This is a genomic window from Streptomyces sp. AC1-42W, assembly GCF_003248355.1.
GTDB lineage: Bacteria > Actinomycetota > Actinomycetes > Streptomycetales > Streptomycetaceae > Streptomyces.
Genome location: NZ_QKWY01000003.1, coordinates 222,748 through 280,282, shown reverse-complemented (window position 1 = coordinate 280,282; position 57,535 = coordinate 222,748). Strand labels below are relative to the sequence as shown.

General features: G+C 70.3%; 47 protein-coding genes and 3 pseudogenes (1 of these 50 cut by a window edge). 19 read left to right on the top strand and 31 right to left on the bottom strand.

Going from position 1 to position 57,535, the window contains the following annotated elements; all coding sequences use genetic code 11:
* Window positions 1-373 precede the first annotated feature (373 nt).
* On the bottom strand, window positions 374-1,375 hold the full coding sequence (locus tag DNK56_RS34165) for a 5'-nucleotidase (RefSeq protein WP_199563967.1): 1,002 nt from the start codon (window positions 1,373-1,375) through the stop codon (window positions 374-376).
* A gap of 424 nt (window positions 1,376-1,799) precedes the next feature.
* Between DNK56_RS34165 and DNK56_RS34160 the strand changes: the two genes are divergently transcribed.
* Complete coding sequence (locus tag DNK56_RS34160; RefSeq protein WP_111339719.1) at window positions 1,800-2,687, top strand: protelomerase family protein; 888 nt, start codon at window positions 1,800-1,802, stop codon at window positions 2,685-2,687.
* 454 nt (window positions 2,688-3,141) lie between these two features.
* On the opposite strand, the pseudogene DNK56_RS34155 reads toward DNK56_RS34160, so the two are convergent.
* From DNK56_RS34155 to DNK56_RS34140, 4 genes and pseudogenes are all read right to left on the bottom strand, one after another.
* A pseudogene (locus DNK56_RS34155) lies at window positions 3,142-3,369 on the bottom strand (thiamine pyrophosphate-binding protein); the annotation flags it as partial.
* A 156-nt stretch (window positions 3,370-3,525) separates the two neighbouring features.
* Window positions 3,526-4,963, bottom strand: a pseudogene (locus DNK56_RS34150) (UvrD-helicase domain-containing protein).
* Window positions 4,964-5,674: 711 nt separating this feature from the next.
* Window positions 5,675-5,857, bottom strand: a complete 183-nt coding sequence (locus tag DNK56_RS36395) for a DUF6083 domain-containing protein (protein ID WP_241990231.1) — start codon at window positions 5,855-5,857, stop codon at window positions 5,675-5,677.
* Between the two features lie 256 nt (window positions 5,858-6,113).
* Window positions 6,114-6,377 carry a helix-turn-helix transcriptional regulator gene (locus DNK56_RS34140; RefSeq protein ID WP_111339720.1) on the bottom strand — a complete coding sequence of 88 codons (264 nt, stop codon included), beginning with the start codon at window positions 6,375-6,377 and terminating at the stop codon, window positions 6,114-6,116.
* Between the two features lie 156 nt (window positions 6,378-6,533).
* Between DNK56_RS34140 and DNK56_RS34855 the strand changes: the two genes are divergently transcribed.
* The gene (locus DNK56_RS34855) at window positions 6,534-7,340 is read left to right on the top strand and encodes a hypothetical protein (RefSeq protein WP_146610539.1); all 807 of its coding nucleotides are present in this window, start codon (window positions 6,534-6,536) and stop codon (window positions 7,338-7,340) included.
* Window positions 7,341-7,681: 341 nt separating this feature from the next.
* Here DNK56_RS34855 and DNK56_RS34125 read toward each other — a convergent pair whose 3' ends face one another.
* The 4 genes from DNK56_RS34125 to DNK56_RS34110 form a co-directional block, all read right to left on the bottom strand.
* Window positions 7,682-7,903: a helix-turn-helix transcriptional regulator gene (locus DNK56_RS34125; RefSeq protein WP_342211095.1), complete on the bottom strand. Its 222-nt coding sequence runs from the start codon at window positions 7,901-7,903 to the stop codon at window positions 7,682-7,684.
* 308 nt (window positions 7,904-8,211) lie between these two features.
* Window positions 8,212-9,195: a hypothetical protein gene (locus DNK56_RS34120; protein WP_111339921.1), complete on the bottom strand. Its 984-nt coding sequence runs from the start codon at window positions 9,193-9,195 to the stop codon at window positions 8,212-8,214.
* A gap of 26 nt (window positions 9,196-9,221) precedes the next feature.
* The gene (gene tpg / locus DNK56_RS34115; RefSeq protein ID WP_111339920.1) at window positions 9,222-9,791 is read right to left on the bottom strand and encodes a telomere-protecting terminal protein Tpg; all 570 of its coding nucleotides are present in this window, start codon (window positions 9,789-9,791) and stop codon (window positions 9,222-9,224) included.
* Between the two features lie 80 nt (window positions 9,792-9,871).
* Window positions 9,872-10,936, bottom strand: a complete 1,065-nt coding sequence (locus DNK56_RS34110) for an IS110 family transposase (RefSeq protein ID WP_111329747.1) — start codon at window positions 10,934-10,936, stop codon at window positions 9,872-9,874.
* A gap of 734 nt (window positions 10,937-11,670) precedes the next feature.
* Between DNK56_RS34110 and DNK56_RS34105 the strand changes: the two genes are divergently transcribed.
* A complete protein-coding gene (locus tag DNK56_RS34105; RefSeq protein ID WP_111339919.1) occupies window positions 11,671-12,243 on the top strand; it encodes a hypothetical protein in 573 nt (190 codons plus the stop codon).
* A 59-nt stretch (window positions 12,244-12,302) separates the two neighbouring features.
* Here DNK56_RS34105 and DNK56_RS34100 read toward each other — a convergent pair whose 3' ends face one another.
* The gene (locus DNK56_RS34100) at window positions 12,303-14,363 is read right to left on the bottom strand and encodes a hypothetical protein (RefSeq protein WP_146610540.1); all 2,061 of its coding nucleotides are present in this window, start codon (window positions 14,361-14,363) and stop codon (window positions 12,303-12,305) included.
* An 872-nt stretch (window positions 14,364-15,235) separates the two neighbouring features.
* On the opposite strand from DNK56_RS34100, the gene DNK56_RS34095 reads away from it, so the two are divergent.
* The 5 genes from DNK56_RS34095 to DNK56_RS34075 are packed head-to-tail and all read left to right on the top strand — an operon-like array spanning window position 15,236 to window position 23,523.
* Window positions 15,236-15,988, top strand: a complete 753-nt coding sequence (locus DNK56_RS34095) for a DUF2397 family protein (protein ID WP_111339917.1) — start codon at window positions 15,236-15,238, stop codon at window positions 15,986-15,988.
* Complete coding sequence (locus DNK56_RS34090) at window positions 15,985-17,280, top strand: DUF2398 family protein (protein ID WP_111339916.1); 1,296 nt, start codon at window positions 15,985-15,987, stop codon at window positions 17,278-17,280. The genes DNK56_RS34095 and DNK56_RS34090 overlap by 4 nt, the downstream gene beginning before the upstream one ends.
* A complete protein-coding gene (locus DNK56_RS35150) occupies window positions 17,277-21,191 on the top strand; it encodes a hypothetical protein (RefSeq protein ID WP_111339915.1) in 3,915 nt (1,304 codons plus the stop codon). Before DNK56_RS34090 ends, DNK56_RS35150 begins: the two co-directional genes overlap by 4 nt.
* Window positions 21,110-22,291 carry an SbcC/MukB-like Walker B domain-containing protein gene (locus tag DNK56_RS34080; RefSeq protein ID WP_111339914.1) on the top strand — a complete coding sequence of 394 codons (1,182 nt, stop codon included), beginning with the start codon at window positions 21,110-21,112 and terminating at the stop codon, window positions 22,289-22,291. Before DNK56_RS35150 ends, DNK56_RS34080 begins: the two co-directional genes overlap by 82 nt.
* Entirely contained in the window at window positions 22,291-23,523 is a 1,233-nt protein-coding gene (locus tag DNK56_RS34075; RefSeq protein WP_111339913.1) for a TIGR02679 domain-containing protein, read from the top strand. The genes DNK56_RS34080 and DNK56_RS34075 overlap by 1 nt, the downstream gene beginning before the upstream one ends.
* 96 nt (window positions 23,524-23,619) lie before the next feature.
* On the opposite strand, the pseudogene DNK56_RS35645 reads toward DNK56_RS34075, so the two are convergent.
* From DNK56_RS35645 to DNK56_RS34055, 6 genes and pseudogenes are all read right to left on the bottom strand, one after another.
* A pseudogene (locus DNK56_RS35645) lies at window positions 23,620-24,087 on the bottom strand (transcriptional regulator); the annotation flags it as partial.
* Window positions 24,060-25,451, bottom strand: coding sequence for a hypothetical protein (locus tag DNK56_RS34070; protein WP_111339912.1), 1,392 nt, complete (start codon window positions 25,449-25,451; stop codon window positions 24,060-24,062). The pseudogene DNK56_RS35645 and the gene DNK56_RS34070, both read right to left, overlap by 28 nt.
* Window positions 25,448-26,266, bottom strand: coding sequence for an ATP-binding protein (locus tag DNK56_RS34065; RefSeq protein ID WP_111339911.1), 819 nt, complete (start codon window positions 26,264-26,266; stop codon window positions 25,448-25,450). The genes DNK56_RS34070 and DNK56_RS34065 overlap by 4 nt, the downstream gene beginning before the upstream one ends.
* Entirely contained in the window at window positions 26,260-26,739 is a 480-nt protein-coding gene (locus DNK56_RS36390) for an ATP-binding protein (RefSeq protein WP_241990230.1), read from the bottom strand. The genes DNK56_RS34065 and DNK56_RS36390 overlap by 7 nt, the downstream gene beginning before the upstream one ends.
* Window positions 26,655-27,086, bottom strand: coding sequence for a hypothetical protein (locus tag DNK56_RS36385; RefSeq protein WP_241990229.1), 432 nt, complete (start codon window positions 27,084-27,086; stop codon window positions 26,655-26,657). The genes DNK56_RS36390 and DNK56_RS36385 overlap by 85 nt, the downstream gene beginning before the upstream one ends.
* On the bottom strand, window positions 27,083-28,606 hold the full coding sequence (locus DNK56_RS34055) for a Mu transposase C-terminal domain-containing protein (protein ID WP_241990228.1): 1,524 nt from the start codon (window positions 28,604-28,606) through the stop codon (window positions 27,083-27,085). Before DNK56_RS34055 ends, DNK56_RS36385 begins: the two co-directional genes overlap by 4 nt.
* Before the next feature lie 705 nt (window positions 28,607-29,311).
* Here DNK56_RS34055 and DNK56_RS36380 point away from each other — a divergent pair.
* Window positions 29,312-31,081 (top strand): eCIS core domain-containing protein, encoded by a 1,770-nt coding sequence (locus DNK56_RS36380; RefSeq protein WP_111339910.1) that lies wholly within the window; start codon window positions 29,312-29,314, stop codon window positions 31,079-31,081.
* Between the two features lie 319 nt (window positions 31,082-31,400).
* Here the strand turns inward: DNK56_RS36380 and DNK56_RS34045 are convergent, their stop codons facing one another.
* The 3 genes from DNK56_RS34045 to DNK56_RS34035 all read right to left on the bottom strand — a co-directional run bounded on the left by DNK56_RS34045 (window position 31,401) and on the right by DNK56_RS34035 (window position 35,454).
* On the bottom strand, window positions 31,401-32,948 hold the full coding sequence (locus DNK56_RS34045) for a hypothetical protein (RefSeq protein ID WP_111339909.1): 1,548 nt from the start codon (window positions 32,946-32,948) through the stop codon (window positions 31,401-31,403).
* Window positions 32,949-33,408: 460 nt separating this feature from the next.
* Window positions 33,409-33,900: a hypothetical protein gene (locus DNK56_RS34040; protein WP_111339908.1), complete on the bottom strand. Its 492-nt coding sequence runs from the start codon at window positions 33,898-33,900 to the stop codon at window positions 33,409-33,411.
* A 285-nt stretch (window positions 33,901-34,185) separates the two neighbouring features.
* On the bottom strand, window positions 34,186-35,454 hold the full coding sequence (locus tag DNK56_RS34035) for an ISL3 family transposase (RefSeq protein WP_111329909.1): 1,269 nt from the start codon (window positions 35,452-35,454) through the stop codon (window positions 34,186-34,188).
* Here DNK56_RS34035 and DNK56_RS34030 point away from each other — a divergent pair.
* Window positions 35,344-37,059 carry an FG-GAP and VCBS repeat-containing protein gene (locus tag DNK56_RS34030; protein ID WP_111339907.1) on the top strand — a complete coding sequence of 572 codons (1,716 nt, stop codon included), beginning with the start codon at window positions 35,344-35,346 and terminating at the stop codon, window positions 37,057-37,059. The two genes, DNK56_RS34035 and DNK56_RS34030, sit on opposite strands and share 111 nt — an antisense overlap.
* 66 nt (window positions 37,060-37,125) lie before the next feature.
* Here the strand turns inward: DNK56_RS34030 and DNK56_RS34025 are convergent, their stop codons facing one another.
* Window positions 37,126-37,815, bottom strand: coding sequence for a nitroreductase family protein (locus tag DNK56_RS34025; protein ID WP_111339906.1), 690 nt, complete (start codon window positions 37,813-37,815; stop codon window positions 37,126-37,128).
* A gap of 151 nt (window positions 37,816-37,966) precedes the next feature.
* Between DNK56_RS34025 and DNK56_RS34020 the strand changes: the two genes are divergently transcribed.
* Complete coding sequence (locus DNK56_RS34020) at window positions 37,967-38,497, top strand: Lrp/AsnC family transcriptional regulator (RefSeq protein WP_111339954.1); 531 nt, start codon at window positions 37,967-37,969, stop codon at window positions 38,495-38,497.
* 77 nt (window positions 38,498-38,574) lie between these two features.
* On the opposite strand, the gene DNK56_RS34015 is transcribed toward DNK56_RS34020, so the two are convergent.
* Complete coding sequence (locus DNK56_RS34015; RefSeq protein ID WP_111339905.1) at window positions 38,575-39,300, bottom strand: S1 family peptidase; 726 nt, start codon at window positions 39,298-39,300, stop codon at window positions 38,575-38,577.
* Window positions 39,301-39,660: 360 nt separating this feature from the next.
* Here DNK56_RS34015 and DNK56_RS34010 point away from each other — a divergent pair, with 360 nt between their 5' ends.
* Window positions 39,661-40,386 (top strand): peptidylprolyl isomerase, encoded by a 726-nt coding sequence (locus DNK56_RS34010; RefSeq protein WP_111339904.1) that lies wholly within the window; start codon window positions 39,661-39,663, stop codon window positions 40,384-40,386.
* 117 nt (window positions 40,387-40,503) lie between these two features.
* On the opposite strand, the gene DNK56_RS34005 is transcribed toward DNK56_RS34010, so the two are convergent.
* Complete coding sequence (locus DNK56_RS34005; RefSeq protein WP_111339903.1) at window positions 40,504-41,307, bottom strand: SDR family NAD(P)-dependent oxidoreductase; 804 nt, start codon at window positions 41,305-41,307, stop codon at window positions 40,504-40,506.
* A 175-nt stretch (window positions 41,308-41,482) separates the two neighbouring features.
* Between DNK56_RS34005 and DNK56_RS34000 the strand changes: the two genes are divergently transcribed.
* Window positions 41,483-42,142: a TetR family transcriptional regulator gene (locus DNK56_RS34000; RefSeq protein WP_199563947.1), complete on the top strand. Its 660-nt coding sequence runs from the start codon at window positions 41,483-41,485 to the stop codon at window positions 42,140-42,142.
* 60 nt (window positions 42,143-42,202) lie between these two features.
* Here DNK56_RS34000 and DNK56_RS33995 read toward each other — a convergent pair whose 3' ends face one another.
* The 5 genes from DNK56_RS33995 to DNK56_RS33970 all read right to left on the bottom strand — a co-directional run bounded on the left by DNK56_RS33995 (window position 42,203) and on the right by DNK56_RS33970 (window position 48,204).
* A complete protein-coding gene (locus DNK56_RS33995; RefSeq protein WP_111339901.1) occupies window positions 42,203-42,775 on the bottom strand; it encodes a transcriptional regulator in 573 nt (190 codons plus the stop codon).
* A gap of 20 nt (window positions 42,776-42,795) precedes the next feature.
* A complete protein-coding gene (locus tag DNK56_RS33990; protein ID WP_111339900.1) occupies window positions 42,796-44,421 on the bottom strand; it encodes a helix-turn-helix domain-containing protein in 1,626 nt (541 codons plus the stop codon).
* A 13-nt stretch (window positions 44,422-44,434) separates the two neighbouring features.
* The gene (locus DNK56_RS33985) at window positions 44,435-44,776 is read right to left on the bottom strand and encodes a hypothetical protein (protein WP_241990227.1); all 342 of its coding nucleotides are present in this window, start codon (window positions 44,774-44,776) and stop codon (window positions 44,435-44,437) included.
* Between the two features lie 114 nt (window positions 44,777-44,890).
* The gene (locus tag DNK56_RS33980; RefSeq protein WP_146610541.1) at window positions 44,891-45,412 is read right to left on the bottom strand and encodes a hypothetical protein; all 522 of its coding nucleotides are present in this window, start codon (window positions 45,410-45,412) and stop codon (window positions 44,891-44,893) included.
* Between the two features lie 812 nt (window positions 45,413-46,224).
* A complete protein-coding gene (locus DNK56_RS33970; RefSeq protein WP_241990234.1) occupies window positions 46,225-48,204 on the bottom strand; it encodes an MMPL family transporter in 1,980 nt (659 codons plus the stop codon).
* 345 nt (window positions 48,205-48,549) lie between these two features.
* Between DNK56_RS33970 and DNK56_RS33960 the strand changes: the two genes are divergently transcribed.
* Window positions 48,550-49,299 carry a transposase family protein gene (locus DNK56_RS33960; RefSeq protein ID WP_111339952.1) on the top strand — a complete coding sequence of 250 codons (750 nt, stop codon included), beginning with the start codon at window positions 48,550-48,552 and terminating at the stop codon, window positions 49,297-49,299.
* A gap of 79 nt (window positions 49,300-49,378) precedes the next feature.
* Here DNK56_RS33960 and DNK56_RS33955 read toward each other — a convergent pair whose 3' ends face one another.
* On the bottom strand, window positions 49,379-50,404 hold the full coding sequence (locus tag DNK56_RS33955) for an IS630 family transposase (protein WP_241989709.1): 1,026 nt from the start codon (window positions 50,402-50,404) through the stop codon (window positions 49,379-49,381).
* Between the two features lie 493 nt (window positions 50,405-50,897).
* Between DNK56_RS33955 and DNK56_RS33950 the strand changes: the two genes are divergently transcribed.
* From DNK56_RS33950 to DNK56_RS33935, 4 genes are all read left to right on the top strand, one after another.
* Entirely contained in the window at window positions 50,898-51,359 is a 462-nt protein-coding gene (locus DNK56_RS33950) for a carboxymuconolactone decarboxylase family protein (RefSeq protein WP_111339898.1), read from the top strand.
* 139 nt (window positions 51,360-51,498) lie between these two features.
* Window positions 51,499-51,909 (top strand): VOC family protein, encoded by a 411-nt coding sequence (locus DNK56_RS33945; RefSeq protein ID WP_111339897.1) that lies wholly within the window; start codon window positions 51,499-51,501, stop codon window positions 51,907-51,909.
* A gap of 224 nt (window positions 51,910-52,133) precedes the next feature.
* A complete protein-coding gene (locus DNK56_RS33940; protein WP_111339896.1) occupies window positions 52,134-52,547 on the top strand; it encodes a VOC family protein in 414 nt (137 codons plus the stop codon).
* A 45-nt stretch (window positions 52,548-52,592) separates the two neighbouring features.
* Window positions 52,593-53,027, top strand: a complete 435-nt coding sequence (locus DNK56_RS33935) for a YdeI/OmpD-associated family protein (RefSeq protein ID WP_111339895.1) — start codon at window positions 52,593-52,595, stop codon at window positions 53,025-53,027.
* 189 nt (window positions 53,028-53,216) lie between these two features.
* On the opposite strand, the gene DNK56_RS33930 is transcribed toward DNK56_RS33935, so the two are convergent.
* Complete coding sequence (locus DNK56_RS33930) at window positions 53,217-53,984, bottom strand: transposase (RefSeq protein ID WP_111334259.1); 768 nt, start codon at window positions 53,982-53,984, stop codon at window positions 53,217-53,219.
* A gap of 169 nt (window positions 53,985-54,153) precedes the next feature.
* Here DNK56_RS33930 and DNK56_RS33925 point away from each other — a divergent pair, with 169 nt between their 5' ends.
* Window positions 54,154-55,521: an IS1380 family transposase gene (locus DNK56_RS33925; RefSeq protein ID WP_111339894.1), complete on the top strand. Its 1,368-nt coding sequence runs from the start codon at window positions 54,154-54,156 to the stop codon at window positions 55,519-55,521.
* A gap of 594 nt (window positions 55,522-56,115) precedes the next feature.
* Here the strand turns inward: DNK56_RS33925 and DNK56_RS33920 are convergent.
* Together DNK56_RS33920 and DNK56_RS33915 are read right to left on the bottom strand one after the other, a co-directional pair.
* Complete coding sequence (locus DNK56_RS33920; RefSeq protein WP_111339893.1) at window positions 56,116-56,985, bottom strand: IS4 family transposase; 870 nt, start codon at window positions 56,983-56,985, stop codon at window positions 56,116-56,118.
* A protein-coding gene (locus DNK56_RS33915; RefSeq protein ID WP_111329909.1) for an ISL3 family transposase crosses the window boundary here: on the bottom strand, window positions 56,982-57,535 show its 3' end. 715 nt of this gene lie beyond the right edge of the window; the window shows 554 of its 1,269 coding nt (coding positions 716-1,269); its start codon lies beyond the right edge, outside the window; its stop codon occupies window positions 56,982-56,984. Before DNK56_RS33915 ends, DNK56_RS33920 begins: the two co-directional genes overlap by 4 nt.

Below are 57,535 nucleotides of genomic sequence, written 5' to 3'. Positions count from 1 at the left end.
GTGCCACGTTCCCCACTACTGATCGTGCTTGTCCGAGCGGCGCGAGTCCCACCCCTGTTGCGGACCGCACCGGATCAGCGCCCTGGGGCTGTTTGGTCTGGTGTGATGCGCTGTGCCACTCCCCTGCGGCACAACGTAGCACCCGTCCCGGTGTCACCGTCAGCCTTCACGAAGTCGCTATCCGTGGACTGTCGGCGCCTGTGTAAGGGGTCTGGTTGGGGGTTTGCCCGTAGCCGGAGCTGTGGTGACTTGCTTCGGCCGGAGCCGGCTCGTCGAGGCTGCGGCCTTTTGCCTGCCGTTCGGCTGCGGCCAGGTCGCGAGCCCTCAGCAGCGCTGCTCGGTTGATGGGCGCAGCCGTGCTGTGCGTGCGGTGTCAGGACTTCGTCAGGTCTTCGGGAGCGGTGTGCTCGTTGAGCTTGCCGAAGGGGACGTGAACGCTGGGGGTAGTCCGTGAGGTGCTGGCCAGATGGCTTTCCTGGTCGTCGAAGAAGATGTGCGGCTTGAGGACCTTCATGATCTCGCCCTTGTCGATGCCTCCGAGGAAGAAGGCGTCATTGACGGTCACTCCCCAGTTTTTCAGGCTGACCACTGCCCGTTCGTGTGCGGGGGCGTTGCGTGCGGTGACGAGTGATACGTGGAGGCGAATCCGGTAGTCGCTGTCCTTCTGCCGCTCTTCTTCTTCCCGCTGCTGGATTCGGTTGATGCTGGCCAGGAAGTCTTTCAGGGGTCCCGCGTCATGCGGCACCGCGGCGTTGAGTACCTCGTGGGCACGGAACCCCTCGATGCCTCCGGTCTTGTACACCTGTTCCGACTCGTCGGTGGCGAGGACGCCGTCGAAGTCGACGGAGATGCGCAGGTCGCGGTCGCTGGTGTCGTCCTCGTGGGGCTCGCCCAGGACGTGCCCTGCGGGCAGTCCGCGGGAGACGGCCTCGCGTACGTCTCCGGCGTTCGCCGACAGGAACAGCGACATGTTGAGGGCTGGCATGAACTGGTAGGGCGAGCGGCCTTGCATGAAGATGGCGCGGCTTATCTGCAGCCCGTGTGTCTGTATTGACCGCATGACGCGAAGCCCGGTGTCGGGGTCGTTCCGGGACAGGACGATGACCTCGACCAGGGGGTCGTCCGCTTCGCTCAGGTCGTTCAGCGAGAGCAGGCGGCGAATGAACGGGAACGCGACGCCGGGGCACAGCGTGTCGGTGAGGTGCTCTGCCTGGTAGGCGCGGTAGCCCTCCTCGCCCTGCTCCCGGAATACGGCGTCGGACTCTGCGAGGTCGAACAGTGCGCTGGAGGCGATGCCGATGACCAGCCGGTTCGCCAGTTCGTACGCGGCCACAGCAACCCCTTTGATCAGCCCGTTCTCTGTGTCCTCAATCATCGCATCAGCCTCTGCGTGCAGCCTGCGGCGCATGTCGCTTGCCCTGAGGACTGATGTGGGCCGGCCAGTGCGGCGTCCGCGGCCGGGGCGGGGCACGGCGTCCGCCATCGGGCCTGTGTCGGGCGAGGGTTCCGGAAGGAACTCTGGGCGACCACCGTGAGACGTTCGTTCTCTGGCTGCAGCTGCGGTCGCCGCCGTGGCGAGCGCTCTGTTCTGGCGCCGCGGGGCTGACTCTGTGTGGACCTCCGGGCGTGAAGAGTTTGTGCGGGCAGCGCGGCGTGGCGTGGCGCAGTTGTACTACGGACAGCTCCCTTGTATCTTTGGGGCATACCACCAAAGATACAAGGGAGCTGTCCGGCCCGATGCCTGCTCAATACGCACCGCCCCGGCCACCCCGAAGAAACCGCGACCCGAAAGGCCTCACATGCTGACTCCGGCTGACAAGGAGCGGATCGACCGCTTCGTGGCCAAGATCCGCGACGCCGGCTCCGACGAGCAGCGGATGCACATGGCCGTGCTCACCGAGCTGTCGGCCATTCACCGGCGAGTCAACCCGAAGACGGGCGAGCCGTACGCCCCGACCACAAACCGCAGCCTGATCACCGACTACCGAAACGTGATCAAGGCCGAACTGGGCGAGGACGCCCCCGTCCTGGAGAAGTTCAAGTACTCGGCTGCCCGCGTGACGGAGTACCGCCAGCACCAGCAGGAGCAGCGCGAGGAACGGCACCGCAATCAGAGGCCGCTGAACGCGCAGGAGCACATCGAGCGGGCCGTGGCGCTGCTGGGCTACAACGCGAAGGTCCGGTGGTCCAACGCCGCGGCCATCGCCGGCGTCGTGGCCCTTACCGGCCGCCGCCCTTACGAAGTGGGTTGTGTGGGCGGCTTCGAGCCTGACCCCACTGACGCGCCGCGGGTCCTGTTCAGCGGACAAACCAAGACGCGTGAGACCGAACGCGCCGCCACCGCCTACTCCGTCCCGGTGCTCGCGGAGCGGGATCTCGTGCTTGAGACCGTCGTCCGCATCCGCGAGGAGGTCGACCCCGCTCTGGACAACAAGACCTACTCGCAGCGCTTCGGCAAAGAGGTCGGCATCGTCGCCAAGCGCACGTTCACCGACGCCGACAGACAGCCGATCACTCCACGAGAACTGCGCGAGGCGTACGCCGCCGTCGCGTACCGCAAGTTCGCGAGCCGGAAGATCTCCGAGGTGCAGTTCTACAACGAGGTCCTCGGACACCAGGGAACCGACCTAAACACCTCCCTGTTCTACTTCGCCTTCTACATCAACGACAGCAACGAACTGCAGTGATGCATGACCTTCGCCCGGGCAGGCCGAGATCCCTCCAACGGGCGGGGGCGCACGGGCCGAGTCAGCCGCTGGCCGGCGGTCGAGCGAAGTCTGCGCGCGACGACGGATCCGACTGGCTGTCGGGGTGGATCGGCGGGACCCCCGGGGGCAAGGACGGGCGCGAGCTGGAGATCGCGACGACGGCCAACGACCCGGACGGCACGTACGGGGCGTGGCTCGCCGATCTCGGGCCCTCTGAGGCGATCGAGCGCGGGATCCTCGCGGGGTTCGAGATCGACGTCCTGGAAATCCGCGATCCCTCGCCGATCCTCGGGCTCTCGGAGACGACCCGGGCAGCGGCGGCGGGGTCGTCCAGCGTGACGACCTTCTTCGCCGTTCTGCTGAACCAACCGCTCGGGTCGAACTCCTGGAACGCCTCCCGGCCACGGTCGGACACCGGAATGAGTCCCGCGAAGAGGACCATCGGTGTCGCGTCCTGATACGCGGCATGGACGGCGATGAACGCGTTCGCGGCGCCTGGCCCTCGGGTCGCGATCGCCACCCCGGACAGCCCTGTCAGCCTTCCCTCCGCCAGTGCCACGAAGCTGGCGCCGCCCTCGTGCCGGGTCACGACCGTCGAGATCGGCGAATCGTGCAGCCCGTCGAGCACGTCGAGGAAGGACTCGCCGGGAACTCCGCACACCCGCCGGACGCCTTCACGCTCCAGTTGCGCGACGATCAGGTGGCCCGCGGAGAGAGACCGCTCGGGGCCGGACGGCGCATGGTGCGCCGGTGTGGCGGCCCAACGTCGCCAGCGGTGTCGGCGGCCTTGGCCGCGCCCCCTTGGGAGTTGATGGCATCACCCGTCCAGGGACGAGGGGCCTCCGTCGGGGTGGCTGTCGATCCAGGCGAGGCCTCCGATGTCGAGGCGTGTGCGGGCGCGGGTGACGGCGACGTAGGCGAGGCGGGCTTCGCTGTCGTCGATGGGCCCTGGAACGGGCCGCCCTTGGCTGTCCTGTCCGCCGGTGTCCTTGGGCGGGCTGAAGTCGTCGGCGACTTGCACGCGCGCCCATTCGCGGCCTTTGGCCTTGTGGGCGGTGGAGACGGCGACCTGGGCGTGGTCTTCCGTCCTGAGGCTGCTGACGGCGGCGAGGATGGCGTCGGTCCCGTGGGTGTCGACGAGGTCGACCAAGGGCTGCAGGTCGCGTCCGCACGGGTCGTGGGCGGCATAGTCCTGGACGGCTCCCCAGGTGGGGAAGAAGGACGAGTTCGGGGTGTGGGTGCGGCGGCCGGTCCTTGAGGTCGCGCGCGGCCAGGGCGAGGGCGCGCAGGCTGTCTCCGCCTCCGACGAGGGCGACTTTGGCGCCGGTGGCGAGGAGGTTCATGACGTGTTTCATGGCGCCGACGTTGGTGCGGCACAGGATGGCGTCCGGGTGGGCGAGGGGGCCGAGTTCCGTGGGCATGGCGTCGGTGCCGGTCAGCCGGATGGGTGCGCCGGCAATGGTGAGCCATCGGTTCGCTTCCGCGGCCAGGAGGGGGCCGAAGCGGAAGGAGCGGGAGAGGGTGAGGTGGGTGCCGTCGAAGCCGGTCATGACGTCTTTGGCGCCGCGCCAGTGGTAGATGGCCCGGGCCGAGTCGCCGACGAGGACGAGCTGGGCGTGGTCGCGCTGGTTGTTGAAGATGTGCTCGACGACGGGGTTGGTGTCCTGGGCTTCGTCGAGCAGGAGGTAGTCGGCGGGGATCCTGGGGTTGGTGAGGGACCAGATCTTGAGGAAGTGGTCGGGGTCGAACCTGACGGCGGCGGTGTCGGGGTTCTGAAGGTCGTCCCAGGCTTTGTCGGCGTAGGGCAGGACGAGGTCGGCGAGTTCGCGGTGGTGTTCGGGGGCGTCGAGGCCGCGCAGCGGTGGGACGTGACGGCAGGTGAGAGTGGGGTCGGCGGAGTGGCAGAAGCGAGTGATGGTGCGCAGGACGGTGTTGGACAGGGTCGTGGGGGTGATGTCGTGGTCGCCGATGCGGACGGGTTTGGTGATACCGAGGTCCTGACCGGAGCGCCAGGCGGGGCGGCGGGGTGCGTCGAGGCGGCGGGCGTAGCGGTGGCCGATGCCCGGGAAGCGGGTGGCTGCGTCGTGGGCGATGGCGCGGTTGTAGGCGAGGTAGCGGCCGCGGCGTTTGGTGGCGGTGGCGAGGAGGGCGAGGGTGGAGGTCTTTCCAGTGCCGGCGCCTGCTTGGAGGGCGATGTGGTCGCCGGCGTGGAAGCGGTCGGCTGCGTGGGTCTGTTCGTCGGTCGGGGTGAACACGTTGCTGCTCCGGATCGGCGGGTACGAAGGGGTGTTTGGGTGGCCGGCGTCGCGGGCCTGTTCCTGGCGAGGCGAGGGGCCTGTGCACGGCGGCGGATGGGCGTTCGGCGTCTGGGCCGGCCGTCGCCGACAGGGGTTGCCCTGTGCTCAGCGTGTGGGCTGGCGGGCGGCTTGAGGCAGTCGAGTCACGAGGTGGGCGTGGTGTTTGAGGGGGCCGAAGGGTTCCCATTCGGCGAGGGCCAGGTCTGCTGCGCCGGTGGTGACGGCGTGGGTGGTGCAGCGTTGTGTGCGCCAGCGCAACTGTTCGGTGCAGGGGAGGCTGCTGAGGTCGTAAACGGCGATGTCGGTGGCCGGCAGGGCGGATGGGCGGCGCCTGTGCGGGGCCGTGGGGGTGAGGGTCCAGTGTCCGGGGGTGGTGGGGTCGAGGACGGGCTGGGGGCATCGGGTGCGGTGGCGGGTCTGGGCGACGCACTGGATGTTTTCGATGGGGCGGGCTGCGAGGTAGCGGCCGTACCGGAGCTGGACGACGGGGCGCTCCGGCCGGCATGCGGCGCCGGTTGCCGTGGCGGGTGCGCTGGGGTTGAGGGCTCCGGCGTCGAGGAGCCTTCGCGTGCGCAGGGCGAGGCGCCGGCGGAGGTCGTCGAGGGCGGGTGGGAGGGGCTGGGGGGCGGTGCAGGTGGAGCACAGGACTGTGCGGGGGATGCGGCGCCATCAGCTGGCGTCGTCGGCGGGGTGGGCGGTGCCAGAGGCGAGGTGCCAGCGGAGGGCCTGTGGAACGGCCCGGGCCGGGAGCTCGGCGGGGTGGAGTGCGACGGGGTGTTCGTCGGTGGTGGTGTGCCAGTCGATGCGGTTGCCGCAGTCGCGGCATGAGCCGTGCTGGGCGACGAGAAGCAGGCTGGTGGGGCTGTTGGCGGCGATGGTCAGGGCCCGGCGGCGGTGCGGGGTGAGGGGCCGTTGTCCCAGTGACGCGGCGCGGGGCGGTGGGTGGGGTGCATGAGGGCGAAGGTTCCACCCGGCGCGCCGCGTCTGTGGTGTCCACGCCGGCGTTTTCCCTCGTCCGGCTCATGCGGCGGGCTCGGGTGTTCGGGGGTTCGATTGGCAGTTCCCGACCGGTGACCGGTTCGGGTGATCTTCGCCCCCCGGCCGGGGGTCATGCGGGTTTGCCGCCGGGGGGTTCGTGGCCGGTGCAGAGGGCCGCGAACAGGCCGCCGAGTGGGACGTCGAAGGCGTGGCCGAGGGCGTGCCAGGTGGCGAGGGATCCGATGGTGCGGCCTTGCTCGATTTCGATGAGGGTACGTCTGGACAGGCCGGTTCGGGTGGCGAGTTCGTCGTAGCTCCAGCCGCGGTCGCCTCGCAGGCGCGCAAGTTCGAGGCGCAGCGCGTCGAGGTCGGGGTCGGGCGGCAAGATCGTCACCCGCCCATCGCACGGTGCAGACCCCTGCCCTATTCGCGTGGATGGCCACTCCAACGGAAGGGCAGAGGTCTGCACTACGGTGTGCGGCCGTCACAACACCTCCCCGCCGGCCGTGTCAGGCCGGGCGGGACACGGCAGAGAAGAGACCAGCGGCAGATGAGGCCGTGCACCACGCGCCCGCCGGCGTCCCGCACGTGGACCGTCGAACTACGGCCCCAGCCGCAGGGCCCGCGCCTCGTCTGCGCCCAGTGCGGCCTCACTCCCAAAACCCTCCAGGGACGCACCGCACGGTCCGCGGCCCTGGCCCATCTGGCCCGGCACGCCCGCCTCTCGCTCCTCCCCCAGCACCTGCGGACCTGCCAGTGCCACGAACGCGGCTGCCGCTGGCATCCACGCCATCGCGGCTGCGACGGTCCGCTCCTGCTCGTCCTCTCCCGCGAGCACGGCGGCCGACTCTGGCGACTCGCCGACAGCTGCACCGCCTGCGCCCGGGCCATGAAGGACGCCTGCATCGTCCCCGACACCACGCTCACCATGCCCCCGGCGGCCCGCCGCGCGAACAGACCGGTCACGGCCGGCAGAAGACCGGCCGGCCTTCAGGACGTGGACAGGAGCCTGGTGCGCAACATGCTCAGCCACCTCGCCACCTCGCTCCCCGCGGGAATCAGCCCGCAGGCACGGCTGGTGGCCCTGCAGTGCGTCCTGCGGGCCACACCGGACGGCCGCGTACGCCTCCCTGCGGGACTCATCCGCGGCATGGGGCTCTCCAGCCCCAGGGTGCCCGGCAGGAGCTCGCAGACAGTGGCTGGCTCTGCCAAGGCTCCAGTGCCGCCGACAAACGCCTCACTGATCCTCTCTTCGGCGACGCCGGACGGCGGCAGCGCGCACGAGCAGCCGACTGGTCTTTGCGCGTCGGCCATCGTCACGGGGGCGCCGGGCTCACTGTGGCTGTCCGCCTCGTGAGCCTGGCCCTCGCGGCCCATACTCCCACCGGCACGACAGCCGGTCGGGCAGAAGCCGATCAGGTAGCCCGCCGCTGCGGACTGCCGCCCGAGGAGCTGATCAGCACGCTTCGGCTGCTCACCGCCCGGCAGACCATCACGTCATGGGAGCTCGCCTCTGACAGCGGGGACCTCACGTGGAGATACGCCTCCGGTTGAGCCCTCCGCCGGACCGTGAGCTCCGGTCGGCCTGGTGAGACCGGACATCTGCAGGCGCGTGGGGTGTGGTCGATGCGGCGGGCGAAGTCCCACTCGCCTCACCACCGGCCGCGCGTAGTGTTCGGCTGGGACGGAAGCATGGGTTTACTGGCCTTGCGCGGACCACCGGCGCGCCAGCGGCAGGCATTCGCAGGCGTGGGTGGGTCCTCTGAACAGGTCGATTACTTCGATTCCGTAATGAACTGCCAGTCGGTCACAGTCGTCCAGACTCCATGCTGCCCGGCCGGTCTGGCGGCGGCTGACCTGCGCCTGACTGACTCCGAGCGCCGTTGCCAGGTCCGCCTGCGATTCCCCAGTCAACTGCATGAGCGCGGCCACCGCGGCTCGCATCCGTTCCTCCGAGGACAGCCTCATGTCGCCAAACTTACCGTTACCGGTCTCCTACGTGCTGGGAGGTCGGTCGGCCTCGGCCGGTGGCCCACAGCGTCAGGTACGACGTGGCTGCAGCCGAGTTCCGCGGCTGTATATCCGGTGGTCAGCAGCGTTCCACATCCCTCCGTCATGCCAACTCCGATATCTGATGAGGCATCGACGGTCGTCCCAGGTTGCGGCCGGACGTCCGTCGAAGACGGTGGCCCTTTGCACCTCATGGGCCGTCGAGGAAGCGGATCGGCTTAGAGGAGTTGGTTGTTGCGGGCTTCGTCTGCTGCGGGTCCGGTGGCTCCGACCTTGAGCAGCCGTGCTTCGATGGCTGTGCTGCTGCGGCCGAATTCGTCGCACAGCTCGGCGTTCGTCGCCCCTTCGGCACAGCGCTGAGCCAGCATCTGGTCGTCCTCATCGCTCCATCGGGCATGGGAGTTGCGGTGGAGGGCGCGGCGCTGCTGCATGATCGGCGACACGGAGGGGGCAGGAGTGGGAGCGGGGGTGCTTGTGGGGAAACTCTGGGGTCGGGGGCGGATCAGCTGCTGGCGTACGAGTTCATCGTAGACGGCGCTGCTGCTGCGGCCGAATTCGGCGGCGAGGACTTTGAAGTTCCTTTCGTGGCGGAAGCGGGCTGCGAGACGGCTGCTTTCCTGTTCGGTCCACGATGTGGCGGGGTGCGGCGGGGAGGGAATGTGGGTGCACCTGTGGGCAGGTGTGTGGGAGGCAGCGTCGAGGAGGCGCGCAAGGGGTTCGAGGTCGGTGTCGTGGACGGCGCCGCACAGTTCGGACCGGATCTCGCCCTGGCTGGTGGTGACGGTGAGCTCCACCGTCAGCTGTCCGTCGTCGCTGTGGGTGCCGGTCAGGGTGTAGCGGTGGCCGTCGCGTGTGAAGGCGGTTTCCAGGCTGGGCTGGGTTTCTGGCTTGCCTGGGGTGTGCTCGCGGTAGGGGGCCGCTCCTCGGGGTGCGGCGAGCAGGGTGTGGACGTGCCAGGACGCCATGAAGCGTCCTCCGGTGTCGAGTTGGTAGGTGACCGGGCCCGGGTCGAGGTCGATGACGCCGTAGAGGACGGTGAGCGTGTGTCCGTTGAAGGGGCTCGCGGCTTCCGGGGTGCCGGGCACCGGCTGGTAGGTGAGCTCCCCGTGACTCGGTTCGTCGTCGGGGTCGAACAGGGGGATGTCGGGGTCGCCGTGCCAGCGGCCGTCGTTGTCCTTGAAGGCGTAGATCAGAAGGGGCACGTCGGGCTCCTGGGAGTGCGGGGCTGTCAGTAGTGGAACTGGATGTGGTGCAGGTCGGTGATGGTGGCGGCGGCCTGCTGCAGGTGTGGAGGCAGGGCGCGGAAGAAGTAGGCCTCGCCGATGCCGTCGGCGAGGACACGTCGTAGGTCGTCCTCGCCGGCGTCTTCGTGGCGGGCGTGGAAGAGGAGGCTCGCGTGTGTGGCGGGCAGCTCCTCGGTCAGGCGTCGCAGGCGGGGGTCGTGAAACTCCCCGCTGGTGGTCGTGAAGGCGAAGCGGGCCTGGAGTTGGACGATGACACAGCCGTCGTGCTGCAGGATCTGCCGGTGGGCGCGGCGGCGTACCTCAGGTTGCCAGGTGCGGTAGATCTCGCGCTCGATCAGGGCGGCGTTGGCGGCGGAAAGGTCTGCGGTGTCGCCGCCTGCCCAGCGTGTCAGGGCCTGGGGTGAGCAGAACAGCCGGGGAGCCAGTGTGGTGGCGGTCTGTGCGCGCAGGAGATGGCGCAGACGGGCCTCGGGACGGGTGGGGGGCTTGCGGGTCCAGTGCCGTGCGTCGGCGATGTCCAGTGCCTGGACGACTGACGTGCTCGCGAGGGACACGGTGCGGCTCCTGGATCTCGGTGTCGTTTCCTTGACCTGGGCGTGGCCGTTGTTGCTGGTGGGGAAGCTCCTATAGATCGTCAAGCGGTCTGTGGGAGCGGTTTGGTGGTGTGGATCACATGGGGTAGGTGGCGGTAGATCTCGCGGGCGACGAACCGTTTCAGGCACCGGATGACGTCCTTCTTGACCATGCCTTCGGCGGTGCGTCGGGCGACGTAGTCCCGTGTGCGCTGGTCGTACTTCATGCGGACCAGGACGATGGTGTGGAGGGCGTTGTTGGCCTGGCGGTCGCCGCCGCGATTGAGGCGGTGGCGGTTGGTGCGGCCGGAGGAGGCCGGGACCGGTGCGGCCCCGCAGAGGTGGGCGAAGGCTGCTTCGGAGCGGAGCCGGTCGGGGTTGTCGCCCGCGCTCGTCAGCAGCTGGCCGGCGGTTTCGGGGCCGAGGCCCGGCAGGGCGATGAGCCTCGGGGCCGCCTTGGTGACCAGCGGTCCGATCTCCTTGTCCGCGTCCTTGATCTCCTCGTCCAGCGCCTGGTAGCGGCGGGCGAGCCGCCGCAGGACGGTCTTCACCGCGCAGGCTGGATCGTCGAGTTCACCGGCCGGACGGGAGCGGGCCAGGGTGTCGATCAGCTCCCGCGTGGACAGTCCCCGCAGCTTGTCCCGCACCACGGAGGGAGCGGTGACGATGAGGGTGCGGATCTGGTTGATGGTCTGGGTGCGGACCTTGACGGCGCTCTTGCGGACGACCCGCAGGGCGCGGATCGCCTCCACGATCCCGTTGCGCGCCTTGGGTGTTCCTCCGGCCCGGCCGGAGAGGACCGCGGTCGCGGCCCCGTAGGCGTCGATCGGGTCGGATTTGCCGTTGTCGCGCCTCGCCTTGCGGTCCGGCCGGTCCACCTCGACCACTGCGACCCCGTTCGCGGTGAGGAAGCGTGCGATCTCGGCGCCGTAGGCACCGGTCCCCTCGACCCCGACGGCAAGGACCTCACCGTGGGACCGGAGCCAGTCCAGCAGCCGCCGGTATCCCTCCGGCGTGGTCTCGAACCGCTTGGTGGCCAGGTGCCGGCCAATGCTGTCGATGACCGCTGCCTGGTGGAGGTCGGTGTGGGTGTCGATCCCGCCGACCACCGCTATCTCGTCTGCCATGCTGGTGTGTGCTGCCCTTCCAACGCTCAACGGTGGGAGGGCGCGAGCCGGTCGGGCAGACGGACAAGACAGTGATGGGACCTTTGGCCGGGCTCCTATGAAGTCACGGAAGCCCGACCGGCCACGCGCCAGACGGCATCGCCCGGCAGGCCGACGATTCCCCAGAAGGACAACCGAAGCGTCAGTCAGGCGGAGAGTCAGACCCCCGGGCGATGCCATGGCTAATCCTCACTGTCAGGTGAACACGGAAGGCAGGTAGGTGGTGGAGGTGGCGATGCCCAGGCCGGTGGGGCTGGATCCGGTCATGGGCGAGTCGACCGGGTCGTTCATTCGCAGGCTGGCGTGCGTCAACGCGGTGCCGGTCGCTGACGTGCTGGGCGAGGCGGGGGTGCGGGGGCAGCCGAAGGAGCTGGATCCTGGGGCGGCGGAGGTGTTCTTGCACCCGCAGGCTGTTGAGCGTCTGGCGGTGATGGCGTGGCAGACACCTCAAGTACTGCGGCGGGCGCTGCCCACATTGGAGGTGAACGCCGGCTGCAGCACCCGTCAGCTCGTCCGCGTAACGCCCTGGGACCGGCAGTGGGCGGTGCTGGACGCGTGTGCCACGTGTGTGGCCCGGCTCGAGGAGGCGGGGGCACCCGTGCTGCTGGCCAGTGGTGAACGCTGGCAGGTGTGTGCGCCATGGCCGCTGGCTGCGTGCTGGTCGTGGCGGGCCGACCCAGGTGAGTCTTGCGGGCTTGGAGGAGGTGGTGCGGGCGCACCGGCGGTGGTTGCGTCTGTGCCGCCGGGTGGGCCCGTACGCGCGGGCGTTGCTCGCCGATGCCCTGCAGGTCGGCGCATGCTGGTGGCAGAGCCGGCAGATGGGCGCCGAGACCGTGTGGGCGGGGCGGGAGAAGGTGCTGGGGACAGGTCGGCAGCGGTGGTCGGTTCCGCTGGTGGTCTACCCGGAGGCTGTCGTCGTCGCGGAAGCCATGGCGGTGTACAAGCGGCAGCGACGGTGGGATCGGGATTTCGCTGGCGGTGCGCCGGGGTGGGTGTCGCGGCGCTGGATCGAGTTTGTCGGTGAACGGCTGGGGATGCCGGATCAGATGCGGCAGGGTGGTTACCGGATGCTGCGCGAGTGGACGCTGCTGCACCACATCGCGGCGCCGGTGGCCGTCCGGCTCACGCAACAGCCTCCGCCTTCCGGCTACCTCTCGCGGTGTCTTGAGCCCATGGAGCCTCACCGTGCACTCGCTTCTCGAGGTGCGCTGGAGGATGTCTCGTGCCTGGCATGGCGGTTGGGGCAGTCGGTGACTGATGTGGAGTGAGCGGCAGCGGGGAGCAGGACCGGCCGAGCACGGGCCCACGGCGTTTCCGTCGACGGGGCTCACCATGCCGGGCAGGTGTCGTGCAGGATCTGTGCGGCGTTGACGCCTTCGGCGCAGCGCTCTTCGAACCATGCCATGGGGCGGACCGTGACCGGCCGGACATGACCGGACGCGATTCCGATGGTGAAGCCGCAGGTGGGCTGGTCGGTGATCTCGGTCAGGTGAGGCGTGTGGGTGGCGTACAGGATGTGGTCGGCGGCGATGGCGAGGGGGAAGTAGCCGTCGCGGGCCGTGAGGCCCAGCTTGCGGTGCAGGTTGGCGCGGGCGTTGGCGTGGACGGCTGCGAGCAGGTCGGGGCGCCAGGTGGGATCGTCGGGGGTGGGCCAGGTGCCGGCGGTCATCTGGTCGGGTTGTGTGGGGGGCTGGACCAGGACGGTGAATGCGTCCTGTGCGGTGGCGTGGACGGCGTGCAGGAGGGCTCGTCGGCCGGGGTCGGCGTGGGGCAGGGTGTCCAGCGCCTGGTGAAGGTCGAAGGTGTCCATGTCGCCGGTGATGCCGAGGGTCTCCAGAACGGCGATCCGCGCCTTGCGGATGGCCGCGTAGAAGGGGTCGAGGTAGGGGACGGCCGGAGCCCGGCGCAGCCACCCCTCGGTCGGCTGGGGCGCCGCGTTTCGTACGCCGGCGTAGGCGAGGGCGGGCGTGGTGTACCAGGCCGGGCCGGTGCCTGCGAACGGTGCGGGCAGCTGCGGGTGGTGGGGCATGGTGGAGAGGTCGACGAGCCAGCTGCCGGGCGTCTTGTGGTCGAACGCGGGCCGGATGGCGTGCTCAGCAGGCCCGTTGGAGACGCGGATGCTGTTGCTGCCGGCCAGGTGGTGGAGATTCACCGCCAGGCACACCACGTGGTCGCGGGCGGCCTCGTCCTGGGTCGGCGGTCGCCACCAGTGGATGTCGGCGTCGGCGTTGACGTCCTTCTCTTGGCGGTGGGCGGCGAGTTGGTGTCCGGGCGGGGCTTCACAGGGGGCGGGGTGGACCACCTGGGCGAGTGCTCCGCGGACGCCGGTTGCGACCAGAGCGCCGGTGGTGGTGTGGCGGTGCGGGGCCGGCCGCAAGTCGCGCATGAGCTGGACCCCGCATGTCCCTGGTGAACCGGTGGGGGTCCTCAGCAGGGAGGTGTATTCGGCCAGCAGGCGGGCGATCTGGCCGGCTGTGAAGCGCGGGGGCAGGTTCCAGGCGTCGTGGTGAAGCGCTCCCCAGTCGGTGACGGCCAGGTGGATGCTGTCGCAGGCCGGATCGCCGTTGCTGGGGTGCAGCCGCATCCAGGGTCCCAGTCCGTTCGCGTCGGTCTGCCAGCCGACGGAACGGATCTGACGCAGCAGCGGGTGGTCGCTGCGGGGATGGCGCTCCTGGCCGGTCGGGACGGTGGCGGGGAGCTTCAGGCGGGCGAGGGCCGAGGAGGTGAGCACCAGCAGCGGTCCTGCAGGCAGGCCTTCGGCACGTAGGGGTGGTGCACCCAGCCTGTGGCGCAGTGCCCAGGCCAGCAGCTCGGGCAGGTCGGCTGCCTCGCAGGGGCGGGTGCTGCCGTCGGCGAGGTGTGCGGTCAGCGATGGCGCGTCGGCTTCCAGGACGGCGAGCGGGCCGCCGGCGGTGCTTCTGTGGTTCCACGGCGGGATGACCAGCCGGGCTCGGGAAGGCGGGGGTGGCCAAGGGCTGCGGGGTGAGGGGAGTGTGTCTGTCAGACCGGGTGAGAGTGGTGCCGGCGGCTGGGCGGCGGCGGGTGCGGCGGCAGGCGGCGGTGGAGGTGGGGTGGCGGCTGTTGCCGTGCGTGGGGTGGTCGGGGCCGCACAGCGGGTGCCCAGGTGTTGAGGGCGGCCGCCGACACGCTGGGCTGTGGGTTGCCAGCAGCGCCAGCACGGCTCCATGGCCGATGCCTGGGTGGGAATTTCGTGGCGCAGGGCACCCAGGGCCGCCCAGTCGGGGACCTCGGCGGTCTCGGCGCGGGGCCCGGGGGCAGCGGTCAGGCGGGCGGCCAGAGCAGCGAGAACGAGGCGGTAGGTCTCGGCGTTGCGTCCTCGTGGTTGGGCCTTGCCCTCTTCCCAGGCGTGGATGGTGGCCTCGCTCACACTGCAGGCGTCGGCCATCTGGTATGCGCTCAGACCGGAGTCCTTGCGGAGCCTGCACCGTTCGGAAGGATCCGGCAGACCGCCCGGGGGCCTGCGACTGCCGTCGGGAAGGTCGTTGAGATCGAACAGCCCGTCCACGTGCTTGGCTCCCTGAAATCGCTGCCTGCCCTGCCGACTCCTGCCTCGGTTCCACGGCGGCCGCCGGCACACAGAAGGATTCCCTAATCGCATATCTCATGCGCTGACGGGAAAAGCGTTTCGGCATACGCCGGGAGATGCGTGACCTGCTGCGATACGACTGTCGGCACGTACAGATGTGCGCTCGTTCGAGGGAGGCGCGCGACCTGTGTTGTCTTGCGCCCCCGTGCCGGCCACTCCGATCGCGCATCGACGCAGGTCGAGCGCATGACCGGCCCCGCTCGGGTTCGGTGGTAGCGGGCGCGCGAACTGGCATTCGCGCTCGCTCGTTCGAGCGTGTTCGACGCGAATGGCTTTGTTCTCGATCTTCGGCCCGTCAGGGTGTGCGGCATCGCCTGCTCGTTCCGGGGGGGGGGCGAGGCGTTGTTCGTATGCCTGGGATGGGTTCGCCGTGGTGAGTGAAGTGGTGTGGGCACAGGTGCGTTCAAGGACCGGCCGGCTGGTGGAGCGGCCGGTTCGCGAGCTGCGTGGCGAGAGGCTGGAGGAGTACGAGGCGGTGTGGCAGCCTCCGCGATACCAGGGCAGGCGGGCGATCGCGACGTGGTGGCGCCCGGCGAACAGGGCCCGGCACGTGGGGTGTGCCAGTCTCGGGGCGCTCGGTGCGGCGGTGTCGCTGGAGGCTGACCGTGACGTGGTCGCTTTCGCGTCGTGGCCGGTGCGGCTGCACTGGGCCGATGACGCTGGCGGTTATGTGCCGGACTTCTTTGTCCGGCTGGCCGACGGGCGGGCCAGGCTGCTGGTCTGCAGGCCTGCAGGGGGCTCGCCGCAGCGCTGGGAGGCCGCTGCGGAGCTGCTGGAGGCGGGGGGCGGATCTGGGGGCTGACTTCCGCTCTGTGGCGCGTAGCTTGCACCGGCAAGGCGGCGAGGAGCAGGCGCGGTGTGTGTACGGGGCGGCGTTCGGGGACTGGCCGGCGTGGCACGCCCAGGTCGGGCCGGCCGAGGAGGACGTGGCGCACGCGACGGTGGCTGCAGCCGGACTCACGGTGCACCGCATAGAGGTGACGCTGCGTGAGCATGAGCGGGTGGGAAGGCCTGGGGGCAGGCCCCGGAAACTGGCGGACACCACCGTGGACCGGGAGGACGCGCTGGCGCGGGCACGCGAGGAGGCACAGCTGCGCCGCCGGTTTGCGCGGGTGCTGGTGACGCCTGGAGAGGTGGGGCTGGAGCATTTCGCGGGGTTGGCCGCGGATGCTTCGGTGATCTTGCTGCGGGCGGTGGAGGCGGCGCTGCAGGAGTTCGACCCTGTGCTGGGGTTCGGGTCTGCGGTGGCCGAAGGAGCCAACGTCGTGGTGCGGGTACGGCCGGGAGTGGCGGACCGGCAGGTCCGGGTGGAGTTGGCCGAAGGGGTGCTGACCGGCCCGGATCTGCGTATCCGTGTCGATGCGAGCGAGCGGGCCGACGAAGCGGTCGCGCGGGGGGCGGCATGAGCGGCGAGGTGCTGGAGGCCGATCTGCGGGATGCGGCCCGGATGCTGGTGGATCGAGGACGGCTTCGGGCCGAGGCAGAGCCGGAGCTGTACCGGGCGGCTGTGAAGGGGCAGGCCGCGCTGGCGGGACTGTTCCGGTCGGAGCTGGGCTGGACGTTCGAGGTGCTGGAGGTGGCCCAGCTGGTCCGGCTGCACAAGCGGCGTGTGGATGTCCCTGGTAACCGGGGGCCTTCGGTGGCCCGCGGCGGGGGTCGTCCGGTGCTGCTGTCGCAGGAGGCGCTGGTGCTGGTGTGCCTGGTGTGTGAGCAGTTGTGGCGGCGTCCGCGGTTGAGCGTGCGGGAGTTGATGCAGGCGCTCGCGCAGGTGTGCGCGGAGGAGGCCGCCTCGGGTGGGCTGCCGCGGGTGCAGTGGGTGGCCGGGGAGGGGACGTCGAAGCAGGAGGCCCGCCGGCACCGGCAGAATCTGGTGGACGCGTTGCAGGTGCTGGAGGCCGAGGGGTCGGTGGAGGCGGACTCCGACCTGGAGCGGGTCGTGGTGGACGAGGACGCTGACCTTGTGGTGACGGCTTCGAGGGACCGGTTGGCGGCGCGGTTCTCGTCGCTGTCCCCCGCGCTGCTCGGCTTGGACGCGCTACCCCCGCAGGAGCACGCGGCGGCGTTGTCGACCGCTTCGTTGCTCGACCCGGCAGCACCGGAGCCGGACCAGGCGGCGTCGGTGGAGGAACGGCGGCTGCAGGCGCTGCGGCGGCTGGTGGACGACCCGGGTGTGGATCCCTTCGACGAGCAGACACCGGGGACGGCGTATCTGCACACGCTGGCCGGCAGGGAGCGGGGGCTGGCGCTGCTGGCCGGCTTGGGGCTCGGGGTGACAGTGCGCCGGGACTGGTGGGAGGTCACCGATCCCAGTGGGCTCGGAACCGCGATGGATTTCCCCAACGGGCGGCGGATGGAGCGGCAGGCCGCGCTGGCGCTGCTGGCTCATCTGTCCGAGCGGGACCGGGCCGGTTCGGTGGTGCAGGTGGGCGACGTGGTGGGGCTGCTGGAGGAGGTACGGGCGGTGATGCCGAACTGGGCGGCGGGTCACAAGGCGCAGCTTCCCGCGCTGGCGCGGGCGGCGATCGGTGAGCTGGCGGCCGCGCGGCTGCTGGTGCCGGTGGTGGGTGAGACGGAGCAGTGGCAGGCGACGCCGGGAGTGCACCTGTGGCGGGTGCGGGTGGCGCACGCCGCCCGCGGCGCGGCGGGGCCGGAGCCCGGTGGGGCGTTTGGTGCCGAGACGGGTGAGGGGGAGATGTGAGGATCGCCGGAGACGGGCCCGTCGGGGCCGGTGACGTCGGGCTGGGGGTGCCGGTCGCGGAGGGCCGGTGGCAGCCCACGCGGGCCGGGGTGGTGAACTCCTGGGCCTGGGCAGAGGAGGAGCTGCTGTTCGGCAACGGGTGGCTGACACTCGCGGGGCCGAACGGGTCGGGGAAGTCCTTGTCGGCGTCGATGCTGGTCACGGTGCTGCTGGACGCGGATGTGTCGCAGACCGCCTTGTCGGTGTCGGGGAAGGCGGCGGGGACGTTGCTGAGCCGGCACACCGACCGGGACGAGCAGCAGGACCGCACGGGGGTGTGGTGGCTGGAGTACGGTCGGCGCGCCGATGGCGGGGCTGTGGAGTATGTGACGACCGGGTTGTGGCTGAGGGCAGTGGGCAAGGCGGTGCACCGGGTGTTCTTCCTGGCGCGGGGGCGGGTCGGGGAGCAGCTGCGACTGCAGGTGGACCGGGAGCCGGTGCGGATCGGTGATCTTGCAGCGCAGTTGGCTGCCTGTCAGGGGCAGGCCTTCACCTCCGGCGCTTCGTCTGCGGCGTCGAACCGGGCTCGGTTGTCGGAGCATCTGCGGGTGGTCGGGGACGAGCACGACTACCGGCGGGTGGTGCGCGAGGAGTTGTTCGCGCCGCTGGACGAGGTGCAGTTCGACGCGCTGGTGGGGGTGCTGCGCAGCCTGCGCAGTGTGCGGACGGCGGAGGCGATCTCCGCGGCGGAGATGGGCCGGTTGCTGTCCAGCGCGTTGCCTGCGCTGGACGGTGAGCGGCTGACGGTGATCGCTCAGGCGATGGAGCGGATCTCTGAGCTCGAGGACCAGCTGGAGCGTGCCCGGGCGGAAGAGAAGCTGCTGCAGGACGCGGAACGGGCGTATCGCCGGTATGTGGAGGCGGTGGCGGTGGTCGAGGCCGCCTCGCTGATCGCAGCGAACACCGGGTTCGACGCTCAGACCAGGCGGGAGCGCCAGGCGGGTGAGGAGGCGCAGCAGGCCGGGGTGCGGGAAGCCGAGGCCGTGGAGCTGCTGGCCGGGACGCGGGCCGAGATCGGGGAGTTGGAGGGGCGGAAGAACGCGGCGGAGGAGGAGCTGCGCGGGCACGCGGGCGCGGTCCTTCCGCAGCGTGAGCAGCGAGCGGTCGAACTGGCCGTTGCCGCCCGCACGGCGGCCAAACGGTCGGATGAGGTCGGTGGCGAGACTTCCCGGGCTGAGGGCGCCGCCCGGGAGTCGGCGGATGGCGTCCGGTCGGCGCAGGGCGCCGTGTCGGCGGTGTCCGGGCCCTTGCGGGTGGTGGGGGGCCGGCTGGGCGCGGATGCGGCCCTGGAAGGACTGCTCACCCTCGACGAGCGGCTGGTGACGGCCGAGGCCGCGGCAGTGGCCGCAGGCGTGGTCGACGAGGCGTGCGCAGCACCGCTGGCGTGGGTGGACACCCGGATCTCCCAGATGCGGAAGGTAGAAGCCGCGCTCGGAGACCATGCGACGGCGCAGGGAATGGAAGTCGCGGCGGCGGCCGATCTGCGCGAGGCCGAAGCGGTCGAGGAAACGGACCGGGCCACGGCCGACCAGACGAGCAGGACGCGGGCGCGGGCCGAGGACACGCTGCTGGAAGAGATGCGCCAGTGGGCAGACACGGCAGTGGAGTTGCGCGGTCCCGCCCTCGAGCTGCTCGTGCGGGACGGTCGCGGCGACGGGGAGCGGTTGCCCGTCGGGAAGCTGACAGCCGGACTCGCTCAGGTCGCGGGTGAGGCGCGGGCGAGGATCGACGCGGCAGGGCACCACCGGCAGGCAGCCGCGGACCGTGCGGTGGCCGAGCAGGCGGCCGAGGCATGCGAGCAGGCACGCACGCTGTGGGAGCAGGAACGCGGCGCGGCCGAGCACGCCTCGCAGGCGTTGCACGGGGCGCAGGAGGAGGCTCGGGAGCAGGACGCGGCCGGGAAGGAGGCCCGGGAGCAGCACCAGGAGACACACCTGCGGCTGGTCGCGCAGGCGGAGGCCTCCGTCGCGCAGGCTCAGAAGGCAGCGGACGGGGCCGGATCGGCGGCCGTGGCGGCCTGGGAGCAGTGGCAGGGCCTGGTCGGCATGTGGCGGCGTGACGCGGTACTGATCGACGTCGGCATGGTGCCGGAGCCGGCCGGGGACGGGGCCACGAGCGACGCCGCGCAGACAGTCGCGCAGATCCAGGTGTCCCTGGAGCGGGCGCACGCAGCGGCCGCCGGGCGGCTCCAGCGTGTGGTGGACGCCGCCGACCAGGCGGCGGGATTCGCGCAGGAAACGGTCCGTGACCTGGAGCAGCAGCTGGAGCGGGCCCAGCAGGCGGCGCCGGTGCCACCCGCACCGCTGTGGCGCAGCCAGAAGGTCAGGGACGGCACCCCGTTGTGGGCGCTGGTGGACTTCGCCGGACACCTGACAGACGAGGCCAGAGATCGCCTCGAGGGTGCTCTGCTGGTCAGTGGACTGCTGGACGCGCTGGTGCGTGCCGACGGGCAGGCAGTGGCAGGGGATGTGACCCTGCGACCTGGAGCTGCGGCGGCGTCGGGGGCGAGTCTGGCGGACGTGCTTCGGCCCGACGCGCAGGGCTGGATCGCCCCCGAGCGGGTCCACCAGCTGCTGCGGTCGATTCCCCTGGACCCGTCGGCGGGCGATCAGGTCACGATCGCGGTGGCGACCGCGGTCGCACCGGCCGGCTACCAGGCGCGGTTCATCGGGCGAAGTGCCCGCGAACGCGCCCGGCTCCGGCACGTGGCCGACCTGGAGCAGCAACTCGACCAGGCACAGGGGGCATTGCACCGGGCACGTGAGGAAGCCGCGCGCGCTCGCGCCCGGGTGAACGCTGCCGCGATGGAGCGGGACCAGTTCCCCTCCCCCGCCGGGTGGGAGCAGGTCCGCGAGAGGTGGCAGGGCCTTCTCCGGGCGCTGCAGGAGACCCGCAACCGGTCCGCTCAAGACATCCACTTGGCCGAACGCGGGCTGGCGCAGGCACTGCACGCCCTGGAGGCGGCTGCCGCGCGGCGCCGCAGCGCGCTGGAGATGCTGGCCCAGGAGGCACGGCACACCGAACAGGTGGCGGCCGCGGCACTGGCCGCAGCCCGGACGGCTGAAGGTGTTGCACGGGAGACGGCCGGGACCGCAGCCGCCAGTCACGCCGGGTGGGAGCAGGCGAAGGAGGCCCAGGCCCACGCCGATGCCGAGCAGGCCGGTTTCCCGTCGCTGGATCAGGTCCTCTCGGCCCAGCAGCAGGAGGACGACGCGACCGAGCAGCTGCAGCACTCCATCAGGCGCACCACCGACGCACGCGAGCGGCACCGCCGGGCCGGCGAGGCCGTGCGTCAGGCGCTGCGGGCGCTGAACCGGGCAGCCGACGCGGGCGGCGGCACCGTGCTGCCCACGGATCCGAAGGCGGCCGGCGCCCACCGCGAGGACACCACCTTGATGTTCCGGCAGGTCGAGGCCTGGCGGGGCGCCGCAGCGCGGGTAATCGACCTCGCGGGACGGGCACGCCAGGACGCGGCAACCGCCGAACGCTGGCGGACCCTGGCGGACGACGCCGCCCGGGAAGCAGAGCAAACCGCCGTGGACGCGGGGCGCGAGAAGGCGGCTGTCGAGGAGATGCGGCGCGGCGCCTGCACGGCGCCGAGTACGAGGAGTTGCGCGCCTCGCTGCAGGAGGTCACCGGTGCGCTCGACCGCGTCCGGGCACGGGTGGAGGAGCTGCAGCGCGCCAAGGAAGAGGCTGCTGCTGACGCGGCGTCGGCCCGGGCTCGGCTGGATGAGGTCGCACCGCTGCGCCAGGCGGCCGAGGAGCACCGCGATACCTGCCTCACCCGGTTGGGCCGGCTCGTCGACGAGGGCCTGGCCCTGGTCGGCGAGGACATCACCACCGGGCCGGAGGGCCGGCCCGCGAACCTGACCGCGGGACTGGCCTGGGCCAGGAACCTGCTGGCCGACCGCCCCACCGGGCCAGGCGCGGGAGTGGGGGCGGACCGGCTCGCCGCAGCGTCCCGGGCCCGGGACGCTGCGCTGAAGGCCCTCGAGGGCGCCGCCCGCACCGCCAACAGCGCACTGGCCCGGTTCAACCGCCCGGTCATCCTCACCAACGTATCGGGCACCGGTTGGCAGCGTGCCGAGGTCGCCGACCCGGCCGCGGCCCGCGGCCAGGACCTGCGCGCAGCGGTGGAGGCACTGCGCGCGGCAGTCGCCCAGTTGGAGCAAGACCTGCGCGCCGACATCAAAAAGGCCATCAAGACCAGCATGTTCGCTCAGCTGCAGCGCGACGTTCAGGTCCGCCAGGATCTCGCGCAGCAACTGGTGCGGCAGATCGGCCAGACCCTGGCGGACGTGCGTACCGGGGTGGCCCGGGTGGGCGTGAAGGTCGAGTGGTCGGTACGCAAGGACGCGGATGCGAAGGCCATGGTGGAGCTGGTGAACAGTCCCCCCTCGGACGAGATGTTCGAGCGGATGTATGACGTGCTGCGGCAGCGGATGGACGAGTCCGTCGGGGACACGTGGGCGGACCGGGTCGCGCACACCTTCGACTACCGGGCCTGGCACGAGTGGACGATCTCGGTGACACACTCCTCGTTCAGCGACGGGGATGGTGACCGCTTCAAGGAGGTCAAGCCGCGCGGCATGAACCCGCTGGAGACGCTGTCGACCGGGGAACGGCGCCTGGCCACGATGCTGCCCCTGCTGGCGGCCGCGTGGTCGATGTACAGCGGGGAGTACCGCGGGCCGCGGCTGCTGTCGATCGACGAACTGGACGCGGCGTTCGACGACGTGAACCTTCGGCAGATGCTGGGACTGCTGCGCCGGTGGGAGTTCGACGTGCTGGCGACCGCGCCCTCGATGACCCCGGTGATCAAGAAAGAGGCCGGGCAGGTCGTCATCCACCAGGTCATCACCAGCGGGAAGCATCGTGTGACGGTGCCGTGGCTGTGGCAGGGCCACGGGGAGGCGCAGCCGCTGACGCTGGACCTCGGCCTGGGCTTCGACGGCGGGATGGCCGGCTGATGGGCGCGGCATGGAAATGGGTCGCGGGCGATGAGGCGCTGGCCCCGCTGTGGGCCGCCGTACACGACCGGCTGTGTGCCGGGACGGATCCGGCGGCCGTGGCGAGTGTGCGGGTTACCGGGCTGCCACCGGCGGGGGTAGCGGCGTTGCGGGCGTGGCTGGACGACGCGGGCCGACTGCGGCGTGGCACGTCCGCGGTGGTGGTGGACGCCCGCGGGGCGCGAGTGCCGGTGCGAGCACTGTGCCAAGTGCTGCGGCTGGAACCTCAGGACTTGGTGACTGTGGTGGAGCAGGCTGTGGGACGGCCGGTGGTCAACCGTGCGCGGAAGCGCGTGAGCGAGGCGGCGCTGCGCCAGGATGTGTGGCAGTACGCGGCCGCACAGCTGCCGGCGTGTCCGGGACTGGTCGCACGGATGCGCGCCACCGGGATCGGCGTCGACAAAGGCACAGGGGTACGCAAGCTGGTCGATGCCCTCGCCGCCGTGGCGACACGGCTGCCGATCGACCCGCCGGTCTCACTGTCCAAGCTCGCCCACGACACTGCTGGCGACCCCCACTTCTTCGACCTCGACACCCTCGCCGGCAGCCGACTCGTCACACTGGTCGCCGAACTGACGGGCCAGGTGGAGCCAACACGGCCGGACCGGATCCGAGCCCTGCTCGAACAGAGCGGAGTCGTCCCTGACCGGCTCACCGCCACCGTGCTGCTCCACCACGTCCAAGCCATCGGCGACGGACCGGTCGACCGGCGCCTGTGCGACGCCGTCGCCCCGGTCGCGCTGCACCTGTTCGACCTGACCCGCACTCCCCCGCGTCTGGACCCGACGCAGGTGCTCACCGTGGTGGAGAACCCCTCCGTCCTCGAATCCGCTCTCGCCCGCGGCCACACCACGCCGCTGGCGTGCACCAGCGGACAGTTGCGTGCCGTCGACCACGCCCTGCTGCAGCTCGCTGTCGACCAGGGCGTAGCACTGCAGTACGCGGGCGACATGGACGGGCCAGGCCTCGGTATCGCGCACACCGTCACCCGTCTGTACGGCGCCAGGCTCGTCGCCATGGACCTGGCCACACTCCACGACGCGGGAGCCCACCCGTCCGCAGTGCTGCTGGGCCCGCTCACCAACGAAGACATCGACCTGCAGCTCGCCCGTGCACTGCGTGATATGGGACGGGTAGTGTTCCAAGAACATGACGCCGTTCTGGACCGTCTCCTCCCGCCCTCCTCCATCTAGGTGGCCAGTCCCCGGATCGGGATCGTTGTCCGGCGCACGGGTGTGCACGTGCTTCGGCATATGAGACCGTGCAGCGAATCTAGCCTCTACAGCGGTTCAGGCGGCGAAGCCGATGTTGGTGACGTACTCGTACTGGTCCCGCTGCGAGCCGAGGTCGATGATCTGCTCGATCCAGGCGTCGCCCAGGGCCCGGTCGTCGCCGGTGGATCAGGCGTCGATGATGGTCTCCCACATGGCGGATGTTGAGGGTGCGGAATTCCACGACCCGCTGGTAGGCGGTACGCACGCCGGACTGGTTGAGCGGATGGATCTCGACGCGGCGCCCCGGCCAGCGCGGTTGAGGCGCGCCAGGAGGTAGCGGGCGACGTTGTGGCGGCGGACCGTGCGGTAGGCGGCTTCGACCCGGGCGAGGTTCTGCCTGGTGGGATTGCGGATGCCGGCCAGCCATGTCTTCAGGGTGCGATCGGTGACGGTCAGGCCCGCGTCGTAGGCGGCGGCGCGGACGTGAGGGGTGCGGGTGAGGTAGTGCAGATGGGTCATAAAACCGGGGCGGCCGGGACAGGGACGTTCACGTGCCGGCAGCGGGCGGCGGTGTGCCAGTCCTCGGCTGGGTGCGGGTGTGTGACGGCCGGGATGTCGAGGCCGGCATCGCGGATGAGATGGCCGAAGCGGACGGAAGTGCCGAAGCAGCCGGCGAACAGCCCGAAATGGCCGGCGGTGCGCGGGGTACGGCGGCGGAAGGCGAGGGCGGCGGCGAGCAGGGGGCGGGCGCGGTGCGGGATGGCGTACATGTGCTGCGGGCCGGGCGGCATGCCGATGTAGATCCGCGAGTCGCGGTCGATGGCCAGGCGGGTGGCGTGCTCGTCGACACTGGTGATCTGGGTTATGGACAGCAGTGAATGGGCGGTGCCCGTGAACAGCAGGGCGGCCGCCGCAGCGGCACGCAGCGGATTGGGCAGGTTAGTGATGAGGGTGTGAGCCACGCGTGGGGTAATCGGCACGGTGGTGATGCCAGGGCCGGCCCGCTCGGCAAGGTCATCAGGGACGTCGAGTTGGAGTTGCCGACTGAGGAAGCCGGCCTGGGCTCCGCGTACACGGGCGAGCGTGTGCTGGGTGCTGGGGCTCGAGACGGTGAGGCGCGCCAGGAACAGGCACAGCCCCTCCATGTCCTGCCAGTCACCGGGCTCTTCGGGTCCGGTGTCCCTGGCAGGAGGCTTGGCAGCTGACGCGGGGTGGCGTGCGAGCCAGATGCGGGCGGCGGCGAAGCCCGCCCGGTACTGGCCGTCGGTGCGGGCGAAGTCGGCCTCGTTCAAGCGGCGTCTGCACGCGTCGCGGAAGGCGGCGCCATCGCCGCGGGGCAGGCCGGGCAGCGGGTGAACGTGGGCGGGCGGAGGCGGGCCCGGGCGTCGGCCCAGGGCGGGCGGGCCGATGGCGTCCAGGATGGCGGAGGTGCCGGACACGGTCCGCAGATCCGTGAGTCCGGTGGCAGCCAGCCGCGTATGCAGGCGGTGTTCGGCGGGCCCAGTGGGAGTGTGGGCGATGAGGATGAGGCGGATACCGGTATCGGCGCGCCATGCTGCCAGACGGCCCAGGCGTTCGGGGGTGAGGCGGTGGGCGCGCAGCACGATGGCTTCTTCGAGGCCTGTGGTCAGGGTCCAGCAGATCACCGCGCGCCAGGCCGCGTCGGTGGACATCCGCTCGGCGTCGGGCCGGGCGAAGCTGTCGCGGCCCATGGCGCGCAGCAGGTCCAGGGCGAGGTAGGCGAGGCTGTTGGTGTGCGGGGTGGGATCAGCGGTGATGCGGCCGTTGCTGGGTTCGGCGCGCTGGTGGGCGGCGTGGTGGACGGCATGGTCGTCGCTTACGTCCAGCAGCAGGAGGACGGGCGGCAAGGTGGCCGGTGTGACGAGGGCAGGGGCAAGTTGAGTCATGGGCGGTGTGAGGTGTCGATGCGGCGGGTGATCTGCCGCAGCAGGCCGGGGCCGGGGTGTGCGGCGCCGGTGCTGACCAGGGCGCGCTGGACGTGGTGGGTGAGCAGGGCCCAGCGGCGCAGCCGACCGTGAGCGAAGTGACCGTCCAGGAAGCAGAGCTGGTCGGGTGCAGCGGCCTGCCACAGCGGGTGCAGGGCGGGGATGGCACGAGGGATCTGGTCGTGGGTGAGCGGTTGGAGGGTCAGCCACTCTGCGGTGCGGGTGTGGAGCATCTGCTGGGCGCGCAGGGCTTTCTCGCCGTGCTGGCCGGCGATCAGGACCGTGCAGAGTCCGCCGGGGATGTCGTCGTGCAGGAACCTCAGGTACTCGAAGCAGGCCTCGGACATCCGGTCGGCTTCGTCGACGACCACGATGCGGGGTGTGGCGGCAAGCGCGCGGCGGATGAGAGTGTCGGCAACCGCGGGTGCGGCAGGTGCAGCGCCCGGCAGGCCGAGAGCGTGGTGCAGGTGGGCGCGCAGATCGGCCGGGGTGGGTCTGGCCCCCAGGTGCAGCGGGAGGTGAGCCTGGGGAAAGCGGGTGTGGGCGGCGTGGTGGACGACGAAGGTCTTGCCGACTCCGGCATCGCCCAGCACGCACAAAAAGCGCCGCTGCCGGTAGGCGCCGTCGAGGGCGTTCTCAGCTGCCGCGAGGCCGGGAGTGAGGACGGTACGTGCCCCGGCCAGGTTGAGGAAGTGCAAGTACTGGGGCGCGGCCGTGGCGGCAAGGGGCGCCCCTTGCGCGGCTGCGCTTGTCTGCGCGGTCTGATCGGTCAGCATCGGGCCAGGGCCCAGTCGACGATGGCGTCGTCGACCCGCTCGGTGCCGAAGTACTCCATGCCCTTGAGGACGTGCTTGGTCACCTTGACCCACTCGCGGAAGGAGCCGAGCGCATACTGGGTATCGATCCGCTTGAGCAGCGCCTCGTCCACGCCGCGCCAGACGGGATGGGAGCCGGGAACCGTTTTGAGGATCTCGTCCTCGGTCATCGCGAGGATTTCCAGGCGGATGTAGATCCTGGAGGCGAGCGCCGGGTCACTCTGCAAGGTCTCATATGCCTCGCGGCCGCCGACAAACACGATGGCGGGCTTGGGGTCGCAGTTGTCCCACAGCTTACGCAGGAACTCGAAGTTCTCCCGCCGGTACTGCTGTGCCTCGTCACACACGATCACATACGGGCGCCGCGGCAGGGCTTCGCGCAGCAGCTTGTCGAACGCGGTCGGCGTGCCGGGCATCTTGCAGTTGAGCCGCATCTGGTGGACAGCTCCTCGCGCAGGTCCTTCGGCCCGGGGCGGGAGCGGGCGAAGCCCAGGGGCAGGATCAGGTCCGGATTCATCTCCTGGATCGTGGCCCGGGTGCTGAAGCTCTTGCCAAGCCCCGGATCGCCGTAGATGACGGACATGGCCCGCGACTCGACGGTGTCGATGACGGTGTCCTTGATCTGCAGCAAGGTGTCCGTGGCGACCAGCGTGGAGTCCTTCAGGCCAAGGAAATGCTGCGGGCGTAAGTCGGGCCGGCGCCCTGGTGCCGGGGCGCTCTGGGCCGCGGCCGGTGTGGTGCGGCGTGGGGGTATGTGCTTGCGCTTGGGGGCAGTTGTCACGAGGCGTCCTCTTCGGATGCAGTGTCGGTGGATGTGGTCTCGGTGAGATCTTGACCGGGGCGTTTCCATCCGGCCGGGACGGGGGTCAGGGGCCGGTACGGCTGGGAGCGGCGGCGGGGCGCTGCGGGTGCCTTCGTGCCGTCGAGTTCGGCGCGGGCCTCGGCCTCGGTCATGCGCAGAGCGCGGACGGGCAGTTCTGGCCGGGTGGACGGCAGGTGGCGTTCCTGCTTGCGCTCCGCGGAGCGTTTCAAGGCTTGCCGCAGCTCTCTGCTGTGCTCGTCGCGTTCGAGGAGCACCTTGGCTCGCAGGTCCTCACTGGCCTCGTTGCTGAGGAAAGCCCTGCCGAGGTAGCGGTTGCCGCGGAAGGTGTACAGGTCGATCTCGTGGGTGTGGTGCGGCATCCACCGCACCCGTACTTCCAGCCCGATCCGGCCCACCCCGTTCTCGGGCATATAGGCGCGGCCCGCGAACTCGACCCCGTGACTGGTGATCTTGTGGACCTTGTTGTCACTCTCCAGCATCAGGGCGCGTAGCTCGGACGCACTCGGCTCGGACCGGATCTCGGCGGGGTCAGCCTGCCAGGCGTCAAGCGGCGTCATACCGGTGCGCTGGATGACGTGCTCGGTGTTGTGCTTGTGGACCCACTCGCCCAGCAGGCCGACGAACGCCTCGAAGGTCAGCGGCGGGTCCGTCTCGCCGAGGCGGTGACGGTGATCGAGCCGGGGTGCTTTCGTGCAGCGGGGCAGGTCGGCGAAGAAACGCGTCATGCTCGTCAGGTTCAGGCGTTCCACGCCGCCCTTGTGACGGGCACTGCGCACGCGGTGCACGGGCACACCAAGGAGCCCGAAGGCGCGCAGCACTGTCTTGGACAGAAAATCCGCGCCGCCGTCGACCCGCACCAGGCGCGGCAGCCCGCCCGGCGGACCGTACGGAGCCTCGCGCAGCACGGAGGCGCGTACGGCCGCCAGGACCGAACCCCGGTGCGCGGAGCCAGCGGTGACCGCCCAGCCCATCACATAGCCGGTGCTGCGGTCCTCGAACCACGTCACCCACACCCTCGACGGCTTCTTGTCCGGCATCATCACCACGGTCTCGGCCTGCTTGTGGTCGCCCTCCCACACCTCGTTCCGGGCCACCGCCGGCCGCTGAAAACACGGGTCGAACCCCCGGGCCGCCGGGATCCCCTCCCGTAGGCTCGCCAAGAAACCCGGATCGAGATCCCGGGCGATCGCATCGTGCAGCGTCGTCAGCCCCGGCGGCTTGCGCCCCGCCGCCACCGCCACCTCGACCAGGCGCTCGTGAGCACGCTTCACGTTGCCCTGATAGTCAGCGAGGACCTCGATGACCTCCTCGGTGATCCGAAACCGTGTGCGTTCCGGCTTCTCCGCACTGCCGGTCTCCTCGGCGCGGGCCAGCCAGGTCCACACCGTCCTCTTGTGCACACCCACCGCGTCAGCGACCAGCCGTACATGCGCCGTCGTCAGCTCCCCCGCGGCCCGCAGCCGCAACAGCTGAGCCACCGCCGCAGGCCGCAACTCATCCCGATGCCGCCCCAGGCCGTCATCCACGGCCCCAGGGGCGTCGCCGTCCGCCGTCACCGGAGCTGGCATGCACACACAGAGCGAACAGGTAACCAAGCAGTGACCACAGCGCCAGCCTCCGGAACATCAACTACCGCTTCACACAGAACAGTTCATGATTCCGCCCGCGACAGGCGCAACGGATGAGACGCTAAACCCGACACCCCGACGAGAACCCCGTCGACCACTTGGACGAGTGACAGCAACCCTGTTCCACCTCCACCCCGCACCTCCATGCGCTATAGAGCACGCCACGAAGGAGGTTCGACGAACACAGCACCAAGCGATCCGGGATCACACCACCGTGAATCCGGAACACCACCACCAAGATCAACTGCCTGAGGAACCCACCGACCAGCACAAAAGCAACCTCGCATCAATGACGAGGAAACCCGAACACCCCAGGCTCCCTTCCCCGAACCTCACACTGCCCCCGCAGGGCCTGGTGATCGGCCCGGTCCTGCGTGTATCCAGGGAAGGTGTCCCGCCCATACCCGGAAGGGGTCCCGTCTCTTGCGCGCATCCGACCGCCGTGAAGGTTCCCGCCCCAGCGCGCACCTGGCCGTGGCCGCGTCACGGTCCGCCACGCGGCCTTTCGATCTGCTCGCGGTCCAGCGGGAGGCCGGCAACGCTGCTGTAGTCAGAATGCTGCAACGGGTCGGCCACCTCGACGAGAAGCAGCGGTGGCAAGGCCCGTCCCCGGGGCCGGCCGGCCCCGTCGTCCAGCGGTCGAGTGTGAAGGGTGTGCTGCGCGGCTCCGGTGAGGCGCTGGACGGCGCGCTGCGCGCAGAGATGGAGGAACGGCTCGGCGCCGACTTCTCCGACGTACAGCTGCACACCGGGCACGCGGCCCAGCGCTCGGCCGCAGAGATCGGGGCGCGCGCCTACACCTCCGGCAGCCATGTCGTCATCGGTGCGGGCGGCGTCGACAAGCACACCCTGGCCCATGAGCTGACCCACGTCATCCAGCAGCGGCAGGGACCGGTGGCGGGCAGGCCCACGGAGGACGGCCTGTCGGTCAGCGACCCCGGGGACCGCTTCGAACGGGAGGCCGAGGCCAACGCCACCCGCGTCATGCGCGCACCGGCCGCCGTGGCCGAGCCCCACGCCGACGCACCCAGGCCGTCCCCGTGCACCGGTTCCCCGGCCGTGCAGCGGTCGATGTATCTGGCCAACTACGATGACCGCATCTACGCGGACAGCAACCAGCCCGGCAGCGAGTTCGCCTTCGTCAGGAAGGACGCATTCGACCGGCTGCTCTTCGTCCCCTACTCGGGCGTCGACCGTATCCGTGACGTCGTACGCAACACCGGCCTTTCCGACTTCTCCGATTCCCAGCTCGACGACCTCATCCGCCTCGATCCAGCGTTCCAGGTCGAGCTGCTCAAGGAACTGGGCGGCTTCCACCACTACGTGAGCACCGCCGGAACCCTTGACCCGCTGGACGGCAACGCACTCGGCCGGGGGCTGCCCGGGCTGCTCGCCATGGTCGTCCGGTCCGGTCCGCGGCTGTGGCAGAACTCCGGCGGCTCCCGCGTGCCCCGGGCCGAGGGTCACCTGCTCATACGGGCGGGGACCTCCCGCGAGCAGGTGGAGCAGCGGCTCGGCGTCGATCTCGATGCAGATTACGCCGACGTGCAAGTGCATCAGGTGCCGGACACCATATACGAGGCGGCCCGCCGGGACAGCGACGGCCTCTTCGAGTACGCGGGGCTCGGCCCGGACGACCCGCACAGGATGCTGTACTTTTCGACCGCGACCACCCGGCGGTCCGCGTCGCACCGCATCCGCATCGCCAATCAGCGCTACAGCGATGGCGAGTTCTTCGACCCGAGCCTGAGCGCTACCACCCGTGCGACGCTCGACGCGGCCTACCAGGAGCTTATGCACGCTCCACCGCGGCAGAGCACCGGTTGGATCCCCGGCACCAGGCTGACGCCCGTGGACCGGGGCCCGGGACAGGACGCCGCGATGAAGAACTGGAACGCGCTCGGCCTGGCCGCCTACGCCAACCTGGCCCTGGGCTGCACCTACGACCTGAATCAGAACTGGGAGTGGTTGCACATCCAGGGTGCGCAGATCGGCGGCGCGACCGACGAGCACAACCTCGTCGCCGGCACCTACGTCACCAACTCGGCAATGATGCCCTTCGAGAGCCTGATCGCGGAGTGGGCGAAGGCAGACGCGCACAACTTCCAGGCCCAGTTCCTGATCACCCCCGGCAACACTTTGTTCCCCCAGTACATCGAGCTGTGGGTGCAGGCCCGAAAGCATCAGCATCTCGGCGATCTACCGCCGACGTTGCTCGCCCGGTTCGAACCGCTGTCCGGACGGATCGTCGACCGGATGGCCGGCGAGATCACCAAGCGCAACGTCGACACCCGTCCGCACCTGCCCTCCCCCTTGCCGCTGTGACCGGGGCACCCCTGCGGGGCTGACCGGTGTCACCTCCCGAGGCACCGTCGCCCCCAGCTCCTCACGCCTCTCGGCCGTCACCGCGAGGAGTGTCCAGAGGGCCCCACACCGGCCCGCAGTCCTGCGGGATGCTCCTGGGATCGAAGTCGGTGGCTGTCGGTCCTCCTGCGCACGCACCCGTTCTGGTCGTCCTGGCGCACGCACGCCCTCATCCGTGGGCGTGTACGCGCTGCCCCGTGTCGCTGAACCTCGACCGATTGCCGCCGGACGATGCACCTACATGAGGGTTGTTGGCGCTCCGCCCCCCCGTAGAGAAGGGTCACCGGTCGCGGTGGGCCGACCAGCGGTGCACCGGGAGGGAGCGTGGGGGGTCCTGGCTGACGGTGATGGTGGTGATCGTCTCGCCGTCGGAGGCATGGACGTGGATCCAGCCCTGGGCGAAGTCCCGGAGGTCGTCGCGGTCGCCGGTGTAAGTCGGTACGCCGAAGGGGAGGTCGGTGCGGGTGGGGGCGGGCGGCATGCCGTCGGCGAAGGCCGCGAGGCGTTCGGGGCGGTGGCCGCGGTCGCCGATGGTGACCGCGATGACGGTTCCGGCGTGGGTCCGTACCCGCGTTCCGGCGAGGCGGCGTACGTGCTGGGCGAGCGGGTGGTCGGTGTCGAGGCCCAGGACGTCAAGGAACAGGGTGAACTCGCCGGAGCGCCAGCGGTGGATCCGGTGCGAGACGCCGGCCCCGCCGAGGACCGTCGTGATCTCCTTGGGTGCCTCGCCGTCGGGCCCGTACCGGACGACCAGGTCGCGGGGACCGTACCGGTGGAGTTCGGCGCGGCCGCTGATGGCCGCCGGGGGGCCGAGGGCCCGGTGGACGTCGGCGCGCGCGAGGGGGCGGGCCGCCCCGGGGAACAGGGTGTCCGCGTCGAACGTGTCGAGCCGTATCCGGGTGCTCAGGACGCGGCCGTCCTGGACCTGGACCTCCACTCCCCCGTCGCACACGATCAGCCGCCGGGTGACGCCGGACGAGACCGCCCAGCGCCGGGCGGTGCCGCCGGCCAGCCGTACCGCCTCCTGGAACTCCGTGCCCGCTTCGGGGCGGCCGAGCGGGGCGAGGAAGGCACAGATCGGGCCTGCCGGCAGAGGGGCCGGGGCGGGGCGTTCCAGGGTGATCCTCGTGAGGCCGCCGTCGGTGTAGTGGAGCCGTACGCGGTCCCCTTCCATCGGGTACGTGTCCGGGGCGCCCTCCAGCGGGTCGCCCAGGACCGCCCGGGCGCGCTCGCGGTCGCTTCCCGCGTCCAGACCGGCGATCAGCGCGGCGGGGCGCGGGTAGGCGCCGTCGCCGGTGAGGGCGAACGTCAGGGGGTGCCCGCCGTCAGGGCCGGGCACGGCGTCGGGCCCGTGCCCGCCACCAGGCACGGGGCCGCTGTCGGGCCCGGACCGGACGTGGGCGGTGCCGGCGGCCAGTGCGCGCGAGAGGGCCGTCCGCTCCCCGTCCGGGGTGTCGGCGAGGGCGTCGGCGTGGTGCCAGAGCTCGCCGGCGAAACGGGGCGGGATCACGCGCGGGCGGCTGGGAAACCAGCGGCCGGGGGTCCACGCCCCGCCCCTGGGATCGAACAGGCGCAGGTCGTCGTGCTCACCCCGCCAGCACGCCGCCATGAACGGCCTGATCTCCCAGCCGTCGGCGAGCGCCGTCGCGTACTGCTCCTCCGTCAGGGCGAACAGCGCGTCGGCCGATCCGTGCCCGACCTGCTGGTCGACGCCGACCCAGGGACGTCCCGTCGACACCTCCACCCCGATGCTCGGCTCGCGTGCGACCTGCACGAAGCACGTCGTGTCGGGCTTGCGCCGGGTCGCCTTCCTGTCGCGCTTCGCCACCGTCGTCCCGTCCCTCCGTCTGCCCGTCGGCAGGGTACGGGACCCGTCCCGCGACAGCCCCGCCGGACGGCTATGTCTGCCGGACCTGCCCGGACCGCGCGGTGCGAACACGAGGCACCCGCCCCGGATACGGCCACCACCAGGCCCTTCCCGGACTCCCCCCGTCGAAGGCACCGCGATCTGCACCACCTGCCCCGGCCTCTCTCCCAGCCCCTCGACTGCTCGCACTGCGGCTTCGAGACCAAACTCCTCAGCGGCCGACTCTGCAAACGCCGCACCCTCACCAACCAGCTGACCGTCGTGGGTGGCGACCATGCGTCTGCTCAAGGATGTGCAGCCCAACCACACGACGCCCCTCCAGTCGCCTCCGACGTTCGCTGAGGGATCTTTCTTCCGGCAATCGACCATCGGCAGGCGGCGAGTACGGGGCGACGCTTGCCGGCCCGGCGCTTTCCAGCGGCTACTTGCCTCGGGTGTTCTCCAGATACGCGGCGACTCTCGCGCGGTCCTCCTCGATGCGGGCCAGGATGGCCTCCGCCGTGTCCCGGCGCCGTGTTGTCAGCTCCCGATAGACGAGCCAGAGGCCGGTGCGGGCGGCTGCCCTGCACCGGTCACCGAGATCGGTGTTGCCCAAGGCGCGCTCGTCCTCGTCCGGCTCACCCGTGACGATCTGCCGGAGGAGCTCCAGAACGAGGTCGCGGGCGTCCGGAGACAGTTCGCCGAGCAGTCCCGCGAGGAGAACGGGGACGGCGGGGAGGGCCGCGCTGTGCAGTTGTCCCTGCACCACGACAACATTCTCCAGGTCCCAGTAGGCCGCCATGGCCTCGTCCTCGTCCGAGGCCGCCAACAGACGACGCAGCGCGCCGGGCACCTCATGGGACCTGTCGCCCATCGTCCTGTAGTCCGTCCAGACCGTACGGGCGATCTCCACCTCGGCCAGGTTCCTGCTCATCTGTCGCTGCTCCCGTTCTCGTCCCGCAAGTGGGCGGATTCCGTCGGTCGCGCCGCCTTGATCACCAGGAACACCTCACGATCATGTCACCGTGGTCAGGAGGCGGAGTCCGGGTCTCCCCGTCGTCCGACTTGTCACCGCTCGGTGATGGCCCCGACCCGCTCATTTGCCGTGCAACCTTCTCCCCTTCGTACGGGTCTCTCATGCGAGCCCCATACCTCGTACGCCATTGGCTCCGCGTACGCGAGCAAGGAGAATTTGTGGCTCTCCTGTCGGATCCGTGGGTCATCGGTTCGCGGGTTGACGTCCTGGTAGGTGGGGTCGGTGTCCGCCGAGGCTGAGCATGGCGAGGGCGATGAGGGCGGTGGGGTTCTTGAAGCCGAAGGCGATGCGGGTGATGAGCCGGATCTTGGTGTTCATCGATTCGACGAGTCCGTTGGACAGGCCGTGCTCGGCCGCTGCGGTGATCGCGTCCCAGTGCCGGACGATGGAGCGTTGCAGGTCGACGAAGGCGTCGATGCGGCAGCGGCGGGCCCACAGCACCCAGTCCCACAGAGCCTCGGGGGTGTCGGTGCCGGACTTCAGGGCGAGACGGAGTCCCTCCTTCAGGAGGTAGGCGCGGTGGAGGACGGGATGGGCCTTGGCGACGAACTCCAGCTGGGAACGCTGGTACTGCGTGAGATCTTCGGGGTTCTTCCACAGCGCGAAGCGGGCCTTCTTCAGCGACTTCGATCCCGGCGTGGCCCGGCCCTTGCCCTTGCGCTCGGCGTTCCAGACCTCACGGCGCACGACGTCCAGGGCGTCGGTCGCCCACTTCACCGTGTGGAAGGGGTCCATCACGCGCACAGCGTCGGGGCAGTGTGCGGCAACCGGGCCGGTGACCCAGTCCGCCGCGTCGGCCGACACATGCGTGATCCCCGCGGAGCGTTCAGGGCCGAGGAGGTCGAAGAACTTGTTCAAGGTGGCCCTGTCCCGCCCGGGTTCGGCCCACAGCAGACGGCCCGAATCATGGTCCACGACGACAGTCAGGTACTTGTGCCGCTTCTTGTAGCTGATCTCGTCGATCCCGATCCGCCGCAGTCCGGCCAGCCGGTCGGCCTGCGCCTCGGCATCCGACCAGACCCGGGCGACCACGGCGCCGACCGTGCGCCATCCGATCCGCATCAGCCGGGTGACGGCCGTCTTCGAGCAGCAGGTGGCCAGCCAGGCGGCCTGCGCGTCGAAGGCGTAGGTGTGGCCGGCCCGGTGCCGGGCCCAGGGCACCGCCGCCACGGTCACCCCGTGCTCGGGGCAGGACACCCGCGGCGCGTCGGCCTCGATGAACGCCTTGAGTACCCCGACGTCCAGGGCCCGCCAGCGACGGCGTCCCTCTCCGGCGTCGTACTTCGCCGCCTTGCGGCCGCACACCCCGCACCGCTGCCGCCGTCCCCGAGCCGGACGGGCATGAGCGACGATCACCAGATCGTCGCCGCTGTCGGCCTCCTCGGCCTCGACCTGCTCGATCACCGTCTTTTCGACATCGAGCAGCCTGGCCCATATCCTCGTGTTCCGCACGCCGTACCTGGTTCTTCCGTTTCGTACCTTCAGCAGTCGAAACGTACTCCGGGTGCGGCGTGTTCTGCGCATACCCCCAGGTCAGCGACCCACGGAAGCGACAGGAGAGCCGAATTTGTGGGCATACGCACCACGCTGGCCATAGCTGTCTGTGCTGCCACGGCGCTGTCGGGTGGTACGGCCGTCGCGGCTCCCGGCGGCACGTCCGCGGGGGCTGCCGGTGGCACGGCGGCAACGACCGTGCGCGAGGACTTCAACGGGGACGGCTATCAGGATCTTGCCGTCGCCGCTCCCGCCGCGACGGTCGCCGGCCACTCCTCGGCCGGCTATGTCGCCGTCAGCTATGGATCGGCCAAGGGTCTGAGCGCGGCGAAGACCACGGTCATCGATCAGAACACCCCGGGCGTGCCGGGAGCGCCCGGGAAGAATCACGGGTTCGGCTACCGGTTGGCCGCTGAGGACCTCGATCACGACGGGCTGACCGATCTCGCTCTGGTGACCCATGAACGGTTCGTGGGCGAGGGTTACGCCATCAACGGCTCCGTCATTCTGCTGTGGGGCAGTACCGGTGGCATCACCGGGAAGGGTGCGGTCCGTATACCGGTCGAGCCCGACTACCAGATCGGGGACAACCTCACCGCCGGTGATTTCGACGGTGACGGTGCGACGGACCTGATGATGCTGAATGGAGACAGCGGGCGGCAGCGTGACGTGCTCCACGGCCCGTTCACCCGTAAGGGGGTGCCCGCCCGCGAGCGGGGGATCTTCATGACCGATACCGACAATGACATGTCGAACACCGCTGCCGGCGACTTCAACGGCGACGGCATCGACGACCTGTGCACGTTCTTCACGTACCAGAACCACGCCGAGGGCGGCAAGCTGTGGCTGGGCACCCCGAAGGGCCTGTCCGCGAAGTCGATCCCCCTCCCGAGCGCCGCGGCCACCGCGGTGGGTGACTTCGACAAGGACGGCAAGGACGACCTCGCCACGCGGGTGGTCCCGAACGGCAATACGGAGAACCTGCCCACCGATTCCGGAACCATCAAGGTCTACTACGGTTCCGCGTCCGGCCTGAGCACCACCCGGACGAAGACGATCACCCAGAACACCGCGGGCGTGCCCGGGGTGAGCGAGAAGGGCGACCAGTTCGGCGCGCGGCTGAGCGCGGGTGACGTCAACGGCGACGGTTACGCCGACCTGGCGGCGGGTGTGCCGTTCGAGGCCATCAAGACGACCAAGGCGGCGGGCGCGGTGGTGCTGCTGAAGGGCGGAGCCGGTGGTCTGAGCGGTACCGGTTCCAAGTCCTTCCACCAGGCGTCGACCGGGGTGCCGGGTGTCGCGGAGGCCGGTGACCACTTCGGTGGATCGGTCCGGCTGCTCGACACCAACAAGGACGGCAGGGCGGACCTGATCGCCGGTGCCCCCGACGAGGAGCTCGAGGCCGTCGCCGACGGCGGTGCGGTGTGGTGGCTGCGGGGTGTCTCCTCGGGCCTGACCGCGACGGGCTCCGTCGCCTTCAATCCTGTGGACCTGGGCGCCCCGGTGCGCAAGGCCCGCTTCGGCCTGAACCTGTCCAACGACAACGGCCCGAGCATCGGCTGACGTACCCGCCGAAAGCGGGGTGGTGCCGGGCCGCGACCGCGGGCCGGCACCACCCCGGTCGGGTGGTCAGTCCTTTTGGTGGGGGCTCTCGGCGATCGCCTCCGTCAGTGGCTTGCGGGCCAGGGCCGGGACTTCGCAGTCGGCTGCGGCGTAGCCGACGGGGAAGAGGATGTAGGGACGTTCGTTGCCGGGACGTTCGCAGATCTCGGTGAGGAAGCCCATCGGGTTGGGTGTGTGCGTCAGGGTGCTCAGTCCCATCGCGTGCAGGGCGGCGATGAAGAAGCCGCACGCGATGCCGACGCTCTCGTTGACGTAGTAGTTCTTGCGCAGGGAACCGTCCGGCATCGCCGTGCTCTTCTCGGCGAAGCAGACGACGATCCACGGCACGACGTCGAGGAAGCTCTTGTCGGAGTCCGTCTCCAGGCGGGCGAGGGCGGCGCGCCACTCGGGCGGGATGCGTCCCCCTTCGTAGTTGACCTGTTCCTCCTCCTCGGCCGCGACCCGGATGCGGTGCTTGGTCTCGGCGTCGCCGATCACGGCGAACTTCCACGGCTGGAAGTGGGCGCCGGAGGGGGCGGTGTTCGCGGCCGCGACAGCGAGGTCGATGCAGGCGCGCGGGACCGGCTCGTCGCTGAAGAACCGCACACTGCGCCTGCCGTCGAGAAACGACACGAAGTCTTCCCCCCGCCGGACCATCTCGGCCTCGTCGTACCGGTCGGGCCGGTACGGGACGAACGGGTGGGTGTGCTGCCTCATGGTTCTCCTCTCGCCCACGGCCCTTGCCGTGCCCGGGGCACACAGAGTGGAGCGGTGGTAGACGATCAGGCAATAGCTGGGCAGTTTCCTTGCTAATCTGACAAGAGATGGGGCGTATGGGTGTCCCCGGAGTGGCAGATCGGCTGGTGTGGTGGCGCGACGAGGACTCGACCGGCTCGACGGCCGGATGCTGTGCATGCTCCGTGAGCGCCCGCGCGCGGGCCTGCTGGAGATCGCGCGCCAACTCGGTGTCGCCCGGGGCACGTTGCAGGCACGGCTGGACCGGCTGACGGAGTCCGGCGTGGTGACCGGTTATGGACCGGACGTGGATGTCGCCGCTCTCGGCCACGCGGTCCAGGCGTTCACCACCTTCGAGGTGGACCAGCCCGCCCGCGAGGCCATCGCCGCGCGGCTGCGGGCCGTGCCGCAGATCCTGGAGGCACATGTGGTGACGGGTTCCGGCGACATCTGGTGCCGGATCGCGGGCACGAGCAACCAGCACGTGCAGCGGGTGATCGACCACGTCCTGGAGGTGCCGGGGGTCCGGCGCAGCGCGACGGTCATCGCACTGAGCCCGGTCATCCCCTACCGGGTCCAGCCCCTGGTCGACGCGGTGGCCGGGACCGCGCCGGGCGCCGGGGATTCCGGAGGGCTCGGGGGTCCCGCTGCCGACGGGGTGTGAAGCGCTCCTCACGCGGCAGGCGGGGGTGTGGTCGTCCCACACCCCCGCCGCCGGTTCTCATGATGTTCCGGGCCGGCTCAGACGCCCGCGATCGACTGGATCCAGGAGCGGTACGCGGTCACGTTGGTGTAGGCCGTGGTGCTCTGGCGGTCGCTGGTGGAGGCTACGCCGACCTGGACGCCGCCCGCCATCATGGGGCCGCCCGAGTCGCCGCCCGCGGTGATGCCGTTGCCCCAGCTCGCGCAGATCGCGGAGCCGCCGTAGGCGTCCGTGCAGCCGCGGGTGACCGTGACGTTGGCGACCTTCAGGTAGCGGGACTGGCAGTTGATCTCCGAGCCGCACCGGGAGGTGGCGCCCCAGCCGTACACCTGCACGCTCTGACCGACCCGCACGGTGCCCGGCTGCCCGAGGGGGGCGTACGAGGCCGACACCGACCGGTCGAGACGGACGAGGGCCAGGTCCGCGCCGTGGGTGTAGGTCTGGACGCCGTTGGCGACGGTTCCGCCGCTGTACTGGTCCAGGCTGCCTACGCGGAAGGCGAGCCCGCCGCCGCTGACGCAGTGCTTGGCGGTGAGAATCCAGGTGGGGGCGATGATGGTGGACGAACAGGTTTCCTGGCCGTTGGAGTACAGCCGGGCGGCCCAGGGGGCGCTGCCCGCGTATCCGCCACCGATGATGGGCTGCGGACCCTTGGTGATCGCCGGGGCCGTCACCGGGGAATCGGCGGCGGCGGGCGGGGAGAGCAGGGCGAAGACGGTGATCACCGCGGCGGCGAGTACGGACGCGAGTCTGGAGAGGCGCAAGATTCCTCGATCCTGAAGACACGTTCTGTGAACGTGTGAGGGTGGGGGGACGGCCTGCGGCCGTGTGCATGGCGAACACCCGGCGCCATGACGGCAGTTGGGGCAACGAGTCACGGCCGGGTGTTCGACATGGACATGACCTATCCTCGCCGAGGCGCGACCGGGCCGCCTACTCACACCTGGCCATAACGCCGGTGTTATGACCTCTCGCGCCCCCCGCCGCCGCCCCCGCTGCCGCCCGCGGCTCCGCTCCGATCGCGGAGGAGGGGAATGTGGCTTGCGGACGGGTACTCGCCCGAGGGGTCGCGCCTTAGACTGCGACCGCTCCGAAACCTGACGATCTTCTGGAGGGTGTGCAGGATGAACCGAGGTCTCATGACCACGCTGGCGGCGTTAACGCTGGTCGTGTCCGGGGGCGGCGCCACCGCCTCCGCTTCCGATGCCCCGCCGCGGACCACGCACGGTCCTTGCCGGTACGCCCAGACACCGGACGACCCGGCGGCGCGGCACGTTCCGCTGCCGCGCGACCCGCGGCACACCCCCAGTCACGGCACGGTCGATGTGGCCGTCCCGACCAGCCAGGGGCCGCTTCCCCTGCGTCTGGACCGGGCGAAGGCCCCCTGCACGGTCCAGAGCTTCGTGCACCTGGCGCGGCACCGGTTCTACGACCGTACGGTGTGCCATCGGCTGACGGCGTATCCGACGCTGAAGGTCCTGCAGTGCGGCGACCCGACCGGCACCGGTGAGGGCGGACCGGGGTACGCGTACAAGGACGAGCTGCCGGTGGACCTGCCGCCGGCGCCCACTGATCCGACCGGCACCCGTCGCGTCTACGAGCGCGGCTTGCTGGCGATGGCCAACGCCGGGCCGAACACGAACGGTTCGCAGTTCTTCGTCGTCTACGGTGACTCCGTACTGCGGCCGGACTACACGGTGTTCGGTACGGTCGGCGCCGCCGGTCTGAAGACGCTCGACAAGATCGCCGCCGGCGGGATCGTACCGACCGCGCAGGACCCGGCGCCCGTCGACGGCACGCCCGTACTGAGGACCGAACTGCGCAAGGTCCGGCCTTTCTGGTGGTTCTGACGAACCGTGCTCCGCGTCACCGCTGGGCCGGTATGGCGTAGTGCCGAGGGCTGTCCTGTGACCTGTAGTCACGGGACAGCCCTTGGTTCCTGTCCTCCAGGCCGGTGGGGGGCGGGATCAGAAGTGGGTGCCGCCGTCGATGCGGATCTCGGTGCCGGTGATGAACCGGCCGTCCTCCGACGCCAGCATCGCGACGACCGACGCCACCGTCTCCGGGCCGGCGAATCCCTGGCCGAGCGCCGGGGAGAGCTTCGCGAACAGGCTCATGTCGGCGTCCTCGGGCAGGCCCGGGCCGAGGCTCTGTCCGCTGGCCCCGCTGCCGTCCGTCATGCCGGAGGAGATGGAGCCGGGCTGCACGGCGGTGAAGCGGATGCCGCGGCTCGCGTACTCGGAGGCCAGCGCGTGGGTCATGGACTGGATGCCGCCCTTGCTCGCGGCGTAGGCGGCCATGTAGGGGTGCGCGAAGACGGCCGAGGTCGAGCTGAAGTTGACGACGGCCGCGTCCTCGCCCTCCAGGAGCGCCGGGATCGCCTCGCGGATCACCAGGAACGTGCCGACGAGGTTCACGGTCAGGACGCGGGTGAAGTCCGCGAGGCTGGTCTTCTCGGTGTGCGAGGAGCGCAGGATGCCGGCCGCGTTGACGAGGACGTCCAGCCCTCCGAGCGCGTCGGTCGCGGCCCGGACGCCCTCGCGCACCGAGGTCTCGTCCGCGATGTCGACGACCAGGGTGGTGAGCCGGTCCGCGTGGGCGCCGGCCTTGTCCAGGGTGTCCTTCAGGCCCGGCTCGCTGACGTCCGCCGCGACGACGGTGCCGCCCTCCGCGAGCAGGCGCAGCACGGTGGCCTGGCCGATGCCCGAGCCACCGCCGGTGACCAGGGCGCGACGGCCGTCGTAGCGGAGGGAGTGGTTCTTGTGGGTCATGTGCGCTCTCCTACTCGGCCCGGCGACGTCGTCGGTCAGGCCCTTTCCGGCGCCCGTCGCGGCCTGTTCTGCCCGCCGGCGCCCTTGCCTTCCACTTCACCGTACGCCTAGGTGGCACGTTTTGCCATCTTGTCACGACATGCCTCCGGGTGGTCGCAGGCCGTACGCTTCTGGGGTGAGTACCGAGCCATCGCCCCCGTCGCTGACCGAACGTCGCAAGGCCGCCACGCAGCTCGACATCGCCCACGCCGCGGCCGAGCTCTTCGCCACCCGGGGCCCGGAGGCCACCACGGCGGAGGAGATCGCCCGGCGGGCGGGGGTCGCGCTGCGGACCTTCTACCGGTACTTCCGCTCCAAGCAGGACGCCGTCGGCCCGCTGCTCACGGTCGGCGCCGACCAGTGGCGCGCGCTGCTGGCCGAGACGCCGCCGGGCACCGCGCTGGGGCCGGCGCTGCGCGACGCGGTCGAACGGTCGCTGGCCACACCGGACCCCCGGGCCACGGAGGCGCTCCTGCGCACCCGGGGGCTGCTGCGCGCCGCGGCGGACGATCCCGCGCTGCGCGCCGTCTGGTACCGCGTGAATCAGGAGTCGGAGGAGTTGCTCGTCCCGGTCATCGCCCGGCTGACGGACGGCCGCCGCGACCCGCTGGACGTACGCCTGGTCGCGGCGGCGGCCACCGACGCCATCCGGATCGCCCTGGAGGTCTGGTCCGCCACCGAGGCGGCGACCGAGGGGCCCGGCTCGCCCGCCGACCTGGCGGTGCGCTGCCTGCGGCGTCTGCTGGGCGGCATGGTCACGGCGCGGGACGAGGACGACGCCGACCCGCTGCACTGATCGGGGCGGCCGGGGCGGGCACGGCCCGGTCCCGATCTCCCGGGCAGCCGCGCCGCGCGGTCAGGCGGCGAAGCCGATGTTGGTGACGTACTCGTACTGGCCCCATTGCGAGCCCAGGTCGACGATCTGGTCGGTCCAGGCGTCGTCCAGGGCGCGGGTGTCGCCGGTGGACCAGGCGTCGACGAGGGCTTCCCAGTGGCGGATGTTGAGGGTGCGGAACTCCACGACCCGCTGGCGCGGCCGGCTCACGCCGGACTGGTTGAGCGGGTGGATCTCGACGCGGGTGCCACGTCCGGCGCGGTTGAGGCGGGCCAGGAGGTAGCGGGCGACGTTGCGGCGGCGCAGGGTGCGGTAGGCGATTTCGATCCGGGAGAGGTTCTGCCTCGTCGGGTTGCGGGTGCCTGCCAGCCACGCCTTCAGGGTGCGGTCGGTGACGGTCAGGCCCGCGTCCCGGGCGGCGGCGCGGGCGTGCGGGGTGCGGGTGAGGTAGCGCAGGCGGGCCATGAGGCCGCGCCGGGTGGTGACGGGGGTGGTGATGAAGTCGGCGAGGCTGTCGAGGCGGTGGGCCAGGATTTCGTGGCCCTTGACTCCCGTGGCACCGTACTTGCCGAACTCGTGCGTACGCTCAGGCACTTGAACTCCCTTCCGCCCCGTCAGTTCTCGGCGTCGTCGTCATCGTCGTCGTCCTGTCCGGCGGCGGCCGGGTCGGCCGGTTCGGTGCCGATGGTGTAGACGTCCTTCACCTTCACCTCGAAGACGCCCCGGCCTTCGGGGAAGACACGCCGCCAGTCGCCGATGACGTGCAGCTCGTCGGTGCCCATGACGCGGACCGGTGTGAGGCCCTCGTCGTGTGCCTTGTACGCCTTCGTCCAGAGGTTGGCGAACGCCTGGGAGCGGATCAGGTGCATCCAGTCCGGACGGTACAGCTCCCGGTTGTAGTTCGACTCCCCCATCGTGGAGACGAACTTGGAGTACATCGCCTTCACGTACTCCAGTGTCACCTCGTCCCCCTCGGCGATCGCGGTGTCGCGGGCGTCCTTGAGGGCGACGCGGAACTTCTCCAGCAGGTTCTCCGTCGCGCCCGAGGTGAACGACTCGTGGATCTCCGGCGGGTCGCACAGGGCGTACTTCGGCCCGGCCAGGCGCAGCAGGAGGCGCAGGGTCGGTTCGGTGACCCACAGGGGGCCGGGTTCGTCGCGGTTGCCGATCGGGTTGGGCAGGTGGGCGCCGTGGTCCCAGGCGGGCGGGGTGATGAGGTGGACGCCGGCGCGGCGGCGGTCGTGTGTGTTGCCGCTGGTGTGTTCCAGCTGGCCGATCGGGAGGTGGGTCTTGAGCGCGGACAGGTAGGCGCCGTTGATGTCGAGGGCGGTGACCTCGTGCAGGCCGGGCGGCAGTCCGGGCCTGGCCCACTTGGGGCGGGCCTCCCAGATCTGGTCGGCGCCGCGGGCGGTCTGCTTGCGCAGGATGTCCGGAATCCAGGGGTGGGCGACGATGTCGTAGCGTCCGCCCTTGCGGGTGTCGTCCAGCAGGGCCATCGCGTCCGGGATCGCCCGTTTGACCAGGGCGGCGGTCGCCGCCTTGATGTCGCCGTCGTGCCGGACGAGGGCCTCGTTCGCGGCTGCCGCGATCAGGCTGTGCGGGCCGGTGTCGGGGGCGGTTCGCGTACGGCGTCCGGGGGGTGACGGGGTCCTGGACGGCGCGGACCGGCCGGACGGCTTGTCCGCGGAGTGTGCCGGCCGGTCCGCGGGGGTGGCGGGTGCGGCCGGGGCGGGGGTCGCCGGGGCGGGGGTCGCCGGGGCTGGGGTCGCCGGGGCGCACTCGGCGGGGTCGAGGTGCTGGGGGAAGCCGGCGACCTGGTGGCGGGCCGGATGACCGCACAGGACACAGGGCTCGGGCCCGGCCAGGGCCTCGACGTCGTCCGCCTCGCCGCTCGGCACGGGGGCGGCGGGCCCGACCGCCGGGTCGCTCTCGTCCGGCGCGTCCTGGGACGGGGCGGCCTGGGGCGGGGCGGCCTCCTCGCCGGGCTCCGGGGCGGGCGGGGCGAGTTTCGCGGCCAGGGCGTCCAGGAGGTAGGCGTACTTCGTCCTCAGTTCCCCGGTCGGGTTCCGGCCGGTCTCCCAGCCCGTGACCGTGGACGGGTTCACGCCGAGCGCCCTGGCCACCTGGGCCTTCGACAGGCCGGCCTGTTCGCGCAGGGCGCGGCGCAGGTGGGCCTCGGGGAGTTCGGGCCGGGGGGTGAGGGAGGCGAGCAGCGAGTCGATCGCGGCGAAGTCGCTCATCGGTCTGCCGCTCTCAGATGTAGGTGACGGGGTTGCGGGACAGGTGGGGGTTGGAGGTGGGGCGTCCCACGCGCGGGTCGCCGCGCAGCAGGTCGCCCTCCAGGGCGTAGCGGGCGCCGTGCTTGGAGATCCCGGTGACCTTCGCGACGGCGAGAACCGTGCCGTCGGTGTTGATGATCTGCACCTCGTCCTGGGACAGGGCCCGGTCGGCGTTGAACTTCCAGATGCCGCGGCCCGCCTGCCAGGCTTCGTCCTCGCTCATTCCGGGGCGCCATCCGAGCACGGCCCGTCCCAGGCCGTCGCCGTTGCCGGCGGGCCGCTCGGGCCCCAGCTGGATCTGTAGCACCTCACCCACCCGCCCCACACTACTCTTTTACTTGTTGCAAAGTTACCAGCGGGCCGGGTGGTCTCTCGACCCGGGGCGCCGGTCGTCGGCCGGGGTGCGCCAAGGGGTGTCTGACGAATCCCCCTAGCCGCAGTCGCTGGAGGGGTCCGTTTTGCGCTGGAGTTTCCAGGTGGTGACCAGGTCGTCTCCGCCGGGGCGACCGGCTGTGCCCGCGTCTATCCGGTCCAGGACCGAGCCGGGCTTCATCTGCCACCAGTTGCCCGAGGCGTCGCGGAACTGGAGGACGAGCACGGCGTCCGCGCGGACCTCTGCCTGGTGGGAGCCGAAGGTGAACCAGTCGAGCCGGCAGGAGTGGACCTCGTCGAACTGGACCCGCTGGACGGTCTCGTCGCCCACTTCCAGACGGACCGTCACCCCCATGATGCGGGTGTCCTGCTGGTTCTCGACCAGCAGGCCGGTCGGGGCGGTGGCGGGGCCCGTCCAGAACACGTTGACCTTCATCGCCTCGCGCACTTCGTCCTCGGCCTGCTGCGTGTAGTCGCGGTACAGGGCGAATACGGAGAGCCCCACCGCGAGCAGCACACCCAGTGAGTTGATCCACTCATGGACGGAACTCGAACTCCCGCCTCTACCAGACGTGTTCATGTCCAGATATGTAGCACAGAAGCGGTCGCGTGGACCCCCCTGCGACGGAACCGGACGTCCGGAGGCCGGGGTGAGAAGGGGCTCCGCCGTACGGCGGAGGCCGGGGGGCGGAATCTCGTGCCGGGGCGGGCGGCAGCTCGTTCCCGGAGTCGACGACGGGGGGCGAACCGGCCCGGAGGATGGTGCGCATGACTCCTCGTCAGACCGTCGCCGTCGTTCCGTCCGTGCCCCGCCGGGCGGTCCGGGCCGCCCACCTGTGCGCACTCGTCGCCCTGCCGACCGGCGTCTGGCGCCTTCTCCTGGCGACAGGGCATCCGGCCGGCTACACCGTGGAGGGCTACGCGGCGATGGACTTCACCGGCAGGGGCACGGTGTACCTCATCGGTCTCAGCGTGGTCAGCGAGGTGGTCGCGCTGCTCGCCCTCGGTCTCGTACGGCCCTGGGGCGAGGTGTTGCCCCGCTGGGCGCCGGTGCTCGGCGGGCGTACGCTCCCTCGCCTCGCGGTCGTGATCCCCGCCGGCCTCGGGGCCCTCGCCCTGACGGTGCTGTGGACACCGCTGCTCGCCTGGTGGTCGCTCCCGCACGACGATCTGACCGCGCGGGGCAGGCTCGTCGTGGGCCTGCTCTATCTGCCGCTGATCGCCTGGGGGCCGCTGCTCGCGGCCGTGACCGTCTCGTACGACCGCAGGCGCGGCGGAAGGTGGCCGGGCGCGGATTATTACGGCGTAATAAATGGCGGGCGCCCGGACAGCTCGTCGCTGTCCGGGCGCCCGGTCGTGCGGGTCGTGCGTGCCGGTCGTCCGGCGGTCGGGTCAGACGGTGGACGGTTCCTCGGTCCGGCTCTTGACGGGGTTGCGCGGCTGCGTCTGCTCCTGCGTCAGGCCCGGTCGCCAGAAGCGGGGGCCCAGGTCCAGGGCGAGGGCGGGGACCAGCAGGCTGCGTACCAGGAACGTGTCGAGGAGGATGCCGACCGCCACCAGCAGGCCCTGCTGCAGTGCGCTCACCGTGGGGATCGCCGCGAGGACGCAGAACGTGGCGGCCAGGATCACGCCCGCCGACGTGATGACACCGCCGGTCACCGTCACCGCGGTGAGGATGCCGTCGCGGTGCCCGCGCAGGCGCACCTCTTCCTTCGCGCGTGTCATCAGGAAGATGGTGTAGTCGATGCCCAGCGCCACCAGGAAGATGAAGCCGAACAGCACCAGGCCGCGGTCGATCTTGCCGTGGTCGAGTGCGTGGAACAGCAGGGACGCCGTACCGACGGCCGCCCCGAACGACAGCACCACGGACGCGAGCAGCACCACGGACGCGATGGCCGCCCGCAGCAGGATCAGAAGCATCACCAGCACCACCGCGAGGATGAGCGGGATCAGCAGCGCCTCTTCGTCGCCCTGCGCCTCGGAGACGTCGAGCGCCACGGCGCTCTGGCCGCCGACGACGGCGTCGGCCGCCGGGCCGGACGAGTCGGACAGGGCCGTCCTGATGTCCTGGATGGTGTCCTTGGCCGCCGCGGAGTCCGGGGCGTCGCGGAGCACCGCCGCCAGATGCGTCCAGCCGCCCTTGGCCACCTGGGTGTCGACGGAGACCACGCCGGGCACCTTGGCGACGACGGCCTTCGCGGTCGCGGCCCCGGCGTCCTGGACGTAGACGTCCGCGGGGGCGGACGAGCCGGCGGGGAAGTGCTTGGCCAGGACCTGCTGGCCGGTGACCGAGTCGACCTTGCCGGTGAACTGCTCCGCCTGGGTCTGGCCGGTCTGCACGCCGGTGATGCCCAGCGCCATGACGCCCAGCACCAGCGCGGTGCCGACCCACACCATGCGCGGGCGACGGCCCACGACGGCGGCGATCTTCGCCCAGGTGCCGTGCTCCTGGCCGGAGTTCGGGTCGTATCCGGCGGTGACGCGCGGCTTGGCGGGCCAGAAGACCCAGCGGCCCAGGATCACCAGCAGCGCCGGCAGCAGCGAGGTCATGGCGAAGAACACCAGGACCACGCCGATGGCGACGACCGGTCCCAGACCCTGGGTGCTGTTCATGCTGCCGAACACCAGGCACAGCGAGGCGATCGTCACCGTCGCGGCGGAGGCGGCCAGGGCCGGCAGCGAGCCGTGCACGGCCAGTGCCATCGCCGTGTGGCGGTCCTCGTGCCGGTGCAGCTCCTCGCGGTAGCGGGAGACGAGCAGCAGGGCGTAGTCGGTGCCGACGCCGACCGAGAGCACCATCAGCACGTAGGCGCTCTGGCCGTTGACCATCAGGCCGGCGTGCTTGGCGAGGAGGTAGACCACGCCGCTCGCCACCTGGCTGGCCAGCCCGACGGTGATCAGCGGGATCAGCCACAGCACCGGGCTGCGGTAGGTCAGGAGGAGCAGGACCGCCGCCACGGCGAGCGCGATGCCCAGCAGGGCGCCGTCCATGCCGGAGTAGACGTCGGCGAAGTCGGTGATGCTTCCGGCCTCACCGGTGATCTTGACGTCGAGGCCGGCGGGGATGCCGTCGGCGGTGATCTCGCCGGCTTCCTTGACCTTGTCGGTGAGGACCGCGTTGTCGCTGGGCGAGGTGCGCAGCGGAACGCTCACGAAGGCCGCGACCTTGTCGTCGGAGACCACGGCGGGCGTGACGTCGCCGACGGCCACCTGGTCGGCGAGCCGGGTGCGGTCGCCGTCGATCCGGGACAGGTCCGCCGGGGTGAGACCGCCCTCGCGGGCGTAGACGATGACCGCGGTGCTGGTGTCCTTGTCCGCGAAGTACTCCTCCGCGAGCTGTACCGCCTTGGTCGACTGGGCGCTCGACGGCAGCTATGCCTCGGGGTCGTTGTCCTGCACGTCCGCGAGGCCGGCGGCCAGCGAGCCACCGACGCCCATGAGCAGGAGCCACAGTACGAGCACGACCCACTTGGAGCGCCGGCCGGCTACGAAGGCAGCGTATCGATTCGTAACGGTGGGTGGGGGAACGGGCGGTGGAACCGTTTCTGTGGGGGATGGTGCCGTGGTCTGGGTCGTCATGTGACGCTCACTGAGCGTTTTCAGGGTGGCCACTGATCGGGTGACGGGCCGGTGTGGAGTCGGGGTGCGCAACGGACAGGGCCCCCGTGCCGTTGAGGGAGGTGTTCGACGTCTCAACTCAGCAGCACAGGAGCCCTGTTGGTTCCCTATCCTGCCGCACTCGACCTGCCCCACGCCCTGGTCGAGTGGGTCACTATGCTCATCGTCACCCGCGAGGGTGGCCGGCGGTGCAAACTTCCGCCGCATCGCCGTGCGCTGATCGCACTCGTGTACCTGCGCCGCCACGACACCCTCGTCCAGATCGCCGGAGCCTTCGGTATATCCGTCGGCACCGCCCACGCCTACGTCACTGCAGTGACCGGCCTGCTCGCCGAGCAGTCGCCGGGCCTGCTGAAGACGCTACGCGCGCACGACCCGGACTTCGTTCTCCTGGACGGCACGCTCGCCGAGTGCGACCGCGTCGGAGACGGCAGGGCCGACTACTCCTCCAAGCACAAGCGGCACGGCGTGAACGTGCAGGTCGTCACCGACCCGGTAGGCAAGATTCTGTGGCTGTCGCCGGCACTGCCCGGCAGGACCCACGACCTGACCGCCGCCCGCACCCACAAGATCCTCCGAATCTGCGAGCGCCAGGGCGTCCCAGTCCTCGCCGACATGGCCTACATCGGCGCCGGCGACTGGGTCACCACCGCCAAGCGCCGACCACCAGGCGGTGAACTCACCGTCACCGAGCAGACCCTCAACCGAGCTCTGTCTGCGGCCCGGGCGCCCGTCGAGCGCGGCATGGCACGGCTGAAGTCCTGGCAGATCTTCCGAAGATCCCGCATCAGCCCCAACCGCATGAGCGTCATCACGAAAGCCGTTCTCACCCTGGAGAGGCAACGCTGAAAGAGCTCACTGAGTGTCAGGAGCCGTGGAGCGGGGGCTCGTACGGATTCGGAACTAGTGTCTTGTGATCCGGTTCGTGTCAGTTCGAGTTGTTATTGACGAGTTTCCTCACTCTGGTCGCGACGAGCCGGACCTTTGCGAGGATCTCGCCGGTGGTCGCGGTCCAGGTGAAGGGTTTCGGGTTCTGGTTCCAGGAGTTGATGTAGTCGCGGATCTGCTTGACCAGGACGTGGACACTGGAGAAGGTGCCGCGACGGATGGACTGCCGGGTGATGATCCCGAACCAGATCTCGATCTGGTTCAGCCAGGAAGAGCCGACGGGGGTGAAATGGAAGTGCACGTGAGGGTTCTTCTCCAGCCACGCCATCACGTCCGGGGTGGTGTGCGTGGACAGGTTGTCCAGCACGATATGGATCTCCTTGCCGGCGTGCGGTTTCACCACCTTCTTCAGGAAGGCCAGGAAGTTCGCCCCGTTCCGGTTCGGCTTGCATTCGCCGAGTACTTCGCCGGTGGCGATATTCAGCGCGGCGAACAGGTTCGTGGTGCCGTGCCGCACGTAGTCGTGGGTGCGCTTCTCGGTGGCGGCGAAGGCCACGGGCAGCACCGGCTGGGTCCTGTCCAACGCCTGCACCTGCGTCTTCTCGTCGACCGACAGGACGACAGCGCCCCCGGGCGGGTCCAGGTACAGACCGACGATATCGGCGACCTTCTCCGCGAACGCCGGGTCTTTCGACAGTTTGAAAGTGCCCGACCGGTGCGGCTTCAGGTTCTCCTCCCGCCAGACACGGGCGATGTAGTGGAAGGACACCTTGATGCCCTCGCGCCGCTTCAGGTGATCGGCCAGTGTGCGCGTGGACCAGTGCGACAGTCCCGATTCCGGTGGCGGAGTCATCCGCGTCAGCGCGATCACCCGGCTGCGGGTCTGCGGCGGCACCTGCTCCTTTCCGCCACCGCGCTTCCTTTCCACCAGGCCCGCCACACCGTTCTCCACGTACCGGGTCCTGGTGCGGTCCACCGTTCGGGCGGACACCCCCGCCAGTTCGGCGATGTCCTTACGGCGGCGGCCCTCGCCCGCCCACAACACGATGCGGGCTCGCAGAGCCACATCCGCAGTCACATGCCGGTCCGCCGCCAACGTCCGCAATTCCGCGGCCTGTTCCGAAGAGAGGTTCACACAGTGTCCAACGAACCAAAGAGCTTCAGGTGACATGAACCGGATCACAAGACACTAGGCGTACAAGTTGTTCACCAACGGGGTGGAGTCCCGGTGGAGTGTCCCTGGAGCCGGCTTGATCTCGTATTCCGTCGCCGGGTAGTGGTCCTTTCCGGCCGGATTCGCTTGCGCGGCCGGTTTCTTTCGTCGGCTGTACGGTCTCCCGGCGGTGCATGAGATTTCCTGGAGTTATGACACAGGCGCACATGAGTTTCGCTTGAGCGGTGACACAGGCGCGCCGGAGTCTCCGACATCAGTCCTGTTCAGCGCATTGGGGGTGCTTCCTGCGGGAACGCTTCCCTTGTTCTCCGGTCCCCCGCGCGGGGCGGAATCCGTCAGTCTGGTAAGGCACGGACGAATGAAGAGAACCGCTGAGGGAGATGTGATGAAGGCTCGCATGACGAACCCCGCCAAGGTTCTGCCGGACGCGATGAGCGGTATTCAGAACCTCTACAAGGCCATTCACCAGGGCGGGGTGGAAAAGCACACGCTGGACCTGGTTCACCTTCGGGCGAGCCAGATCAACGGCTGCAGCGCCTGTGTCCACGCCAGTGTGACGGGCGCCAAGAAGGCCGGGGAGACCGATGAGCGTCTGCACTCCGTCGCCGCCTGGCGCGAGGCGCCGTTCTTCACGGACTCCGAGCGCGCGGCGCTGGCGCTGACGGAGGCCGTCACCCGGCTGGCCGACCACAGCGGGCAGGCCGTGTCGGACGAGATCTGGGACGAGGCCGCCGACCACTTCTCGGAGGAGCAGCTCGCCGCGATCCTCCTCATGATCGCGACGACGAACTTCTTCAACCGGCTGAACGCCACCCTTCAGGAGCCCGCCGGCGCCGCCTGGGGCTAAACGCTCCCGGACGCTCCCCGGCGGGGGCGCGGGGCGCGGGGGGCCCTCACGGATCACGGCCGGGGCGCGGCAGGAAGCGAGAGGCTCCGGTCGGGAGGGCTCCCCCGTACCTCCCCCGTACAGGCCCTAGTCTCCTGCCATGGACATCACCATTCGCACCACAGCGCTGCCGTACGACGACCCGGACGCCTCGCTCGCCTTCTACCGTGACGTTCTCGGGTTCGAGGTCCTGAGCGATGTCGGCCAGGGCCTGGCGCGCTGGATCACCGTGTGTCCGGCCGGCCGGCCGGAGACCTCGATCCTGCTGACACCGCCCGCCACCGATCCGTGTGTCACCGAGGACGAGCGCCGGGTGATCACGGAGATGATGGCCAAGGGCACCTACGGCTGGATTCTCCTGGCCACCCCTGACCTCGCCGCCACGTTCGAGAAGGTGCAGGCCGGGGACACCGAGGTCGTCCAGGAGCCGGTCGAGCAGCCGTACGGCATCCGCGACTGCGCCTTCCGCGACCCGGCGGGCAATCTGGTCCGCATCCAGCAGGTCCCCTGAGCGGGGGGCTCGTACGCGGATCGGCGTGGCGGCGCGCCCCTGTCGGGGTGCGGTGTGCGGAAGACGGGGGCCCGTGGAACCGATCAGGAATCAAGAAGCCCCGATCGGCGCACGGACCTACGGTGATGTTGCCGGGACAGGAAACGGAAGGCCGGGGCTCGTCCACCGGCCCGGCCTCCACCCCCTGCCGGGCACGTATATCTCAACCGCTCAAGGAGTACGACATGAAGGCACACGTCAGTTCGATCCTTCTCGGCGTCCAGGACATGGACCGGGCCAAGAAGTTCTACACCGAGGGGCTGGGCTGGAAGGTCCGGAACGACTACGGCGTCTCGGTGTTCTTCGAGTCGGACGGTGCCTCGCCGGTCGGTTTCTACAGCCGTGAGGGCCTGGCCCAGCAGGTGGGCACGGACCCGGCGGGCAGCGGCTTCAGCGGACTGGTCATGACCTATGTCGTCCGCAGCGAAGCGCGGGTCGACGAGGCCATGGCGGAGGCCGCCGAGGCCGGCGCCACGATCCTCAAGCCGGCCGGCGCCCTGCCGTGGGGCGGGTACGGCGGCACCTTCGCCGACCCGGACGGCTATGTGTGGAGCCTCGGCTACAGCGACCAGGGAACGGACCAGCCCTACGCCGAGTAGCGCGGCCGCATCCGGGCGGCCCGGCGGACAACCAGGAGAAGGATCATGAAGTTTCTGTCCCGCGTCGAACCCCCCGAGCCCATGCGGGGTCTGCTGGTCCCGCCGGAGGTGGTGGAGGCTCTCGGCGAGGGCTCGCGGCCGCCGGTGAAGATCACGCTCAACGGGCACTCCTGGCGCAGCCGCGTCGCCTTTCTGCGCGGCCGTCACCTGATCGGGCTCAGCCACGCCAACCGGCGTGCGGCGGAGGTCGAGATCGGTGAGGAGGTCGAGGTCGAGCTGGAGCTCGACACCGAGCCGCGCGTCGTCGTGGAGCCGGAGGACTTCGCCCGGGCCCTGGACGAGGACCCGGCCGTCCGGGCCGCGTACGACCACCTCACATACAGCCGCAAGCGCGAGCACGTGCGTGCCGTCGAGAGCGCGAAGATGCCCGAGACGCGCCGGCGGCGCATCGAGAAGGCCATCGCCGCACTGCGGGGCTGACCCGGAGCAGGTCTCCGGCCCCCCTCGCCACACCAGCCGTTCCCCACTGCCCCGCGGGCCCGCCCCGCGAGGCGTGAGGGGCGGCTGTTCGCGTTCTCCGGGCAGGTCCCAGGCCAGGCCCTAAGGGCTGTCCCGTAAATGATCTCTGAGCCGCCTTGGGCGTGGTTGGCCGTTGTGCGGGCCGTGCGTCTATCCGGCGAGGGCGAGGTTGTGCATCCGGGCAATGCCGAGCATGGCGTGGTGGACTCCGTCGCCTTTGAGGCGGCAGTCGCGGAGGATCTTCCAGGTCTTCATGCGCGCGAAGACGTGCTCGACGCGGGCGCGGACCTGCTTGTGGGACTTGTTGTGTGCTTCCTTCCAGTCCGGAAGGTCTTCGCCCTTGCGTCGGCGGTGGGGCATGACGAGCCCGGTGCCGGGATAGCCGCCGTCGGCGATCGTGAGTGTTCTGCCGACGGCGGCTTTGGCGCCGGATTCCTCCCATGCCTTGCAGTCGTTGCGGTTTCCGGCAAGCGGCCGGCCCACCACGACGACCAGGCGGGTGTCGGCGTCGATGACGACCTGATGGTTGGTCGAGTACCGGTAATTCTTGGACTGCTCCGCCACCGTGTGGTCCCGGGTGGGGACCAGGGTGCCGTCCACGATGAGGACGGTGTCCTTGGCGAACCGCTTGCGGGGCTGGAGCGCGAGCATCGGCCCGAGGTGGTCGATGATGCGGTCCGCTGCCGACTTGGACACCCCGAAGAGCGGGGCGAGCTGGCGCATCGTCAAGTTTGTGCGCCAGTACGCCGCGACCAGCAGAGCCCGGTCCTCCAGCGGGAGGCTCCACGGCCGGCCCCTGCGGACCGCATCCGCACCCTCGCGCCGCAGTACGGTCACCAGCTTGCCGAACAGGCGAGGGCTCAGCCCGGTGAACGGGGCTATCCAGGACGGCTCCGACGCCGTGATCACACCAGCCACCGCAAGATCATCTCACCCGTGACCAGCAGTTACGGGACAACCCTTAACCTCGCGCTTTCACGAGATGGCGTGTCCAGTGTTTGACCAAGAACACGAAAAGTGCCCTTGACCTGCAACGATAGGACTTGCTGAGGGTCCTGTTGGCTGCGAGGGAAAGAGCACTTTCCAGGTGAGAGAGCCTACCGGGTCATACCCTTCTGTCCGCGTCCAGGGCGACGGCCGTCAGGTGGTCTCGCAGGCTGGCTCGGTCCTGCTGGTGGAGACGGTCCGCAAGGCCGGTCTGGACACCGCGATATCAGCGGCACTCGGGCCGTGGCGGAAGCCACGGGCCGTGCACGATCCCGGGAAGGTCCTCCTGGACGTCGCCCTGGCGGTCGCGTTGGGCGGGGACTGTCTCGCGGATGTCGGCATGCTGCGGGCCGAGCCGGCGGTGTTCGGGCCGGTCGCCTCCGGCCCAACGGTCTCCCGCCTGCTCGACTCCCTCGCGGCCTCCGGGGAGAGGGCCCTGCGGGCTATCCGTTCCGCGCGGACCGAAGCACGCGAGCGCGTCTGGCGAACGGCCGGGCGGGCAGCGCCCGACACCGGCGGGATGGTGACCGTCGATCTCGACGGGGTACTGGTGATCGCGCACTCCGACAAGGAGGACGCAGCCCCGACCTGGAAGCGGACCTATGGTCACCACCCGCTCATGGGTTTCGTCGATCACGGACCGGGCGGCACGGGGGAACCCGTGGCGGCTCTGCTGAGGCCGGGGAACGCGGGTTCGAACACCGCGTCCGACCACATCATCGCCGCCCAGCTGGCCCTGGCCCAGCTGCCGAAGAAGTACCGGCGCGGGCGCCGGACCCTGGTCCGCACGGACTCCGCGGGCGGCACCCACGACTTCGTGGCCTGGCTCGCCCGGCGGGGACGGTGGCTGTCCTGCTCGGTCGGCATGACGGTCACCGAGCAGGTCCACCAGCACGTGCTGAAGGTTCCGGCTTCGGCCTGGACGCCGGCCGCCGAGGCGGACGGCGAGGTCCGTGACGGGGCCTGGGTCGCCGAGCTCAGCGGCGACGTCCTGGCCGGCCGGCCGAAGGGAATGCGGCTGATCGTCCGCAAGGAACGACCGCACCCCGGGGCCCAGTTGAGGCTTACGGATACGGACGGCATGCGGCTGACCTGCTTCGCCACCAACACTTCGGGCCGGCCGATCGCCGAGCTGGAACTCCGTCACCGGCTGCGGGCCAGGGCCGAGGACCGCATCCGGGCCACCGGCCTGCGCAACCTGCCCCTCAAGCGCATGGCACAAAACCGGGTCTGGCTGGAGATCGTGCAGATCGCTCTCGACCTGCCGGCCTGGATGCCCATGCTCGCGCTGACCGGCGAAGCCAGACTCTGGGAGCCCCGCCGCCTGCGGCTTCGTCTGCTCAGCACGGCTGGACAGCTCGTGACCACCGGCCGCCGGCGGATCCTCCGCCTGGCCCGGCACTGGCCCTGGACCAGCCACATCACCGCAGCTCTCGACCGACTCGCACTCCTCCCGAACCCCGGCTGATCAGCAGATTCACCCGTCCCTGCGAAAGACCCCCCCCACCCCGGAGCAGTGGAACCCGGCGTCCGCCCGAGACGACACTCGGGACCTCAGCCTGCACAGCCCCAGCCCACAGCACGAAAACGGTCCACCGACTCCGTCGGCGGACCGTCACGAAACTTCGAGGTTAATCTTCATGATTCCCCTCCCAGCCTTGCCAGGCCGCCATAGCTTTCCGGCCGGTTGTGAACCTTTCGATACTGCCTTAATCCGGCCGTTTCTGGCTTTTCGATGGACCAGAGGCCAGGTGCACCATACCCTTCGGCACCCACTCCCCTCCGGCCAACGTCGCTCTATTAGATGGCCGTCGCCATGTCTTTGAGTGTCGGTGACGTCGTTTCCTGCGGGGCGAGTTGCAGGGGTCTCGGCTTCGCCCGCGGCTTGCGTGGTCGTCGTTCTTCGGGGAAGAGCGAGAGGCTGATCGTGTGGGTGACCTTGGTGGTGGCGGGCTCGTCCGGTTTGAGGGTGCGGTATCCGGTGGTGCTGCGTTTGGTGGCGCGGGGTGCGGCACGTCCGGGGCGGGGACGGACGGCCTCGCGGGTCAGGTCGGCCTGGATGTCACGGATCCTGGCGGCCAGTTGCCGAGGGGGGAAAGTCCGCGCCGACGGAACGTCGGGCGGCGGCGAGGGTGTTCTTGAAGCTGATGTGCGAGACGGGGAGGTTCGCGTGGTGGGCGGCGTCCACGGCCAGGTCGTGTACGGCCTGGTAGACGCAGAGCATGGCCCACAGTTCCTGCTCGACCATGGCGGGACTGTTGGACCGGAGGGTCGCGGTGCGTCCTCCCCGCTGTTCGATCTTGATGTGCTTGAAGATCGTCTCGCTGGTCCAGCGGGCGGTGTACAGCTCTGCCAGCTCTGCGGCGGGTGCCGCCTCGGGGTCCAGGAGCGTGGTGATCAGGCAGAACAGCTCCGAGGTCTCCTCACTGTCGCCGTCCGCGCCGATCGTGGTGGTGACCACGGTGTACTCCACGGCGCGCACGGTGATCCGGGCGCCGCGCGGCCCGTTCAGGCGGGTGAGGAAGGTGCCGTCGGCCAGAACCTCATGCGGCCGCAGGGTGAAGGAATCCGAGACCCGCCACAGGAGTTCGGCCCCGGTGACCGCGGCTGCCCGCCACAGCTCATAGGCTGGAAAGCCCCGGTCGGCCATCAACAGGATGCCTTCCCGCAGGTGCACCAGGAGGCGGGCGGCCAAGGTGCGCTCGCCGACGGCGAAGGAGTCGAAGACCGCACCGATCAACGCCTTCGTGCCGCACTCCACCAGCGCGAGGAGCCTCACCTGCGGGTACGGTCCAGGCCGATTTCCGTTGGAGGCACGGGTGTAGGCGGCAGCGTTCGCCTCGCTGTCAGGAACGTCCAGCAGTGTGCCGTCCATGGAGGTCAGCCGCAGCCCGCGCCAGAAAGCGGCTCTCCTGTCGGATCCGTGGGTCATCGGTTCGCGGGTTGACGTCCTGGTAGGTGGGGTCGGTGTCCGCCGAGGCTGAGCATGGCGAGGGCGATGAGGGCGGTGGGGTTCTTGAAGCCGAAGGCGATGCGGGTGATGAGCCGGATCTTGGTGTTCATCGATTCGACGAGTCCGTTGGACAGGCCGTGCTCGGCCGCTGCGGTGATCGCGTCCCAGTGCCGGACGATGGAGCGTTGCAGGTCGACGAAGGCGTCGATGCGGCAGCGGCGGGCCCACAGCACCCAGTCCCACAGAGCCTCGGGGGTGTCGGTGCCGGACTTCAGGGCGAGACGGAGTCCCTCCTTCAGGAGGTAGGCGCGGTGGAGGACGGGATGGGCCTTGGCGACGAACTCCAGCTGGGAACGCTGGTACTGCGTGAGATCTTCGGGGTTCTTCCACAGCGCGAAGCGGGCCTTCTTCAGCGACTTCGATCCCGGCGTGGCCCGGCCCTTGCCCTTGCGCTCGGCGTTCCAGACCTCACGGCGCACGACGTCCAGGGCGTCGGTCGCCCACTTCACCGTGTGGAAGGGGTCCATCA

Excerpts from the sequence above, each read along its gene's own strand:
- DNK56_RS34855 (WP_146610539.1), top strand. The coding sequence starts at position 6,534 with ATGAGGCCGTGCACCACGCGCCCGCCGGCGTCCCGCACGTGGACCGTC.
- DNK56_RS34125 (WP_342211095.1), bottom strand. The coding sequence starts at position 7,903 with ATGCAGTTGACTGGGGAATCGCAGGCGGACCTGGCAACGGCGCTCGGA.
- DNK56_RS34160 (WP_111339719.1), top strand. The coding sequence starts at position 1,800 with ATGCTGACTCCGGCTGACAAGGAGCGGATCGACCGCTTCGTGGCCAAG.
- DNK56_RS33990 (WP_111339900.1), bottom strand. The coding sequence starts at position 44,421 with ATGAGCGACTTCGCCGCGATCGACTCGCTGCTCGCCTCCCTCACCCCC.
- DNK56_RS34005 (WP_111339903.1), bottom strand. The coding sequence starts at position 41,307 with ATGACCCACAAGAACCACTCCCTCCGCTACGACGGCCGTCGCGCCCTG.
- DNK56_RS33950 (WP_111339898.1), top strand. The coding sequence starts at position 50,898 with ATGAAGGCTCGCATGACGAACCCCGCCAAGGTTCTGCCGGACGCGATG.
- DNK56_RS33945 (WP_111339897.1), top strand. The coding sequence starts at position 51,499 with ATGGACATCACCATTCGCACCACAGCGCTGCCGTACGACGACCCGGAC.
- DNK56_RS33980 (WP_146610541.1), bottom strand. The coding sequence starts at position 45,412 with ATGAACACGTCTGGTAGAGGCGGGAGTTCGAGTTCCGTCCATGAGTGG.
- DNK56_RS34075 (WP_111339913.1), top strand. The coding sequence starts at position 22,291 with ATGGGCGCGGCATGGAAATGGGTCGCGGGCGATGAGGCGCTGGCCCCG.
- DNK56_RS34040 (WP_111339908.1), bottom strand. The coding sequence starts at position 33,900 with ATGAGCAGGAACCTGGCCGAGGTGGAGATCGCCCGTACGGTCTGGACG.
- DNK56_RS34070 (WP_111339912.1), bottom strand. The coding sequence starts at position 25,451 with ATGACTCAACTTGCCCCTGCCCTCGTCACACCGGCCACCTTGCCGCCC.
- DNK56_RS34010 (WP_111339904.1), top strand. The coding sequence starts at position 39,661 with ATGAACCGAGGTCTCATGACCACGCTGGCGGCGTTAACGCTGGTCGTG.
- DNK56_RS34165 (WP_199563967.1), bottom strand. The coding sequence starts at position 1,375 with ATGATTGAGGACACAGAGAACGGGCTGATCAAAGGGGTTGCTGTGGCC.
- DNK56_RS34095 (WP_111339917.1), top strand. The coding sequence starts at position 15,236 with ATGACGCTGGCGGTTATGTGCCGGACTTCTTTGTCCGGCTGGCCGACG.
- DNK56_RS33920 (WP_111339893.1), bottom strand. The coding sequence starts at position 56,985 with ATGACCCACGGATCCGACAGGAGAGCCGCTTTCTGGCGCGGGCTGCGG.
- DNK56_RS34030 (WP_111339907.1), top strand. The coding sequence starts at position 35,344 with ATGAGCGACGATCACCAGATCGTCGCCGCTGTCGGCCTCCTCGGCCTC.
- DNK56_RS34090 (WP_111339916.1), top strand. The coding sequence starts at position 15,985 with ATGAGCGGCGAGGTGCTGGAGGCCGATCTGCGGGATGCGGCCCGGATG.
- DNK56_RS34065 (WP_111339911.1), bottom strand. The coding sequence starts at position 26,266 with ATGCTGACCGATCAGACCGCGCAGACAAGCGCAGCCGCGCAAGGGGCG.
- DNK56_RS34025 (WP_111339906.1), bottom strand. The coding sequence starts at position 37,815 with ATGAGGCAGCACACCCACCCGTTCGTCCCGTACCGGCCCGACCGGTAC.
- DNK56_RS33940 (WP_111339896.1), top strand. The coding sequence starts at position 52,134 with ATGAAGGCACACGTCAGTTCGATCCTTCTCGGCGTCCAGGACATGGAC.
- DNK56_RS33935 (WP_111339895.1), top strand. The coding sequence starts at position 52,593 with ATGAAGTTTCTGTCCCGCGTCGAACCCCCCGAGCCCATGCGGGGTCTG.
- DNK56_RS34110 (WP_111329747.1), bottom strand. The coding sequence starts at position 10,936 with ATGGCAGACGAGATAGCGGTGGTCGGCGGGATCGACACCCACACCGAC.
- DNK56_RS36390 (WP_241990230.1), bottom strand. The coding sequence starts at position 26,739 with ATGCGGCTCAACTGCAAGATGCCCGGCACGCCGACCGCGTTCGACAAG.
- DNK56_RS36380 (WP_111339910.1), top strand. The coding sequence starts at position 29,312 with ATGCTGCAACGGGTCGGCCACCTCGACGAGAAGCAGCGGTGGCAAGGC.